Annotated in this window: 62 protein-coding genes and 1 tRNA gene (1 of these 63 only partly in view); 29 read left to right on the forward strand and 34 right to left on the reverse strand. The window is 63.3% G+C overall.

Features of this window, described 5'->3' with window-relative positions; genetic code table 11:
* Positions 1-276: 276 nt before the first annotated feature.
* Positions 277-2,589 (reverse strand): exopolysaccharide transport family protein, encoded by a 2,313-nt coding sequence (locus JQ558_RS31195; protein ID WP_212296200.1) that lies wholly within the window; start codon positions 2,587-2,589, stop codon positions 277-279.
* A 217-nt stretch (positions 2,590-2,806) separates the two neighbouring features.
* On the opposite strand from JQ558_RS31195, the gene JQ558_RS31200 reads away from it, so the two are divergent.
* The 4 genes from JQ558_RS31200 to JQ558_RS31215 all read left to right on the forward strand — a co-directional run bounded on the left by JQ558_RS31200 (position 2,807) and on the right by JQ558_RS31215 (position 7,664).
* Positions 2,807-3,406 (forward strand): polysaccharide biosynthesis/export family protein, encoded by a 600-nt coding sequence (locus tag JQ558_RS31200; RefSeq protein ID WP_212296201.1) that lies wholly within the window; start codon positions 2,807-2,809, stop codon positions 3,404-3,406.
* A 2-nt stretch (positions 3,407-3,408) separates the two neighbouring features.
* Positions 3,409-4,542, forward strand: coding sequence for a glycosyltransferase family 4 protein (locus JQ558_RS31205; RefSeq protein ID WP_212296202.1), 1,134 nt, complete (start codon positions 3,409-3,411; stop codon positions 4,540-4,542).
* Between the two features lie 168 nt (positions 4,543-4,710).
* Positions 4,711-6,240, forward strand: a complete 1,530-nt coding sequence (locus JQ558_RS31210; protein ID WP_212296203.1) for an undecaprenyl-phosphate glucose phosphotransferase — start codon at positions 4,711-4,713, stop codon at positions 6,238-6,240.
* Between the two features lie 149 nt (positions 6,241-6,389).
* Complete coding sequence (locus JQ558_RS31215) at positions 6,390-7,664, forward strand: O-antigen ligase (RefSeq protein WP_212272891.1); 1,275 nt, start codon at positions 6,390-6,392, stop codon at positions 7,662-7,664.
* Here JQ558_RS31215 and JQ558_RS31220 read toward each other — a convergent pair.
* The 4 genes from JQ558_RS31220 to JQ558_RS31235 form a co-directional block, all read right to left on the reverse strand.
* A complete protein-coding gene (locus JQ558_RS31220; RefSeq protein WP_212296204.1) occupies positions 7,636-7,881 on the reverse strand; it encodes a hypothetical protein in 246 nt (81 codons plus the stop codon). The two genes, JQ558_RS31215 and JQ558_RS31220, sit on opposite strands and share 29 nt — an antisense overlap.
* A 140-nt stretch (positions 7,882-8,021) precedes the next feature.
* A complete protein-coding gene (locus tag JQ558_RS31225) occupies positions 8,022-9,200 on the reverse strand; it encodes a trans-acting enoyl reductase family protein (RefSeq protein ID WP_212296205.1) in 1,179 nt (392 codons plus the stop codon).
* 58 nt (positions 9,201-9,258) lie between these two features.
* Positions 9,259-10,044 carry a DUF169 domain-containing protein gene (locus JQ558_RS31230; protein ID WP_212296206.1) on the reverse strand — a complete coding sequence of 262 codons (786 nt, stop codon included), beginning with the start codon at positions 10,042-10,044 and terminating at the stop codon, positions 9,259-9,261.
* A 97-nt stretch (positions 10,045-10,141) separates the two neighbouring features.
* Positions 10,142-10,948, reverse strand: coding sequence for a YdcF family protein (locus tag JQ558_RS31235; RefSeq protein WP_212296207.1), 807 nt, complete (start codon positions 10,946-10,948; stop codon positions 10,142-10,144).
* Positions 10,949-11,111: 163 nt separating this feature from the next.
* Between JQ558_RS31235 and JQ558_RS31240 the strand changes: the two genes are divergently transcribed.
* On the forward strand, positions 11,112-12,053 hold the full coding sequence (locus JQ558_RS31240) for an acetamidase/formamidase family protein (protein ID WP_212296208.1): 942 nt from the start codon (positions 11,112-11,114) through the stop codon (positions 12,051-12,053).
* A gap of 18 nt (positions 12,054-12,071) precedes the next feature.
* Here the strand turns inward: JQ558_RS31240 and JQ558_RS31245 are convergent, their stop codons facing one another.
* Positions 12,072-12,419: a GrlR family regulatory protein gene (locus tag JQ558_RS31245; RefSeq protein ID WP_249119698.1), complete on the reverse strand. Its 348-nt coding sequence runs from the start codon at positions 12,417-12,419 to the stop codon at positions 12,072-12,074.
* Positions 12,420-12,711: 292 nt separating this feature from the next.
* Here JQ558_RS31245 and JQ558_RS31250 point away from each other — a divergent pair, with 292 nt between their 5' ends.
* Together JQ558_RS31250 and JQ558_RS31255 are read left to right on the forward strand one after the other, a co-directional pair.
* A complete protein-coding gene (locus tag JQ558_RS31250) occupies positions 12,712-12,912 on the forward strand; it encodes a hypothetical protein (RefSeq protein WP_212208154.1) in 201 nt (66 codons plus the stop codon).
* 82 nt (positions 12,913-12,994) lie between these two features.
* Positions 12,995-13,465 carry a GcrA family cell cycle regulator gene (locus JQ558_RS31255; RefSeq protein WP_212296209.1) on the forward strand — a complete coding sequence of 157 codons (471 nt, stop codon included), beginning with the start codon at positions 12,995-12,997 and terminating at the stop codon, positions 13,463-13,465.
* 212 nt (positions 13,466-13,677) lie between these two features.
* Here JQ558_RS31255 and JQ558_RS31260 read toward each other — a convergent pair whose 3' ends face one another.
* From JQ558_RS31260 to JQ558_RS37980, 3 genes are all read right to left on the reverse strand, one after another.
* Entirely contained in the window at positions 13,678-14,646 is a 969-nt protein-coding gene (locus JQ558_RS31260; RefSeq protein ID WP_212296259.1) for an SDR family oxidoreductase, read from the reverse strand.
* Between the two features lie 156 nt (positions 14,647-14,802).
* Positions 14,803-15,708, reverse strand: coding sequence for a dihydrodipicolinate synthase family protein (locus tag JQ558_RS31265; RefSeq protein ID WP_212296210.1), 906 nt, complete (start codon positions 15,706-15,708; stop codon positions 14,803-14,805).
* Between the two features lie 229 nt (positions 15,709-15,937).
* On the reverse strand, positions 15,938-16,072 hold the full coding sequence (locus tag JQ558_RS37980; RefSeq protein WP_283813836.1) for a hypothetical protein: 135 nt from the start codon (positions 16,070-16,072) through the stop codon (positions 15,938-15,940).
* 344 nt (positions 16,073-16,416) lie between these two features.
* On the opposite strand from JQ558_RS37980, the gene JQ558_RS31270 reads away from it, so the two are divergent.
* Positions 16,417-16,623, forward strand: coding sequence for a hypothetical protein (locus JQ558_RS31270; protein WP_212272877.1), 207 nt, complete (start codon positions 16,417-16,419; stop codon positions 16,621-16,623).
* 47 nt (positions 16,624-16,670) lie between these two features.
* On the opposite strand, the gene JQ558_RS31275 is transcribed toward JQ558_RS31270, so the two are convergent.
* Entirely contained in the window at positions 16,671-17,261 is a 591-nt protein-coding gene (locus JQ558_RS31275; protein ID WP_212208158.1) for a cysteine hydrolase family protein, read from the reverse strand.
* A 265-nt stretch (positions 17,262-17,526) separates the two neighbouring features.
* Between JQ558_RS31275 and JQ558_RS31280 the strand changes: the two genes are divergently transcribed.
* From JQ558_RS31280 to JQ558_RS31310, 7 genes are all read left to right on the forward strand, one after another.
* Positions 17,527-17,778: a hypothetical protein gene (locus JQ558_RS31280; protein ID WP_212296211.1), complete on the forward strand. Its 252-nt coding sequence runs from the start codon at positions 17,527-17,529 to the stop codon at positions 17,776-17,778.
* A gap of 279 nt (positions 17,779-18,057) precedes the next feature.
* On the forward strand, positions 18,058-18,996 hold the full coding sequence (locus JQ558_RS31285; RefSeq protein WP_212208160.1) for an ABC transporter permease: 939 nt from the start codon (positions 18,058-18,060) through the stop codon (positions 18,994-18,996).
* Entirely contained in the window at positions 18,993-19,880 is an 888-nt protein-coding gene (locus JQ558_RS31290) for an ABC transporter permease (protein ID WP_212208161.1), read from the forward strand. The genes JQ558_RS31285 and JQ558_RS31290 overlap by 4 nt, the downstream gene beginning before the upstream one ends.
* Positions 19,877-21,439 carry an ABC transporter substrate-binding protein gene (locus tag JQ558_RS31295; RefSeq protein ID WP_212272872.1) on the forward strand — a complete coding sequence of 521 codons (1,563 nt, stop codon included), beginning with the start codon at positions 19,877-19,879 and terminating at the stop codon, positions 21,437-21,439. The genes JQ558_RS31290 and JQ558_RS31295 overlap by 4 nt, the downstream gene beginning before the upstream one ends.
* Positions 21,440-21,458: 19 nt before the next feature.
* Entirely contained in the window at positions 21,459-23,027 is a 1,569-nt protein-coding gene (locus JQ558_RS31300; protein WP_212296212.1) for an ABC transporter substrate-binding protein, read from the forward strand.
* Entirely contained in the window at positions 23,027-24,004 is a 978-nt protein-coding gene (locus tag JQ558_RS31305) for an ABC transporter ATP-binding protein (protein WP_212296213.1), read from the forward strand. The genes JQ558_RS31300 and JQ558_RS31305 overlap by 1 nt, the downstream gene beginning before the upstream one ends.
* A complete protein-coding gene (locus tag JQ558_RS31310) occupies positions 24,001-25,080 on the forward strand; it encodes an ABC transporter ATP-binding protein (RefSeq protein ID WP_212296214.1) in 1,080 nt (359 codons plus the stop codon). Before JQ558_RS31305 ends, JQ558_RS31310 begins: the two co-directional genes overlap by 4 nt.
* A 29-nt stretch (positions 25,081-25,109) precedes the next feature.
* On the opposite strand, the gene JQ558_RS31315 is transcribed toward JQ558_RS31310, so the two are convergent.
* Positions 25,110-25,274, reverse strand: a complete 165-nt coding sequence (locus JQ558_RS31315; protein WP_212296215.1) for a hypothetical protein — start codon at positions 25,272-25,274, stop codon at positions 25,110-25,112.
* A 151-nt stretch (positions 25,275-25,425) separates the two neighbouring features.
* Here JQ558_RS31315 and JQ558_RS31320 point away from each other — a divergent pair, with 151 nt between their 5' ends.
* From JQ558_RS31320 to JQ558_RS31340, 5 genes are all read left to right on the forward strand, one after another.
* Positions 25,426-25,599: a hypothetical protein gene (locus JQ558_RS31320; protein ID WP_212272865.1), complete on the forward strand. Its 174-nt coding sequence runs from the start codon at positions 25,426-25,428 to the stop codon at positions 25,597-25,599.
* A gap of 219 nt (positions 25,600-25,818) precedes the next feature.
* A complete protein-coding gene (locus JQ558_RS31325) occupies positions 25,819-26,082 on the forward strand; it encodes a GlsB/YeaQ/YmgE family stress response membrane protein (RefSeq protein ID WP_212272864.1) in 264 nt (87 codons plus the stop codon).
* A 313-nt stretch (positions 26,083-26,395) separates the two neighbouring features.
* The gene (locus JQ558_RS31330) at positions 26,396-26,665 is read left to right on the forward strand and encodes a hypothetical protein (protein ID WP_212296216.1); all 270 of its coding nucleotides are present in this window, start codon (positions 26,396-26,398) and stop codon (positions 26,663-26,665) included.
* A gap of 173 nt (positions 26,666-26,838) precedes the next feature.
* Complete coding sequence (locus JQ558_RS31335; protein WP_212272862.1) at positions 26,839-26,994, forward strand: hypothetical protein; 156 nt, start codon at positions 26,839-26,841, stop codon at positions 26,992-26,994.
* A 119-nt stretch (positions 26,995-27,113) separates the two neighbouring features.
* Positions 27,114-27,266, forward strand: a complete 153-nt coding sequence (locus JQ558_RS31340) for a hypothetical protein (protein WP_212296217.1) — start codon at positions 27,114-27,116, stop codon at positions 27,264-27,266.
* Between the two features lie 174 nt (positions 27,267-27,440).
* Here the strand turns inward: JQ558_RS31340 and JQ558_RS31345 are convergent, their stop codons facing one another.
* From JQ558_RS31345 to JQ558_RS31380, 8 genes are all read right to left on the reverse strand, one after another.
* Complete coding sequence (locus JQ558_RS31345; RefSeq protein WP_212296218.1) at positions 27,441-28,403, reverse strand: ABC transporter substrate-binding protein; 963 nt, start codon at positions 28,401-28,403, stop codon at positions 27,441-27,443.
* 152 nt (positions 28,404-28,555) lie between these two features.
* A tRNA-Pro gene (locus JQ558_RS31350) sits at positions 28,556-28,633 on the reverse strand.
* Between the two features lie 114 nt (positions 28,634-28,747).
* Positions 28,748-29,317, reverse strand: a complete 570-nt coding sequence (locus tag JQ558_RS31355) for a MerR family transcriptional regulator (protein WP_212296219.1) — start codon at positions 29,315-29,317, stop codon at positions 28,748-28,750.
* Positions 29,318-29,429: 112 nt separating this feature from the next.
* The gene (locus tag JQ558_RS31360) at positions 29,430-29,759 is read right to left on the reverse strand and encodes an integration host factor subunit alpha (protein WP_192734233.1); all 330 of its coding nucleotides are present in this window, start codon (positions 29,757-29,759) and stop codon (positions 29,430-29,432) included.
* Positions 29,760-29,890: 131 nt separating this feature from the next.
* Entirely contained in the window at positions 29,891-30,868 is a 978-nt protein-coding gene (locus JQ558_RS31365) for a beta-ketoacyl-ACP synthase III (protein ID WP_212296220.1), read from the reverse strand.
* Positions 30,865-31,926 carry a phosphate acyltransferase PlsX gene (gene plsX, locus JQ558_RS31370; protein WP_212296221.1) on the reverse strand — a complete coding sequence of 354 codons (1,062 nt, stop codon included), beginning with the start codon at positions 31,924-31,926 and terminating at the stop codon, positions 30,865-30,867. The genes JQ558_RS31365 and plsX overlap by 4 nt, the downstream gene beginning before the upstream one ends.
* 301 nt (positions 31,927-32,227) lie before the next feature.
* Positions 32,228-32,815: a DUF177 domain-containing protein gene (locus JQ558_RS31375; RefSeq protein ID WP_212296222.1), complete on the reverse strand. Its 588-nt coding sequence runs from the start codon at positions 32,813-32,815 to the stop codon at positions 32,228-32,230.
* A 10-nt stretch (positions 32,816-32,825) separates the two neighbouring features.
* Positions 32,826-33,377 (reverse strand): ubiquinol-cytochrome C chaperone family protein, encoded by a 552-nt coding sequence (locus tag JQ558_RS31380; protein WP_212296223.1) that lies wholly within the window; start codon positions 33,375-33,377, stop codon positions 32,826-32,828.
* Between the two features lie 152 nt (positions 33,378-33,529).
* Between JQ558_RS31380 and JQ558_RS31385 the strand changes: the two genes are divergently transcribed.
* A complete protein-coding gene (locus JQ558_RS31385; protein ID WP_212296224.1) occupies positions 33,530-34,015 on the forward strand; it encodes an outer membrane protein assembly factor BamE in 486 nt (161 codons plus the stop codon).
* A 179-nt stretch (positions 34,016-34,194) separates the two neighbouring features.
* Positions 34,195-35,199 carry a tripartite tricarboxylate transporter substrate binding protein gene (locus JQ558_RS31390; RefSeq protein ID WP_212296225.1) on the forward strand — a complete coding sequence of 335 codons (1,005 nt, stop codon included), beginning with the start codon at positions 34,195-34,197 and terminating at the stop codon, positions 35,197-35,199.
* Between the two features lie 234 nt (positions 35,200-35,433).
* Here JQ558_RS31390 and JQ558_RS31395 read toward each other — a convergent pair whose 3' ends face one another.
* The 10 genes from JQ558_RS31395 to JQ558_RS31440 form a co-directional block, all read right to left on the reverse strand.
* Positions 35,434-37,554, reverse strand: a complete 2,121-nt coding sequence (locus tag JQ558_RS31395; RefSeq protein WP_212272849.1) for a sodium-translocating pyrophosphatase — start codon at positions 37,552-37,554, stop codon at positions 35,434-35,436.
* 427 nt (positions 37,555-37,981) lie between these two features.
* The gene (locus JQ558_RS31400) at positions 37,982-38,191 is read right to left on the reverse strand and encodes a cold-shock protein (RefSeq protein WP_192733570.1); all 210 of its coding nucleotides are present in this window, start codon (positions 38,189-38,191) and stop codon (positions 37,982-37,984) included.
* Positions 38,192-38,394: 203 nt separating this feature from the next.
* Positions 38,395-39,372: a thiamine-phosphate kinase gene (gene thiL, locus JQ558_RS31405; RefSeq protein ID WP_212296260.1), complete on the reverse strand. Its 978-nt coding sequence runs from the start codon at positions 39,370-39,372 to the stop codon at positions 38,395-38,397.
* Between the two features lie 7 nt (positions 39,373-39,379).
* Positions 39,380-39,877 carry a transcription antitermination factor NusB gene (gene nusB / locus JQ558_RS31410; protein ID WP_212208180.1) on the reverse strand — a complete coding sequence of 166 codons (498 nt, stop codon included), beginning with the start codon at positions 39,875-39,877 and terminating at the stop codon, positions 39,380-39,382.
* A 2-nt stretch (positions 39,878-39,879) separates the two neighbouring features.
* Complete coding sequence (gene ribH / locus JQ558_RS31415; protein ID WP_212208181.1) at positions 39,880-40,371, reverse strand: 6,7-dimethyl-8-ribityllumazine synthase; 492 nt, start codon at positions 40,369-40,371, stop codon at positions 39,880-39,882.
* Between the two features lie 143 nt (positions 40,372-40,514).
* Positions 40,515-41,123, reverse strand: coding sequence for a riboflavin synthase (locus JQ558_RS31420; RefSeq protein WP_212296226.1), 609 nt, complete (start codon positions 41,121-41,123; stop codon positions 40,515-40,517).
* Complete coding sequence (gene ribD / locus JQ558_RS31425) at positions 41,124-42,275, reverse strand: bifunctional diaminohydroxyphosphoribosylaminopyrimidine deaminase/5-amino-6-(5-phosphoribosylamino)uracil reductase RibD (RefSeq protein WP_212296227.1); 1,152 nt, start codon at positions 42,273-42,275, stop codon at positions 41,124-41,126.
* Entirely contained in the window at positions 42,272-42,754 is a 483-nt protein-coding gene (gene nrdR / locus JQ558_RS31430) for a transcriptional regulator NrdR (RefSeq protein ID WP_192733576.1), read from the reverse strand. Before nrdR ends, ribD begins: the two co-directional genes overlap by 4 nt.
* Before the next feature lie 25 nt (positions 42,755-42,779).
* Positions 42,780-44,081 (reverse strand): serine hydroxymethyltransferase, encoded by a 1,302-nt coding sequence (glyA, locus tag JQ558_RS31435; protein ID WP_212208184.1) that lies wholly within the window; start codon positions 44,079-44,081, stop codon positions 42,780-42,782.
* Positions 44,082-44,421: 340 nt separating this feature from the next.
* On the reverse strand, positions 44,422-45,048 hold the full coding sequence (locus JQ558_RS31440; protein WP_212208185.1) for a glutathione S-transferase family protein: 627 nt from the start codon (positions 45,046-45,048) through the stop codon (positions 44,422-44,424).
* Positions 45,049-45,237: 189 nt separating this feature from the next.
* Here JQ558_RS31440 and JQ558_RS31445 point away from each other — a divergent pair, with 189 nt between their 5' ends.
* Together JQ558_RS31445 and JQ558_RS31450 are read left to right on the forward strand one after the other, a co-directional pair.
* Positions 45,238-46,161, forward strand: coding sequence for a ketopantoate reductase family protein (locus JQ558_RS31445; protein ID WP_212296228.1), 924 nt, complete (start codon positions 45,238-45,240; stop codon positions 46,159-46,161).
* A gap of 96 nt (positions 46,162-46,257) precedes the next feature.
* The gene (locus JQ558_RS31450; protein ID WP_212272843.1) at positions 46,258-47,058 is read left to right on the forward strand and encodes an HpcH/HpaI aldolase/citrate lyase family protein; all 801 of its coding nucleotides are present in this window, start codon (positions 46,258-46,260) and stop codon (positions 47,056-47,058) included.
* A 6-nt stretch (positions 47,059-47,064) separates the two neighbouring features.
* Here JQ558_RS31450 and JQ558_RS31455 read toward each other — a convergent pair whose 3' ends face one another.
* The 4 genes from JQ558_RS31455 to JQ558_RS31470 form a co-directional block, all read right to left on the reverse strand.
* Positions 47,065-47,286 carry a hypothetical protein gene (locus JQ558_RS31455; RefSeq protein WP_212037750.1) on the reverse strand — a complete coding sequence of 74 codons (222 nt, stop codon included), beginning with the start codon at positions 47,284-47,286 and terminating at the stop codon, positions 47,065-47,067.
* Positions 47,287-47,303: 17 nt separating this feature from the next.
* Positions 47,304-47,531, reverse strand: a complete 228-nt coding sequence (locus tag JQ558_RS31460; protein ID WP_212000022.1) for a hypothetical protein — start codon at positions 47,529-47,531, stop codon at positions 47,304-47,306.
* Positions 47,532-47,972: 441 nt separating this feature from the next.
* A complete protein-coding gene (gene ldtR / locus JQ558_RS31465) occupies positions 47,973-48,488 on the reverse strand; it encodes a transcriptional regulator LdtR (RefSeq protein WP_192733585.1) in 516 nt (171 codons plus the stop codon).
* A 562-nt stretch (positions 48,489-49,050) separates the two neighbouring features.
* Positions 49,051-49,533, reverse strand: a complete 483-nt coding sequence (locus JQ558_RS31470) for a DUF6163 family protein (protein ID WP_192733586.1) — start codon at positions 49,531-49,533, stop codon at positions 49,051-49,053.
* A gap of 197 nt (positions 49,534-49,730) precedes the next feature.
* Between JQ558_RS31470 and hemB the strand changes: the two genes are divergently transcribed.
* From hemB to JQ558_RS31485, 3 genes are all read left to right on the forward strand, one after another.
* Positions 49,731-50,792 carry a porphobilinogen synthase gene (hemB, locus tag JQ558_RS31475; RefSeq protein WP_212296229.1) on the forward strand — a complete coding sequence of 354 codons (1,062 nt, stop codon included), beginning with the start codon at positions 49,731-49,733 and terminating at the stop codon, positions 50,790-50,792.
* Between the two features lie 238 nt (positions 50,793-51,030).
* Positions 51,031-51,582: an RDD family protein gene (locus tag JQ558_RS31480; protein WP_212208190.1), complete on the forward strand. Its 552-nt coding sequence runs from the start codon at positions 51,031-51,033 to the stop codon at positions 51,580-51,582.
* A 159-nt stretch (positions 51,583-51,741) separates the two neighbouring features.
* Positions 51,742-52,518: an arginyltransferase gene (locus JQ558_RS31485; RefSeq protein WP_212296230.1), complete on the forward strand. Its 777-nt coding sequence runs from the start codon at positions 51,742-51,744 to the stop codon at positions 52,516-52,518.
* Positions 52,519-52,589: 71 nt separating this feature from the next.
* Here the strand turns inward: JQ558_RS31485 and JQ558_RS31490 are convergent, their stop codons facing one another.
* Positions 52,590-53,987 (reverse strand): Nramp family divalent metal transporter, encoded by a 1,398-nt coding sequence (locus JQ558_RS31490; RefSeq protein ID WP_212296231.1) that lies wholly within the window; start codon positions 53,985-53,987, stop codon positions 52,590-52,592.
* A gap of 168 nt (positions 53,988-54,155) precedes the next feature.
* Here JQ558_RS31490 and JQ558_RS31495 point away from each other — a divergent pair, with 168 nt between their 5' ends.
* Positions 54,156-54,422, forward strand: a complete 267-nt coding sequence (locus JQ558_RS31495) for a hypothetical protein (RefSeq protein ID WP_212208193.1) — start codon at positions 54,156-54,158, stop codon at positions 54,420-54,422.
* Between the two features lie 8 nt (positions 54,423-54,430).
* Positions 54,431-54,777: the 5' portion of an OB-fold-containig protein gene (locus tag JQ558_RS31500; protein WP_212296261.1), read on the forward strand. 304 nt of this gene lie beyond the right edge of the window; the window shows 347 of its 651 coding nt (coding positions 1-347); the start codon lies at positions 54,431-54,433; its stop codon lies off the right edge, out of view.

The following is a 54,777-nucleotide window of genomic DNA, read 5'->3' on the forward strand; positions in this document are numbered from 1 at the left end:
GGACGGGATAACGCAAACTCGTAGAGATGATTTGCCCGACGGCGAAAGCGAAATATTTTTTATTTCGGGGCTTGACATAATTTCTGACAATCGGAAGTGATTTGCCCGTCGTGTTACTTTGTCGCATGCTGGCCGCAAGATTACGCGTGCGCGCGAGGCGCCGCAGCCCGCCCGTAGGATGGGTAGAGCGAAGCGAAACCCATCAATTGCGATTGCGGAGAGATGATGGGTTTCGCTTCGCTCTACCCATCCTACATGCTTGAACCTTTATCGCCCCTACGCCGCCACCACGCGCGGGCTGCGTTCGGCCACATCCGACGGCTGGCACGGCTTGCGCAGCATCGTGACGTCGGCGAAGCCGACCGCCCTGAGCTGATCGCACATGATGCTGCGGGCGTCCGAATCCATCGAGGCGTCAGGGACTACGACCGCGCGGGCATGCGCGGTCAGTAGTTCCGCCGGCAGGTCGGAGGCCGAGCCGGCATCGAGCAACACATGGTCGTAGACCCGCAGCAGCGCGTCGATCGCGAGCGTCAGCCGCGGCGACTGCAGCTGCGAGCGATCAAAGCCCGGGCATCCGGCGCTGACGAGATGGACGCGCGACAGCCGGTCCTTGGTGATGATCTGCGCAAAGGTTGCTTCACCCTGCATCAGTTCGGCGAGCCCGGGGGCCGCCGGATCGACCGAGACCGCCGTCATCGCCGGCGAAGCCGCGGTCAGATCGACCACCACGATCTTGGCCTGCCGCGCCATCAGGCGCGCCAGCGTCAACGCGGTCAGCGTGATGCCTTCGCTCGACGCGGTGCCGAGAACCGTTACCTTGCGCGCCGCCTCACCCGCCTGGCCGAGCCGGTCGGCCAGTTGCTCGATTTCTTCGATTCCTGCCGCAAGCTCGGCACGAGGCTCGCTGAAGGCAGGCTTTGAGTCGTCCGTCACGGGATGTTCAGGTTCCGGTCCGAAATCATCATGGGGCTCGAAATGCGGTGCAGTCGGAGGCGCGGAGACGCGAGCCGGTTCTGCGGCTGAAGTCACAGCAGCGGGCACGGCTGCAGCGGCCGCGCGCGGCGCGGTCATGCGCAGCAGCTCGCCGGTCACGATCGCGCCTGAGGTCAGCAGCAAGGTTGCCAGCGTCGCGATCAGCACGATCGGGAGCTTCTTCGGATAGGCCGGCGTATTGGAAACGGTGGCGCGCGAGATGATCCGGCCATCCGCCGGCGCGGCGTCGATGTTTTCGCGGGCGGCGGCTTCGCGGTACTTTGCCAGATAGGATTCCAAGAGATCGCGCTGCGCCTTGGCTTCGCGCTCCAGCGCGCGCAGCTGCACGTCCTGGCCGTTGGACGCGGACGCCTGCTTCTTGACCAGCTCAAGTTCGTTTCTCAGGCTATCGACCCGGCCGCTGGCGAGGCGCGCGTCATTCTCCAGCGAGCGCGAGATCTTGCTCGCCTCCTCGCGCAGCTGCCGATCGAGATCGCCGAGCTGCGCCTTCAATTCCTTGATGCGGGGGTGACCGTCGAGCAGCGTTGACGACTGTTCGGCGAGCTGCGCGCGCAGCGTCACCCGCTGTTCGGACAGCCGGCGGATCAATTCGGAATTGAGGACCTCGGAAGCCTCGATCGGCTTGCCGCTCTGAAGCATGTCCTTGATCATGCGCGCCTTGGACTCGGCGTCCGATTTCAGCGCGCGGGCGTTGTTGAGCTGGGTGTTGATCTCGCCCATCTGCTGGTTGGACAGCGAGGTGTTGTTGGTGCCGATGAACAGGCTCGACTTCGAGCGGAAATCTTCCGCGCGCTGCTCGGCTTCCGCGACCTTCTTGCGCAGATCCTCTATACCGCCCGACAGCCAGCCGCTGGCGGATTTCGCCTGGTCCTGGCGCGCGCCCTGCTGCAACGCCAGATACCCTTCCGCGATCGAATTGGCGACGCGCGCGGCCAGCTCCGGATCGCGCGACTGGAATTCGATGACGATGACGCGCGACTTGTCCACCGCATACGCCGTGTAGCGCTCGAAATAGGCGTCCAGTACGCGCTCTTCCGGCGTCAGCGACAGCGGATCGCGTCCTATACCGAACAGCGCCAGCAGCGACTTCAGCGGAGAAAAGCCCTGCAGCACCGGATCGAATTCCGGGCGCTCGGCCAATTTGTTCTTCTTGATGATTTCGCGCGCCAGATCGCGCGACAACAGCAGCTGCACCTGGCTCGTCACCGCCTCGGCGTCGACCGTGTTGCGCTCTTCATTGCGCTCGCCGTTCGGCCGCAGGAACACGTTCTCGCGGCCATCGACCAGGATGCGGGCTTCGGATTTATAGCGCGGGGTGACCATGTTGACGGCGGCGATCGACAGCACCAGCGCCAGCACCGTCGGGACGATGATCCAGGCGCGCTTGCGGATCAGGGCCTGACCCAGCGCGTGGAGGTCGAGATCGCCGGATTCGGGCGCGGCAACCTGCTTCGCAACGGCAGGCTTGGTGACGACAGATTTGACGACGACGGGCTCTGTGGCGACGGCCTCAGTGACGGCCGGTGCGGGCTTTGGAAGCGCCCGCTCCAACACGGCCTTGATCCGGCCCGTACGCCAAAACGCAAAACGCATCGCACACTCCCGCGGACGCCACATAAAATCGTGACGCGTTTTCGCTCGAAAACGCCACGACCCTGTCTCAACCCCGGCGATTACACTCCATTAAGGTTGCCGCTGGGTTAATCCGCGCGATTTGCGGGCGGCAATGACCGCCCCGCAGGGCTGCGGTCATGTTTTGTTAACCATGAACGCCCTTAATCGGGCGGATACTTTTTCAGGATTCTCCCCCATGCGAGGCGCGCTCGCCCCGATCCCATGTCTGGTTGCTGCGCTGGCGCTTGCGGGCTGCATGGGTCGGACTACGCCGGTTGCCGTGGGCCCTGCCCCGATGGCGGTCGCCTATGCCGAACCGGCGCCGCCGCGCTTCGACGCGGCCTATCATCTGGATACTGGCGACAAGCTCCGCGTCGTGGTCTACGGCCAGGAAGGTCTCACCAACACCTATGCGATCGATGCCAGCGGCTCGATCACGATGCCGCTGATCGGTTCGGTCCCGGCGCGCGGCAGCACGCCCGCTGGCCTGGCCGCCGACATCGGCGCCAGGCTGCGCCGCGGTTTCATCCGCGAGCCCTCGGTCGCCGTCGAGGTCGAGGCCTATCGGCCGTTCTTCATCCTCGGCGAAGTGGCGGCGCCCGGACAATATCCTTATGTACCGAACATGACCGTGGAAAGCGCCGTTGCCATCGCCGGCGGCTTCTCGCCGCGCGCGCTGCGCGACCGGGTGACGGTCACGCACACCGACGGGTCCGGAACAGCGCGCTACGTGGTGCCGCCGGGAACGTCCATCAGCCCGGGCGATACGGTGCTCGTTGGCGAACGCTGGTTCTGATTATGCCTGTCGTCGACGGTCAGCCCCTTCGTATCCTGCACGCGACGCGCGCCCCGGTGGGCGGCATTTTTCGCCATATCCTGGATCTCGCCAACGGCCAGGCCGATAAAGGCCATCACGTCGGCATCATCGCCGACAGCCTCACCGGTGGCGAGCGCGCCGAGCAGGCGCTGGCGGAAATCGCCCCCCGCCTCAAGCTCGGCGTCCATCGCGTCGCTATCCACCGCGAACCGCGCCCCAGCGACACCCTGGCATGGGTGGGCTTCCTGCGCCTGGTCCGGCAGTTGAAGCCGGATGTATTGCACGGCCATGGCGCCAAGGCCGGTGTGTTCATACGCGCCGGAATCGCCGCCAGGGATACGATCCGGGTCTATACGCCGCATGGCGGGTCACTGCATTACCCGCTGTCGACGCTCAAGGGCAACTTCTATGCCCGCCTCGAGCGCGCGCTGATGGACTCGACGGACCTGTTCCTGTTCGAAAGCGCGTTTGCGCGTAACACCTATCAGCGCACCATCGGCACCCCGAAGGGGCTGGTGCGCTGCGTGTTCAACGGCGTCACCGCCAATGAATTCGACCCGGTCGTCAAGGCCGCGGACGCCACCGATGTGCTCTATGTCGGCGAGTTCCGGCACATCAAGGGCGCCGACCTCCTGATCGACGCGGTGGCCCGGCTGCGCGCCGACGGCCGGCCGGTGACGCTGACGCTCGCCGGCGACGGCGAGGAAAGCGCTGCCTTGAAGGCCCAGGTGCAGCGGCTCGGCCTCGGCGAGGCCATCCGCTTCATCGGCCACGTCAAGGCGCGCTACGGCTTCTCCAAGGGCTCGCTGCTGGTGGTTCCCTCGCGCGGCGATTCCATGCCCTATGTCGTGATCGAGGCCGCGGCGGCGGGAATTCCGATGGTGGCCGCCAATGTCGGCGGCATTCCGGAGATTTTCGGCGCCCACACCGAGGCGTTGTTCGCCCCCAGCAATGCAGCGGCGATGGCGGACGCGATCGAGACTGCGCTGGAGAATCCGGCGGCGACGCTGGAGCGGGCCAAATCCCTGCGCGAGCGGATTTTCCAGCACTTCTCGCAGAAGGCGATGGTCGAGGGCGTATCGACCGGCTATCGCGACGCGTTTGCCAATCGTTAACCGTTCTTTACCAACGTAACTGTTTCTTCCGATTTGTCCCTTAAGCCGGATGGCAGGGAATTCCGCATCGGCAGGCGCATCCCTATGTGCCGGCTTAAGAACGGAATCGGACTTGGAATCGGACTTGGAATCGGACTTGGACCAGTGGAACCGCTTAACGCTCGCTCGATGTTAGACGCCGCCGCAGCAACGGCCGCGGCGACCGCTACCGGTGAACGCCCGCCGATCGAACGGCGCCGCCGGCTCTCGCCGGCAGCCCTTGCCGTCACCAACCAGAAAGTCAGCCGCGCCTATTCGCCGATCGTGATCGCGGGTGCGGTGCGCCTGGTCGATTTCGTCATGCTCAGCCTGATCGGCCTTGCGCTCTATTTCGCCTATGTCGTGCGCCTCAAGGGTTTCCATTGGGAATATGTCGCGGCGATCATCGGCATGACGGCGACCGCCGTGATCTGCTTCCAGGCCGCCGACATCTACGAAGTCCAGGTGTTCCGCGGCCAGCTGCGGCAGATGACGAGGATGATTTCGTCCTGGGCCTTCGTGTTCCTGCTGTTCATCGGCGCCTCCTTCCTGGTCAAGCTCGGCAGCGAGATTTCGCGGATCTGGCTCGCATCGTTCTTCTTCGTCGGCCTTGTGGCCCTGCTGATCGAACGCGCCTTCCTCCGCACGCTGGTGCGCAGCTGGGCGCGGCAGGGCCGGCTCGACCGCCGCACCATCGTGGTGGGCTCGGACCAGAACGGCGAACAGCTGGTCGAGGCGCTCAAGACCCAGCACGATTCGGATATTGACGTGCTCGGCGTGTTCGACGACCGCAACGACAGCCGCGCGCTGGAAACCTGCGCCGGCAGCCCGAAGCTCGGCAAGGTCGACGACATCGTCGAATTCGCCCGCCGCACCCGCGTCGACCTCGTGCTGTTCGCGCTGCCGATCTCGGCCGAGACGCGCATCCTGGAAATGCTGAAGAAGCTGTGGGTGCTGCCGGTCGACATCCGTCTTTCGGCGCACACCAACAAGCTGCGCTTCCGTCCCCGCTCCTATTCCTACCTCGGCGAGGTGCCGACGCTCGACGTGTTCGAGGCGCCGATCACCGACTGGGATCTCGTGATGAAGTGGCTGTTCGACCACGTCGTCGGCTTCCTGATTCTGATGCTGGCGCTGCCGGTGATGGGGCTGGTCGCGCTCGCGATCAAGCTGGACAGCCCGGGGCCGGTGATCTTCCGCCAGAAGCGCTTCGGCTTCAACAATGAGCGCATCGACGTCTTCAAGTTCCGCTCGATGTTCCACCATCTTGCCGATCCCACCGCCTCCAAGGTCGTTACCAAGAACGATGCCCGCGTCACCCGCGTCGGGCGCTTCATCCGCAAGACCAGCCTCGATGAACTGCCGCAACTGTTCAACGTCGTGTTCAAGAGCAATTTGTCGCTGGTCGGCCCGCGCCCGCACGCCGTGCAGGGCAAATTGCAGAGCCGGTTGTTCGACGAGGCCGTCGACGGCTATTTCGCGCGCCACCGCGTCAAGCCCGGGATCACCGGCTGGGCGCAGATCAACGGCTGGCGCGGCGAAGTCGACACCGACGAGAAGATCCAGAAGCGCGTCGAGTTCGACCTCTATTACATCGAGAACTGGTCGGTGCTGTTCGACCTCTTCATTCTGCTCAGGACGCCGCTGGCGCTGATGACGAAGAACGAGAACGCGTATTGAGTTGGCGGGATTTATCAGCCGTCATTGCGAGCGCAGCGAAGCAATCCATAGCGCGGCATGGGGTTAGATGGATTGCTTCGCTTCGCTCGCAATGACGGAAGTCGCGGTTGTTGCCGTAATGTAGCGTTTAGTGTGTGCGTGAGTATCGAATGGCGTATGCGGCGACAGCCGAGGGCTCTCTTCCATCGTTGACGGCCGCGCCGGGCGTGCTCGCGGTGCAGCGCGCGATGGTGTGGCTGGTCGGCGCCTCCGGAGCCATCGTCTTCATCGAGCCCAGCCCCTATGAGATCGCAACGCTGCTGGCGTCGCTGATCTTCTTTGCCACCGGCGGTCTGCGGATGCGGCTGGTGTTCATTCCGCTGCTGCTGGCGCTGTTCCTGCTCAACACCGGCTACACGATCAGCGCCACCGCCGTGATCGACCGGCCCAATGTCAGCATGTGGATCGCGACGTCCTGGTACATGGCCATCACCGTGATGCTGTTCGCGATGGTGGTGGCGGAAGATACCGCGGCCCGGCTCGACATGCTCAGGCGCGGCCTCGTCGTCGGCGCGATGATCGCGGCGAGCCTCGGCATTGCCGGTTATTTCAACCTCGTCCCGGGCGGACGCGACCTCTTGACGCTGTACGATCGCGCCCGCGGCACCTTCAAGGACCCCAACGTGCTCGGCGCGTTCCTGATCCTGCCGGCGCTGTTCTGCCTGCAAAGCGTAGTTTCGGACAAACTCGGAAAGTCGCTGCGCAACACCGTCGCCTTCGGCATCATGTCGCTGGCGATCCTGCTGGCGTTTTCACGCGCGGCCTGGGGCGGGCTGATCCTGACCTCGATGTTCATGCTGGCGCTGATGGTGCTGACCAGCCGGTCGCAGGCGCAGCGCTCGCGCATCATCATGATCGCGCTTGTCGCTGCGATCCTCGCGGCGGCGCTGGTGGCGGTGCTGCTGTCGTTCGACTCGATCGCGCAAATGTTCAAGCAGCGCGCCAGTTTCGATCAAAGCTATGACTCGGGCCGCTTCGGCCGGTTCGGCCGCTACATCCTCGGCGCCAACATGGCGCTCGATCTGCCGTTCGGAATCGGTCCGCTGCAGTTCACCCGCTACTTTCCCGAGGACACCCACAATTCCTATTTGAACGCGTTCATGTCGGGCGGCTGGCTCTCCGGCGTCTGCTATCCCGCGCTGGTGTTCGTCACCGCGCTGAACGGATTCCGTTACATCTTCGTCCGCGCGCCCTGGCAGCGCGCCTATCTGGCCGTCTTCGCCGCCTATCTCGGCACCGTCGGCGAGAGTTTTATCATCGACACCGATCATTGGCGGCACTTCTGGATGATGCTGGGGCTGATGTGGGGCATGTTCGTCGCCGCCGAGCACTACAAGGCCCGCGCCGGTCAAGCCTTCAACGCCGCGCCCGCGCCGGCTTCTTGAGCGCCTTCTGTTTCGGCGCGTCGATCAGCCCCTTCAGCGCCTCCGTCGCTCCCAGCACCGATGTATAGGCCTGGCTCACGAAGCGCAGCAGCTGCTGCAGTAGGAATTTCGAGGCCGAGCGCCGTCCGCGCGCCGAAACGATCGTGGCGCTGGCGCGCCGCAACGGCAACAGCAAGCGCGAGTTCAGCCCGACCGGAGCCTGGATCAGTGACCGCATGCTGAAACTGCTGCTGCCGGTCACATCCAAGGGCATGGACTGGATGTACAGATACGATCCCCGCGCGGCGTAGCGGTCGCGGCACGCGCTACGCTTCGCCGGGCGACCTCTCCCCGCAAGCGGGGCGAGGTAAGAAGAACCTACTTCTCCACGGCGAACGTCAGGCCGGCGTGGTCCTCGAGCCGCTTGATCAGCTTGTGCTGCATCGCCGCCCCTGGCGTCCAGATGCCGGCGGGCACCTCAGGTGTATCTCGCAGCAGACAGATTGCACATTCCGAAATCATCTTCGACGTCGAGCCATAGCCGGGATCGCGGTCGCCCTTGACCGACGCGCGGGCCTGCCGGCCGTCGGGCGCGACGGCGACAAACAGCAGATCGTAAGAGCCGCTTTCGCGTTCCTCTTTCGACGGCCCCTCGCCCGGCTTCGGGACAGCGGATAGCGCTATCTTGTTGTTGGCCGCCTGGATGCTTTTGGCCAACGCCTCGCCCTCCGCGCCGGGGCCGGCGACCTGCATCTCGTCGTAAACAAAATCCCGGCCATAGGGGAAGCCCAGCAGCATGTTCGAACGATGCACGTTGCGGGTGTTGATGTTCGCCATGAAGAACGGCGTTACCCAGGCCTGCAAATCCTCATCCAGCATTGGCCTGTTGCCGGGCGGCTGCTTCGGTCCCTGAAAGCCCGGCGTCAGCGCGAACGGATCGCGCATCAATGCCAGAATGCCTTGATCTTTTGCCGCAGCCTCAAACAGCGATTTGCTGCTGGCCGCCGTCCCGCCCGAGAAGGTCCCCTTCATCGTGCGGATGCGACCCTTGACCCGGGAGACCGGCGCCCCGAACGCTTTCTTTGCGGCTTCCTGCGCGCAGAACACGCCGAGTTCAAATGGCAGGGAATCATAGCCGCAGGAAAACATGATCCGCGCCCCGCTGCGCTCTGCGTCGGCCTGATGCGCATCGATGATGCGCCGCATCCATGGCGTCTCGCCGCACAGATCGAAGTAGTCCGTACCCGAGGCCGCGCATGCCGCTACCAATTCGTTGCCGTACAGCAGATACGGTCCAACCGTCGTGATGACCGATTTCGTCTGATTCACCATCGCCTTCAGCGATGCGGCATCAGACGCGTCAGCCACGATCAACGGCGTATCCGAGGGCGCGCCGATCGCATCGCGCACCGTGGCGAGCTTGTCCTTGCTGCGCCCGGCCATCGCCCATTTCAGGTTGCTGTCGCCCTTATAATGCGCAGCGAGATATTCGGCGACGAGTTGGCCGGTGAAGCCGGTGGCGCCGTAGACAACGATGTCGAATTTCGACGAAGACATATTTGAATCCCTGAGGTGCATTGCTGCCCGAAGCAGCCTGTTCGGGCCGCTTCTAGCGCTATTTTTTCGCGTAGGAAACGCCCATGCCGGCGCGGACGTCGGCCTGGATGCCATAGGGTGCGATCGGATAGCGCAGGCCGTTTTTCGCCAGTTGCTTCATGCCGACAATGGCCTTGGCGAGATGCGCCGGCTGCAGCGCCATCAGCATCTCTTCGTCAGGCACGCCGCCATAGCGCCGTTCGGCAAAGCACGGCAGCGACAGGCTCGGCTCGCCGGTCTTGAGCGCCCGCCCCCAGGAATCCGCGCAGGCGGTCTCGCCAACCACGCCCCATTCGAACTTCTTGTAGCCGGTATATTGCAGCCCGTTGATCAGGATGATCATCTGGCCTGGGGTCGCATACACCAGACAGATGTCCGGCGGATTGAGCCGGCCACTGGTGAGCGGGCTCACCGCCATCGCCTGGTACTGGCCATACGGCACGACGTCGAGCGCTTCCTGGCGCTTGCGCGCGTCCTCCTCGGTGCCGTGCCAGACGCCGACATAGTTTTTGCCTTCAAGGAATTTTTCATCCCTTTGTGCGAGGCCAATCACGGCGCGGCATTGCGCGCCGACGAGGTCTTCGCCGGTGATGCCGACGGTCCAGCCGAGCCTTGAAGCCATGCTGACGATCTGGTCGGTGGTGTGGACCGCGGACGGGCGCCGAATTTTCGGGATCGCCGCCATCTCCTCGACGGTCGCGAACATCTTGATGCCGATCACGGTGGTCCTGAGCCGCAACAGGCCGATGAGATCGGCAGCCATGCCGTTCAAATCGAACGCTTCCGGCGGCGTTTGCTGTTGCATGGCGTAAACTCCCAAATTGTCGGTGCGCCCCTTGGCGTCACCCGTTGCGCATGTTGTTGGCGTCAATTCTAGCCCGGCCGGTCCGCTGTTGCGACCTCTACTTCGGCGCAGGTCCCGGCAGCAAATCGTCGATCTTGCCGGTGGCCCGGTACGCAACCAGTCCCATCCATTCGCGCACCGCGGTTTCGGTGCGTCCGAGGCCATCAAGAATGGCGATCGAGAACTTCATGAGATCGCCGCGGCCACCGACCCGCCAATCGACCGGATAGGCCTCGACCGCAAATCCGGCCTTTCGGAACAGACCGACCGATCGCGGCATGTGAAAGGCCGAGGTCACCAGCAACCAGCGCTCGCCGTCCTTTGGCGCCACCAGCGCTTTCGAGAACTGGGCGTTCTCCACCGTGTTGCGCGACGCCCGTTCCATGATCAGACGTGATTTGGCGATGCCAAGGCTTTCAAAAACGGCGCCGGCGAAATCGGCTTCGCGCGCGTCGTTCGAAATCAGATTGGCACTGCCGCCGGTGAAGACGATGCGCGCATTCGGATAGCGATGCGCCAACGCCGCCGCCGCGATGATACGGTCGGGCGCGCCGCGCACCACCGGCGTGCCACGCGCAGCCGATAGATCAGCGTCGATCGATGCGCCGAGGACGACGATGCCGTCCGGCGGCGCACCCGCTCCGGCCTCCCATCGCGGAAAGCGCTGCTCCAGCGGATAGAGCAACAGGTTTCCGAGCGGCGACAATCCGCAGATCACCAGCAGCAGCACCGCCGCCATCACGAGCTTGCGGCCGAGCGATGCAAAACGCGTCAGCAGCAGGATGGCGCCAACGAAACCGACGCCGATCAGGAAATTCGTCGGCATCAGCATGTAGCCGAGCGTTTTGGAGAGAACAAAAAACAAGGGGAAGCCTCTTGGAATTTCTAGTCCGTCATACGCGGGCTTGACCCGCGTATCCATCTTCTTCGCAAAAAGCGTTATGCGAAAATGATGGATTGCCGGGTCAAGCCCGGCAATGACAAATAGGAGCCAACAGGACAAGACAACACCGACAAGAAGGTCCCCCATGACCCATCATCACCTGCATTCCAGCCCCAAAACCTGCCACTGGGGCTTTTTCGAAGCGAAATTGAAGCCGGTCCTGACCATCGCCAGTGGCGATGAGGTCACGGTCGATACCATCACCGGCGGCCCCGACGTGGTCCCGGACCGCAGCAAATTTCATGTGCCGCCGGAGCTTGCCGACGTGCACGCCCAGAACGAGCGGATGGTGCCGGGCCATATCCTGACCGGCCCGATCGCGGTTGAAGGCGCCGCGCCCGGTGACGTGCTGGAGGTCGACATTCTCGACGTCCAGCTCCGGCAGGACTGGGGCTACAACCTGATCAAGCCGCTGTCAGGCACCCTGCCCGACGATTTCCACGAGACGCGCCTGCTCAACATTCCGCTCGACCGCGAGCGGATGGTTGGCCGGATGCCGTGGGGGCTCGACCTGCCATTAAAGCCGTTCTTCGGCGTGATGGGCGTGGCGCCGCCGCCGGCCTGGGGCCGCATCACCTCGCTGATCCCGCGCGCGATGGGCGGCAATCTCGACAATAAGGAGTTGGGCGCCGGCGCCAAACTCTATCTGCCGGTGTTCGTGCCCGGCGCGCTGTTTTCCTGCGGCGATGGCCACGGCGTGCAAGGCGACGGCGAAGTCTGCGTCACCGCGATCGAAACCGCGCTGCAGGGCCGCTTCCGCCTGACGCTGCGCAAGGATTTGCGGCTGGAATATCCGCGCGCGGAAACGCCTGATCATTACATGACGATGGCGATGGACCCCGACCTCGACCAATGCGTGGTGCGCGCGCTGCGCGACATGATCGTGCTGCTCGGCGAGAAGCGCAATCTGTCGCGCGAGGACGCCTACACGCTCTGCAGCCTCGCCGCCGACCTGCGCGTGACGCAGACGGTCAACGGCTCCAAGGGTATCCATTGCATGATCGCAAAGAGCGTCGTGCACGGCTGATTTCAGCGCGGTGCGCCGTCACAGTGGCGAAAGCAGCTCCAACGTGGAACGAATCCTGACGCTGGTCTTTCCAACCAGCGCCGCGCCCTGCACTTCCGCGCGATCGGCGGCATAGCTGCCGCTGAAGCCGGTGGTCACCTCGCGCCCGCCAAACAGCGGCAGCACGCCGGCCGATTTGGTGTGCTGGTTCGTGGTCAGTTCGCCGCGCCATTTGCCGCGATCGGCGGTGTAGGAGCCCGTATAATAGAAATGCGAGTCGCCGCCGGCGATCCTGCCGTCCAGCAGCACGATGACGCCGCTGGCATGGCCATGCCCGCCCTCCATCATCTCGGTCAGGATCGAGTAGAGACCGTTGGTCATCGTCATCGCAGGATTGTCCCTCTGCGAAGCAGCATCGACCGTGCAGACCACCTGAGCAATCGGGAAATGGGTTGAGGAACTGGATCGTTTCGCCGCGGCTGCGTTGGCGCCGTCAGCTCTGCCCGATGGTCGCGCAGCGCTGTCCAACGTCAGAGCCTGTGTGGCAGCAGTCGACTTTTTCGACGCCGTTACAATGAGATAGAGTGCGACGCAGGCGGCAATTGACTTATCCCCACGAAACTTAATAGAATCTAAATAGATACTTTTCAGTACAGCGTTTAAAAGTTAGCGTTCTTGCATGGCTACAGAAAAAGCCGAAACCGACCGCATTCCCGTGACGTTGGCGATCTCGACCATCAGCTATCTCGAAAAACTGGTGAGACAGGGCACCCACGGCACTAGCGTTCCCGGCGTTGCGAAGACCCTGATCGAGGAAGGCATCCGGCTCGCCATCAAGGACGGGCTGCTGTCGATCCGTGACAATGGCAGGCCCTCCTGACGGCAGGATTTGCCTGACTGGAAGACGCACGACGGAAAGCTCAGGGAGCGCGGCGGTTCCTCAAAGAATTTGGGACCGCAGCATGTTCGCCAACATACCGACCTGGACCACCGAGCGCGTCGAACTCCTCAAGCAACATTTCGAATCCGGCCTCTCCTGCCGCGAGATCGCCGCTCACATCGGCGTCAGCCGCAACGCCGTGATTGGCAAACTGACACGGCTCGGTTTGACCCGCGGCCCGACCAATATCGAACAGCATTTGCAGGGGGCCACCAGGGAACGCAGCCCGAAATCCGCTCCCCGCGCGCAGTACCGGATGCTGCAAGTGGTCTACCAGAACGGGCAACCGGCGCCCGACGCGCCGATCGCCAGCGAGCGGCCCTGCTCACTGCTCGAACTCAGCCATGAGCGCTGCCGCTGGCCGATCAGCACGCCCGGCGCGGAAGACTTCTGCTTTTGCGGCAACACGCCGCTCAAGGGTATGCCCTACTGCGCCGGCCACACCCGCCTCGCCTACAAGCCCGGCTCGCGCCAGCGAGTGGCGCGGGCGTGATTTGCCTCTGCCTGGCTAAAGCGAATTGCATCCGCGACGTAGCTGCGCTCCCTCTCCCGCACTTGCGGGGGAGGGCTGGGGTGAGGGTCTATCCGCGATACGACTCGTTGAGAGAGCCCCCACCCGCCGCGCTTCGCGCGTCGACCTCCCCCGCAAGCGGGAGAGGTGCAGCGAGTCTGCCGCCAGACCTGAGCATTTAACTTCATCAAGTGCTACGCCAGCTTCCAGCCAACCTCATCCCGATAGCTCTGGTAGAAATCGAGGGTATACGCCTCCTCCGGCGTCTTGCGCACGCGCTCGTCGAGCTTGTGGGCATCGTCGCCGACCAGGATGCGCCAAGAACCGGCCTTGACGCCGTCGAGAATGATTTTCGCGGCGGCCGCCGCCGTGGTCGGCGCATCATCATGAAACGATCGCGCGCGGTCGAGCGCGAGTTGCTGGATGTCCTCATCCGACATGGCAGAGGTGTCGGTGCCCATGCCCTTCAACCGCTCCCGGGTCACGCCGATTTCCACATCGGTCAGGCGCTCGGACTCGCTGCCGCTCTGGATCTTGCGCGAGTTGGCCACGATCGAGGTGCCGATGTGGCCGGGCATCACGACCGAGCACTTGATATGCGGCGCGTTGAGCCGCAGGTCCGTCATCAGCGCCTCGGAAAATCCCTTCACCGCGAACTTGGCGGCAGCGTAGGCGGTGTGCGACACACCAGGGCCGACCGACGCCCAGAAACCGTTGACGCTGGACGTATTGATGATGTGGCCCTCATCGGCCTTCAGCAGCAACGGCATGAAAGTGCGGACGCCAAGATAGACGCCGCCCCAGCAGATGTTGAAGGTGCGTTCCCATTGCTCGCGCGCGTTGGTGAACAGGCTGCCGCCACCGCCGATGCCGGCATTGTTGAACAAGAGATGGATCTTGTCGGTCGCCTGTTGCTCGATCAGCTCATCGCGAAACCGCTTGAGCTGGTCCTCGATCGCGACGTCGGCGATATGCGTCGTGATGCGCAGGCCCTGCGGCAGCTTCTCGGCTTCACACAGCTGCCTGGTCTCGGCCATCGCCTCGGCGGAGACGTCGCACATCGCGACATTGCAGCCCTCGGCGACGAGCTGCCGCGCCAGCTCGCGGCCCATGCCCGTGCCGCCTCCGGTGATGACGGCGATCTTTCCGGCGAATTCCTTCATGGAGATGTTGATCCTTTTTTCTTTTTCATTACCAATGAAAATATAGATGGTCATGGCCGGGCTTGTCCCGGCCATCCACGTCTTGCTTGCTGTTAGACCGTATAGACGTGGATGCCCGGGACAAGCGCGGGCATGACGATCCGTTGAGTATCTGCCCTACTCCGCCGCCTCGACGCGCTGGCCGGCCGCACCCAACCCCTCCAGCGCTTTCTTGATCGCGGCCTGTTGCGTCGCTGACGCTTCCGGCATCGGCGCGCGCGAAAACGTCTTCGGCAGTCCCTGCAGCGACTGCGCGTAGCGCGTGCAGGCCGGCAGATTGTCCGAGACAACCGCGTTCCACAGCGTCAGCAGTTTCTTGTGCAGATCGAGCGCGCGGACGTGATCGCCGGCCTTGACCGCATCCCAGAGCTCCACGGAGGCATGCGGCGCGGCCGAGAGGATCGCGGCGATCGAACCATGCGCGCCAAGCGCGTAGGACGGATACATCAGCGCGTCGACTGCGCTGTAGATCAATTTATCCGGCGCCATCATCATGAGATCGGCGAACAGTTTCAGATCGCCGGCGCTCTGCTTGACGCCGACCACCAGCGGCACCTCGTTCATGATCCGCGTCAGCAGTGCGGGCGACAGATACGACCACGGCACCACATTGTAGATGATGATCGGCATGCCGGTCTCGTCGGCCATCCGGCGGAAATGATCGACCATCGCCTGATTGTCCGGCTTGAACAGATAATGCACCGGCGTCACCTGCAGCGCCGCGACATCCATGTCGCGCACCAGTTTGCCGCGCCGGATCGCGTCGCGCGTGGAGTCGACGATGATGCCCGCGATCACGGGCGCGCGGCCCCTGGCGGCCTCCACCGTTGCCGCCACCAGGTCGCGATACTCTTCATGATCGAGCGTATGCCCCTCGCCGGTCGAACCGCCCGCCGCCATGCCATGGCTGCCGGCGCCGATCAGCCAGTCGACTTGCGGGGCGACCTGCTTGAAATCAATCTCGCCGTCTTTGCGAAACGGCGTTGTCATCGGCGGTATCACGCCTGTCGGGCGTATTTTCATGATCGACCCCTTGCGTTTCCGTTTCCCAAATCCGACCCCGCTCCTTGGCTGAGCTTATCGATCGGCGGGTGAAGCCTAACCGCTGCCGTAGGGGCAATCCAGTTGAGACATCAGTGGGCTGGGTCGTAGCGGCGTCATAACGGAAGGCGCGGCTCCAAGTTCGAGCGGAGCAAGCATCTGAATCTTTGCACGAAAACCCCGGCAAGTCATGCCGGGGCTATTTGCTCGCTTAGCGGGGCGGCTTCGGCGGACCGAAGGGGTTGCGGGGCGGAAGGTGCGTGGGGCCGGTGCCCAGCCTGCCGCCGGTCACGATATCCAGCTGCTGCGTCGTCAGTTCGACCGGCTTGTCAGTCCTGCGTTCCATGGTGCTTCTCCTGTTGCTGTCCCGGTGCAACATTGCATCGGCATGACCGGGACAATGACGGATCGGCGCCGGCCGCGCTGTTCCCCAGGTGACAGCCAGACCACAACAATCAGCGCGTGATTTGCAGCGGGCCACCAGGAACTTTCGCAACTTCCGAGAGTCGAATCGCTGCTTCCGGTCCCAGCCCCCAAGGCCCTCCGGAAGAAAACTCCGGTTGGCGGCCCCGCGTTCCTCCCGCGCCGGGGCCATTTACCGGCCGGGTACACCGGACGCAGCTTGCCAGCGGTCGCTCTCATCAGGAACCGGATTGGAAGCCCAACATTGTCTTTGCAAAGGAGGCTTCCATGGGATTAGCGAACTACGAAATCATCGGCACAGCCGGCGAATGGCGGGTGCGGCATGACGGACATGCCGAGAATGTCTACCAGACCAAGGAATCGGCTTTCGAGGCCGCCGTGGCCGCCGCATCGCTGGCACTTCGACAGGGCCACGAGGTCCGCGTGTCGGCGCCAGGCACCGAAACGGCGACCGGCGCGGAGAACGCAGGCTAGCTTGCGGCGTGAAGCTGGCTCGGACACGGCCAGGCGCAACGCGTGAACTAGTGATCGCTCCAAATAGCCGCAAGCTCGCTCGAGTTGATGAGCTCGATCTGCTCCTGCATGCGGGTGCGGTACATCGTCATCTGCGCCTCGTGGCCGGTGTCGGAAGAACTGCAGAGCGCATCCTCGACAATCACGACTCGAAAGCCGCGGTCGACGGCGGCAAGCACCGTGGAAAGAACGCACACGTCGGTCTCGGCTCCGGTGACGACCACGCACCGCACGCCCTTCTCTTGCAGAAAGACGTCCAGCCCTGAAAGGTAAAACGCCGAATAGGCCCGCTTGTCGATGACGTGCGCCGGCGGCACGAAGCGTGCGAGTTCGGGGACAAGTTCAAGCTGATCGGGCTGCAGATGCTCCCGGGTCGCGGCCTTCCAGCGCTGATAATATCGTTGCCATTGTCCCGGCCGCTGCTCCCAGCTTTGCGGCGTGATGAAGCGGGTAAAAATGGTGCGCTCGCTGTACCGCGCCGCGATTTCGGTCACAACCGGCAACACCCGCTCCATCCACGGCGTCTCCCAGACGCCGCCCTTGCTGAAAATACGTTGCATATCGACGCAAAGATGCACCGTGTCCTTCAACGGGATCATCGCAAAATGGCCTCCTCCTTGTCTCTCGCTGAGGCGGCAACCGAAACTCTGTTGAAAAGTTCCTGCGGATCGGCGATGGACCCCATCCGTGCCTCCGTAAAGCTGTTGGCGGAAGCACAAGACCTCAATTGACCTGCGCCGCCCCGTGAAGAGCAGCATGAATGCCGTCATCAGATCGATGACACGTTCGTGCCATGCGACAACGACGCCCTGGCGCGCTTAACCATACGAAAACTCGGGGCGACGGCGCCGGCGCGTCCGTAGTATGTTTGCGCCCATTGGATTTATTAATTTTTGGTGCCTTATGAACGACGCGTATTTCAAGGAGCAGTCCCGGCGCGTCCGCGCGATTGCGGACAAGGCCGATCCCTTCACGAAAAAACGACTGCTGGCGCTCGCAGAAAGCTACGATGCGCGGATTGGACGGCCTTCAAGGGCAACGCGACAGCTGCCCTTCGTCGCAATCAATCATGAAAAACCCGCCGATCAGCGCGACGTTGGCGAGACCACGCGCTGATTGCGGCGACATCCGCATAGCGATCGCCGCTCGCATATTCCGCGACAAGGCATTACGCCCGTACGCGACAAGGGAGCGCAGGCGGAAACGGTTCGGCAAAATGGGCGTGACGGCGCGCGCGGTGCATGCCAGTATCGTCGAATAATCAAAGCGCGCGCACGTCGGACGAAGCGCCGCTGCCAGGGAGGGGACTGCAAAGCGTTCGCGTAAGCGGACGCGCTGCAAGCGTCTGCGCAAGCGGGCGCGCCGTCCGTTGGCCTAACGGTCCGTTGGCGCCGCATGGGACAACAGATTGTCCATCGTCTGCTGATTTCGTTCCCCGCATTGCTCGGGGTTCTCTTCCTCTGTTTTTGTCTGTTGCAGGTGGTGCCGGCTGATCCGGCGATGATCATCGCCGGTCCCGACGCCAAGGCCGAGACCATCGCGGCGATCAGGCTCGAGCTTGGCCTCGACCGCTCGATCCCGGTGCAGTTCTTCGAATACATCATGCGGGTTCTGCGCGGCGATCTCGGCCGCTCGATCATCTCGAACCGGATGGTGAGCGAGGAACTCGCGATGACGATCGGTCCGACGGTCGAACTGATGCTCGGCGCGATGCTGATCGCGGTGCCGAGCGGGCTTGCGTTCGGAACCCTGGCCGCCGTCAATCGTGGCCGGCTCGCCGACCGCATCATCATGGCCTGCTCGGTGGCCGGCGTTTCGATGCCGGTGTTCTTCATCGGCCTGATCCTGATCCAGTATGTCGGCTTCAAATGGGCGTTGTTGCCGTTCACCGGCCGCACCGGGCCGATCTGGGACGGCGGATTGCCGAGCCTGATCCTGCCCGCCACCACGCTCGGCCTCGTGCTGATCGGACCGATCGCGCGGCTGACGCGCACCGCCGTACTTGAAGTGCTGGGCGCCGATTTCGTGCGCACGGCGCGCGCCAAGGGGCTGCGCGAGACCGTGGTGATCGTCCATCACGCGCTGCGCAACGCCATGATCCCGGTCGTCACCCTGATCGGGCTGCAGGCGGCCTTCCTGCTCGGCGGCGCTGTCGTCACCGAGACGATGTTTTCCTGGCCCGGCGTCGGCCGGCTTGCGGTCGGCGCCATCGTCTCCAGCGATTTTCCGACCGCGCAGGGCGCGATCATGATCCTCGCCATCGCCTTCCTGTCGATCAACCTCATCGTCGACGTGCTCTACGTCTATCTCGATCCCAGGGTGGCGCGCCGATGAGCGTTCAGGCCCTCGAACCCGTCTTTGTCGCCGAGCCCGAAACCGGCGCATTCGCCCGTGCCGGCCTGCTACGGCGCCTCGCGCGCGACCGGGTCGCGGCCGGTGCGGCGTTGACGCTGACCACCATCGTCACCGCGGCGGTTTTCGCGCCCTGGATCGCGCCCTACGACCCCTACTTCACCGACCTTACCAAGGTGATGCAGCCGCCGGGCGCCGAGCACTGGTTCGGCACCGACAACACCGGCCGCGACGTATTGAGCCGCGTCATCTTCGGCACCCGCGCCACGTTGATGCTCGGGCTGGTCGGCGTCATCATCGGCGGCCTGTTCGGCGGCGTGCTCGGCATTCTCGCCGCCTACTACAAGCGGCTCGACGGCTGGATCATGCGGCTGGTCGACGTCATGCTGGCGTTCCCCGCCATCCTGATCGGGCTCGCGGTCGCCGCGATCTTCGGCGCCGGCCTCACCGCCGTAGTGATCGCGCTGGTCGTCGCCACCGTGCCCGACGTGGCGCGGGTGGCGCGCGGGGCCGCGGTCGGCGTCATGGGCCAGGAATTCATGGAAGCCGGCCGCGCGGTCGGCGTCACCGACGGCGCACTGATCTGGCGCTATCTCACGCTCAACTGCATCTCGACGATCTTCGTGTTCCTCACCTTGCGCTTCGGCCAGATCATCCTGATCGGCTCGGCGCTCGGCTTCCTCGGCATGGGCGCGCAACCGCCGACCGCCGAACTCGGCATGATGGCGGCCCAGGGCCGCGACTTCCTGTTCATGGCGCCGCACATCGCGACGATCCCAAGCTGCGCGATCTTCGTGATCGTGCTGGCGGCCAACCTTCTGGGCGACGCGTTCCGCGACGTCCTCGATCCGAGGCTGCAGACATGATCAGAACCGTTCTGGGTGTAGCATTGGCAATTGCGCTCGCCGGCTCCGCATCGGGGCAGACGCTGACATTGATGAAGGGCATCGACGCGCCGCATTACGACGCGCAGCGCACCACCTGGGGTCCGACCTCAGACATCGTCAACATGTTCCAGGACACGCTGGTGGCGCTCGACTGGGACGGCCGCACGCCGATCCCCTATCTCGCCAAGTCCTGGACCATCAGCGAGGACGGCCTGACCTATACGTTCAAGCTGCGCGACGACGTCTCGTTCTGCAGCGGCAAGAAATTCACCGCCGAGGACGTGATCTACAGCTTCAAGCGGCTGAAGGATCCCGCGATCAAGGGCCCGTACGCCTGGCGCGCCGGCAGCATCAAGGAACTGCGCGCGCCTGATCCCTACACCGTCGAATACGAACTCGAGGAGCCCTACTCCGAGCTGCTGTTGCAGCTCACCATGTTCACCAACGTGATCCACAACAAGGAAAGCGTCGAGGCGCTGGGCAAGGACTACGGCATCAAGGGCGCCGACGGCACCGGGCCGTGGTGTTTCGATTCATGGCAACCGCGCACCGAGATCGTGCTGAAGCGCCACGCCGCCTACAAATGGGGCCCGTCGATGTACCAGAACAAGGGCCCGGTGAAATTCGAGAAGCTGGTGGTCAAGATCGTGCCCGAAGAATCCAGCCGGGTTGCGGCGATGATGGCCGGCCAGTTCGACATCACCCACCAGTTTCCGCACCAGTTCATCACCCAGGCCCGGGCCGCTCCGATGCTCAACGTGAGCGAGGCGAAGCCCAATTTCCAGCTGCTCTATTTCGGCTTCAAGACCACCCGCCCCATGGTTGCCGACAAGCGCGTGCGCGAGGCCATGAGCATCGCCATCAACCGCGCCGAGATCGCCAAGGGCATCCTGCTCGGTAACGCCACGGCGGCCTTCACCATCGTCGACAAGGATGCGCTCGACCACGATCCGAAGACGGCCGGAATCGTCAAGGAAGACCTCGAACGCGCCAAGAAATTGCTCGACGACGCGGGATGGAAAGTCGGCGCCGACGGCGTGCGCGAAAAGGACGGCACCAAGCTGGCGCCGAAAGTCTATTACACCGCGAACGCCAACTCGGCCAAGGTCGCCGACGCAATCCAGGGCTATTTGCGCAAGATCGGCGTCGACTGGCGGCTCAACCCGCAGGACTCGACCATCGCGGCGGCCAAGATGGCCGAGCAGGATTACGAAATCTGGTCGGTGACGGTGCCGTATCTGTCGGCCGGCGACCTCATGAACATCTACTTCGATTCACGAAACATCCCGACGCCCAACCGAATGAACTGGAAGGACGCTGAGACCGACGAGTGGCTGAAACTCGGCCGCTCGGCGCTGACCGAGCCCGATCGCGCCAAATATTACGCGATGGTGCAGCAGAAGGTCATGCAGGAGCATTTGTGGATTCCGGTCCTCAACATCAACATGGACCAGGTCGCCAACAAGAAGATCAAGGGCGCGCGGCCGCACATGATCTACCAGAACACGTTCTACAAGGGGTTGGACGCGTCGCTATAACAAACAGGAGCAAACGACGATGCGCGGATTGTTCATGACGGTTGCGGTGCTGCTCGGAGTGGCGGGAGCCTCCCCGCTGGAGGCGCAGACCCTGAAGATGATGAAGTCGCTCGATGCGCCGCATTATGACGGCCAGCGCACCACCTGGTCGCCCTCCTCCGACATCGTCAACATGATTCAGGATACGCTGGTCGCGATGGACTGGGACGGCAAGACGCCGATCCCCTATCTCGCCAAATCGTGGACGATCAGCGAGGACGGCAAGACCTACGTCTTCAAGCTGCGCGATGACGTGCAATTCTGCAGCGGCAAGAAGTTCACCGCCGCCGACGTGATCTATTCCTTCAAGCGCCTGACCAGTACCGAACTGAAAGCGCCGCTGGCCTGGCGCGCCGGCAACATCAAGGAGTTGCGCGCCCCCGATCCCTACACCGTCGAATACGAACTGAATGAGCCGTTCGCCGACTTGCTGCTCCAGCTCACGATGTTCACCACCGCGATCCACAACCAGGAGAGCGTCGAGGCGCTCGGCAAGGATTACGGCATCAAGGCGATCGACGGCACCGGTCCGTGGTGCTTCGAGAGCTGGCAGCCGCGCACCGAGATCGTGCTCAAGCGCCACGACGCCTACAAATGGGGCCCGTCGATGTACCAGAACAAGGGCCCGGTCAAATTCGAAAAACTCAGCATCAAGATCGTGCCGGAGGATTCCAGCCGCGTCGCCGCGATGCTGGGCGGACAGTTCGACGTCAGCCATCAGATCCCCCTACAGTTCATCCAGCAGGTCAAGGCCGCGCCCACCCTCAACGTGCAGGAGGCGCAGCCGAACTTCCAGCTGATGTATTACGGCTACAAGACCACGCGGCCGATGGTATCAGACAAGCGGGTGCGCGAGGCGATGAACATCGCGATCAACCGCGCCGATATTGTCAAAGGCATCATGCTCGGCAATGCCGAGCCGGCCTACACCTTCATCGACGACAAGGCGCTCGACTTCGCCGCGTCCACCAAGGGCATCATCAAGGAAGACGTCGAGCGTGCCAAAAAGCTGCTGGACGAAGCCGGCTGGAAGGTCGGCGCCGACGGCATCCGCGAGAAGGACGGCGTCAAGCTCGCGCCGAAGGTGCTGTTCACGCAGGTCGCCTATTTCGGCCGCGTCTCCGAGGCGATCCAGGGCTACATGCGCAAGATCGGCATCGACTGGAAGATCGTCGGCTTCGACTCCACGATCGCGCCGGCCGAGATGGCCAAGCAGGACTATGAATTGTGGACGGTGACGTTCCCCTACATATCGGCAGGCGACCTCCTGAACTTCTACTTCGATTCGAAGAACATGCCGGCGCCGAACCGGATGAACTGGAACGACCCCAAGACCGACGAGTATCTGAAGATGGGCCGCGCGTCGCTGACCGAGGCCGATCGCTCCAAATATTACGCGCTGGCCCAGCAGCGGGTCACCGAGGAGCATCTGTGGATGCCGGTGATGAACATCGCGATGTACACGACGAGCCAGAAGAAACTGAAGGGCGTGCGGCCGCACATGCTCTACCAGAACACGTTCTACAAAGGCCTGGATTACTCGTTCTGATGGAAAACCTGCTCGAGGTCCGCGGCCTGAAGACCCATTTTGCCACCGACCGCGGCCTGTTTCGCGCGGTCGACGGCATCAGCTTCAGCGTACCGCGCGGCCGCACCGTTGGCCTGGTCGGCGAATCCGGCTGCGGCAAGAGCGTGACGTCGCTCTCGGTGATGGGCCTGGTGGCGAGCCCGGGCAAGGTCGAGGCCGACGCCGTTATGTTCGGCGACCGCGACGTGCTGAGGTTGTCGGCCGACGAGCGCCGCCGGCTGCGCGGCGGCAAAATGTCGATGATCTTCCAGGAGCCGATGACCTCGCTGAACCCGGTCCACACCATCGGCCAGCAGATCGTCGAAGCGATACTCGCCCATACCCAGTTGTCGCCGCAGGACGCGAAAGCGCGTGCCATCGAGATGCTGGAACTGGTGCGGATTCCATCGGCGAAGCAGCGCATCGACGACTTTCCGCACAATCTGTCGGGCGGCATGCGCCAGCGCGTCATGATCGCGATGGCGCTGTCCTGCGAACCGGCGCTTCTGATCGCCGACGAGCCGACCACCGCGCTCGACGTCACCATCCAGGCCCAGATCCTCGATCTGCTCGGCGAATTGCAGCGCCGGCTCGGCATGGCGATCCTGATCATCACCCACGATCTCGGCGTGATCGCCGAGGTCGCCGACCAGGTGCTGGTGATGTACGCCGGACAGATCGTCGAAAGCGCTGACGTCGCCGATCTGTTTGCCGATCCGCAGCACCCCTACACGATCGGTCTCTTGGGCTCGATCCCGCGCCTTGACGTTGATCGCGCGCGGCTCGCCACCATCGAAGGCACGGTGCCGAGCCCCAACAACCAGCCAAAGGGCTGCCGCTTCGCCCCCCGCTGCCCGTTCGCCGACCGGCGCTGCCGCGAGGCGCCGCCGCCGCTGCGCGAACTCGCGCCGGGTCACATGGTCGCCTGCTGGAAAGCCCCGGTCGAGGTGGCGTCATGAGCGCGGTCCCGGTGCTGCAGGTCGATGGCCTGGTGAAGCATTTTCAGCTCAGCCGCGGCATCATCCTGCGCAGGCAAGTAGGACTGGTGCGCGCCGTCGAGGACGTCAGCTTCGAGATCGGCCGCGGCGAGACGCTGGCGCTGGTCGGCGAGTCCGGCTGCGGCAAGTCGACGACCGGACGCCTGGTGCTGCGTCTGATGGACCCGACGGCGGGCTCGGTCCGCTTCAAGGGCGAGGAAATCGCTGACCTCGGCAAGGATGAACTGCGGCGGCTGCGCCGGCACATGCAGATCATCTTCCAGGACCCCTACGCCTCGCTCAATCCGCGCATGACCGTGGGGGAGATTTTGGCCGAACCGCTGCGGGTGCATGACATCGGCGATCCCGCCTCGCGCGAGACGCGGGTGAGCGAGCTTCTCGATATCGTCGGCCTGCTGCCCGAACATGCACGGCGCTATCCGCATCAATTTTCCGGCGGGCAACGCCAGCGCATCGGGATTGCGCGGGCGCTGGCCGTCAATCCCGACCTGATCATCTGCGACGAGCCGGTGTCGGCGCTCGACGTCTCGATCCAGGCGCAGATCGTCAACCTGCTGCAGAATTTGCAGCAGCGTTTTGGTCTGTCCTATCTATTCATCGCGCATGATCTGGCGGTCGTAAAACACATCAGCGATCGCGTCGCGGTGATGTATCTCGGCAAGCTGGTCGAGATCGCTGACAAGAAGACGATCTACGCGAGGCCGTTGCACCCCTATACCCACGCGCTGCTGTCGGCGATCCCGAAGCCCGACCCGAGCCTGCGCACCAAGCGCGTCATGCTGCAGGGCGACGTGCCGAGCCCGTTCAACCCGCCGTCCGGCTGCCGCTTCCACACGCGCTGCCTGCACGCCCAGCCACGCTGCTCGGCCGAGGAGCCCAAGCTGCGCGAGGCCGCGCCCGGCCATCGCGTCGCCTGTCATTTCTTCGAGACGATCCAGGCCCCCGTCATCGTCGCGCGCGCCGGCGCTGCGAACGGCAAGTTCGCCGAACGGCTGGCCGCCTTTGAAGCGGCCAAGCACGCGCGAACGCCGGCCTGACGGCAATCCGTGGCAGGCAGGATCGGAATTCAGGCCAGGACGGGGCTTGCCTTGTCGTAATGCTTGATAAACACAAACGGGCTGGGCGTGGTTTTTCCCTTACCGCCGCTGACATTGGCGAGTTCGCGATCGGACAGCGCGTCGGCCTGACGGTCCCGCTCGCATGATTCAACGCGATTGATGACGGTGCTCATGGTGACGGCTCCCTTTCGATCAAAGTCGGATGATTGCTGATGAAGGGGGATTTAGCCGCCCGGCCGTCGCCGTCGCTGTGACATCAATCACAGTCACGAGCCTCTCACCGGGGTCAGGATGGTTGGCATCATCCAGTCACCGGAGCGCATCATGACCGCATTTCAGAAACAGCCGAGCGTCGACCAACGGGCCGCCATGAGCAGCGAACTTTGCGCGACCGAACTGGATGCGGTGATTGGCGGCACGTCCTGGTTTGAAGTCCTTAGCAATATTTTCAAAGCGCAGAACGAGACGCTCAAATCCATCGCCGGGAATATTCGGTAAGAACTTGTTGCGGTGCGATTGACCGAACCGGAGCCAGCTACTGGTTGACAAGCCAACGAGAGCGGATCGTAATACTACCTAAGATCGAACAACGGGCGAACGGCAGCTGGCGCAACGTCAAGCGGCCCGGCCCCTAAGCGTCTTGAATTCCTAAGCGTCTTGCTTCCTGAACGTGTTGGCTTCGAGGGCAGCGACCGCGGGAAACCGCGGCGCTCAGCAATGGGGAGGACGGTCGTGATTGAATCTCTCATCGTCTGGCTGATCATCGGCGCGATCGCAGGCTGGCTGGCCGGGCAAATCGTCAAGGGCTATGGCCTCGGCCTGGTCGGCAATATCGTGGTCGGCATCGTCGGCGCCGTGATCGCCGGCTGGCTGTTGCCGATGATCGGGTTTGTCCTGGTCGGAGGCTATCTGGCCGCGATCGTCAACGCCGTCATTGGCGCGGTGATCCTCCTGATCATTGTCGGCTTCTTCAAGAAGTAGCCCGATCAAGAACCAGGTTCGGCCGTTCGCGCGCGATCTTTGCGCCGCGGCAACGCTGCTGAAAGAGGCGGCCCCAGCGCGGGGGGAGAGCTGAGGCCGCCTTTGGCCGGACGCGACGGGGCTGGTTCGTGTCCGGACGTGCCCGACTAAGCTCCCCGGCAGTTATTTGTTCCCAACAGACGGCGGCGGCAATAATTTCGAGGCATCGGCCGGGAACCCACGGCGACGTCGCGGATTATGAGTTTCGTGGTGGGATGCCCATCATCATCTTGCGGCTGGGGGCCGTTTTCCTGTGACCGGAGCTCGACGACGAATGGATGGTGCCGAAGTACCAGTGAGTTTTGATGTTCCTGCCATCATCCGCAAATGGCCGTCGCTCCACAACGCCCGCCGCCTCGACAGCTCCGGCCCCTATATGGTGTTCGAGGGCACGCTCGATGAGTGCATGAGGGAATTCATGGCCAAGCCCGAATCGACCCGGCACCTGTACGAGATTGTGACAGCGCCGCAGCCGCCAATGATCCCCGAGGTTATGTCCGCCGAGCACGTCGCCGAGTTGGTGAGGCTGCGCGAATTTCTTTAGCAGCAGCGGGCTTACCAGCGTTGCTGACGCGCCTTAGGGCCAGAAAATTCATTAACCAGCGAGCGCTATGGTTCGGGCAATCGCGGACGGCTCAAGACCCCCGCAAGACGTAAATGCGTAGGGAAACCCACCGCCTCAACCCGGTGGGTTTTTCCGTCGGAAGGGCGACGCCAATGTCACTATCATCAGCCAAGAATTATGCGCTGCGCGCGGAGCGCTGTCAGGACGCCAAGGAAGCCGCCGACCTTCTGGCAAAGGCGATCTTGGAATTGGCGGCATCGATCGAAGCCACCGATGCAAAAGTGAAGAAGATCAACAAGTCGGGCTGAGATTCCGCTTCCCACCCCGGCGGCCCGCAATCGGGCGCGCCGGTTCCCCGTTTACGTTAAAATCACATCCTCGACCACGCCGAACGGCCCGGTGCTAATGATTCCTTAACGAGGGAATTATGATCAACGGACGCAAAAACGCAGTCGTCGGACTGACCACGATTTTCACTTTTGTGATCGTCGAACTGGCCGTGGTCGTTTGCGCGGTCGGATTGGTGCTCGAACTGGTGTTCGACGTGGACGTTCCGCTTCTTGCTTTCAACGACGGGTGAGGCGGGGGACGGCGGGCCTCATCCGCGGACCGGCTGCGAGAATAAGTCCACCACCGAAATTGAAGTCATGGGGGCTGTCTAGGCTAGCAGTCAAAGCATTGCCAAGTCCGCGTATGCACCGATGTTACTTCCGCATTACGCCTCGGCCCGAGCGGCCTCATATCAATTAGTCCGCTACTCGATCACCTTGTCGGCCATGAGCAGCACCGACTCCGGAATGGTCAATCCAAGCCCTTTGGCTGTGCGGAGGTTCACGACGAACAGAAATTTTGTGGGCTGCTCGACGGGTATCTCGGCTGGCTTCCCGCCCTTGAGAATACGATCGACGTATCGGGCGGCTAAACTGAAAAAACCTGGGACATCAGGGCCGTAACTCATCAAGCCGCCCTCCGTCACGTAGGTGTTCACCTGATAAATGGTCGGCAATCCGGATTTAAGGGCGATACCAGGAATGGCCGGACGCACTGGGTCTGCTAGAACATACACAGCGTCGCAGTTAGCGGACTTCATTTCCGCAAATGCCCTTTCCAGGTCGTCAGGATTTGGCGCGACAAAGCCCTCTGCGAAAATGGCCATTGAGGCGGCAGCCTGTTTGGCGACCTCCAACAGGCGCGGATGGGTTGGATTATTCGAGATCAAGACTCCGATCATTTTTACGTTCGGAAGAACCAGACGGATTATGTCCAGCGTCTTCGTCGTGGCATCGCCGAACATGTTTGCCACGCCAGTGATGTTTCCACCCGGCCGAGCAAAGCTCTCGACGAATCCGGAGCCAACAGGATCGCTCGCCGGGGACATCACAATCGGAATAGTCGACGTCGCCTTCTGTGCGGCCGCGACGGCTGGTGTGGCCTCTGCAACGATGACATCTGGCCTCAGGCCAACCACCTCTTTCAGGAGATCGGGTAGGATGGCGTAGTGCCCATTCGCGGCGCGGACATCGAGGATGAGGTTCTTACCCTCTTCATAGCCCAGCTGCCGAAGCGCTTCCCTTAAGATCGGTACGGCTATAGTGGTTCTGCCAGAGCCGACATAGGCCACGCGCCACTGCCGCGAACGATCCGCCTTCGCCGCTCCGGCCACCAAGAGACCAAGACAAGCCGTCAGCATTCGGCGGCGGGCGATCGGTCGACGCATGAGCCAGCGCTCCACGTTGATGGATGAGACTAGCCCAGATACGCCTAAGAGAAATAAATTCTTGATGTCTACAAGATCATACCACCCACGGAGGTGTTGGGAGCTCTCCGGTGGTTTCAGGTAGTAGAAAGCTCCCATGTTGGGGCTTTTAATGGTCGGAGCGAGAGGATTTGAACCTCCGACCCCTAGTCTCCCAGACTAGTGCGCTAACCGGGCTGCGCCACGCTCCGATGCCGTTCCATTAGCTGCGATCGGCGCCCTGCGCAAGGCGCGCGATCCGCACCGTAAACGAGCTGCATTCGGCCCCAAAAACCACCCGCCTAACGCCGGTTCCGGCCCTGCCCTCAGCCATCCTTCAGCGCGTTATCCAGCAATTGCCGGCAGGCCACCAGATCCTGCAGCACGCGTTCGAGGCGTTCGCGGTCGGGGCTGCCTACCGGGCCCGGCGCGGCAGCCGCCTTGCCCTTGCCGAAGGGGGCGAGGAAACCGTCCTCATCGGTATCGACGAAGCGGTAGTCGATTTCCGTGGCTTCGCCCTCGTAATCATCGTCATCGGATCCGGCGAGCGCACCTGCGCCCTCTTCCGGCTCCTGCAGGCTGAGGCCGATCGCCTCCTCGACCGCGCCGAACGAGACGGCAGAGTTCTGGTCGCTCAGACCCTGCACCGATTTGACGCCGTGTTCTTTCAGGATCCGCTGCACACCGCGGATAGTGTAGCCCTCGCCGTACAGCAGGCGGCGGATGCCCTTGAGCAGATCGACGTCGTCGGGGCGGTAATAGCGCCGCCCGCCGCTTCGCTTCATCGGCTTGATCTGGGTGAATCGCGTTTCCCAAAATCGCAGCACATGCTGGGGAATATCGAGATCGTCCGCGACCTCGCTGATGGTACGGAACGCATCCGGCGCCTTGTCCAAATGCCAGCTCCTCTCAGCTCTAGAGAATGAAGAGAAACTCTAAACGCTTAACATGACTATCTTCACGCGCATTCCTGACGCGAACTGAACTTCGCCTCGCGCTGAAAACGCCTCAATCGTCCTTGGCATCACCGTTGGTCACCGCGTGACCATTGATGCGCTGCTTCAAAATGGCCGACGGCTTGAACACCATCACGCGTCGCGGAGAGATTGGTACTTCGGTGCCGGTCTTCGGGTTACGTCCGATCCGTTGACCCTTCTTGCGCACCATGAACGAGCCGAACGACGAAAGCTTCACCGTCTCGCCCTTCTCAAGACAATCGGTGATCTCTTTCAAAACGAGTTCGACGAACGCAGACGACTCCGTTCGCGACAAGCCCACCTTCTGGTAGACCGCCTCGCACAAATCAACGCGTGTGACTGTTTTTCCTGTCCCGGTCATCGCCTGCCCCGCACTCTCGGCGAACAATTTATTCCCTGAAATTAGGAGGTTAGCACGCGATGGTCAACAGCGACCATCATGCACACGCATGAAACAGCGCAACCTAATTTGTCGGGTGTTTTACTTAAGTCTCACCACCGGACGAGCGCGGAACCCCAGGTGAAGCCGCCACCCATCGCTTCCAGCAGCACCAGATCGCCCTTCTTGACGCGTCCATCCTTGACCGCGACGTTGAGCGCCAGCGGGATCGATGCCGCTGACGTATTGCCGTGCAGATCGACCGTCAGAACCACCTTCTGCGGCGCAATATGCAGCTTGTGCGCTGAAGCATCGATGATTCGCTTGTTGGCCTGATGCGGGACGAACCAGTCGATCTGCTCGGCGGAAGCCCCGGTGGCGTTGAACGCATCGACGATCACATCGGTGATCATGCCGACCGCGTGCTTGAAGACTTCGCGGCCCTCCATGCGGAGGTGGCCGACGGTCTGGGTCGAAGACGGCCCGCCATCGACAAACAGCTTTGACTTATGCCGCCCGTCGGAACGCAGATGCGTGGTCAGGATACCACGGTCGGTGGGCTTGCCGGGCTGGTCCTGGGCCTCGAGCACGACGGCGCCGGCGCCGTCGCCGAACAGCACGCAGGTACCGCGGTCGCTCCAGTCGAGAATGCGCGAGAACGTTTCCGCACCGATCACCAGCGCCCGCTTGTGCGAGCCGGAGCGGAGGAAATTGTCGGCGGTCGCCAGCGCGAACACGAAGCCGGAGCAGACCGCCTGCAGGTCGAAGGCGACGCCGTGACTGATGCCCAGCGCGTGCTGGACCGCAACCGCGGTCGCCGGAAAGGTGTTGTCCGGCGTCGAGGTCGCCAGCACAATCAGATCGATTTGCTGCGCGTCGATGCCGGCATGGTCGAGCGCGGCGCGCGCGGCGTTGATCGCCAAATGCGAGGTGAACTCGCCGTCCGCGGCGATATGGCGCTGCCGGATACCGGTGCGCTGCACGATCCACTCGTCCGACGTATCGATCCGATCAGCCAGTTCGGCATTGGTCAGGACCTTCCGCGGCAGATAGGAGCCGCAGCCTAGCACGACCGAACGTTTAGCAGTCACGAGACAGCCTCCTGCGCGGTTTGCGCTTGAGCCAGCGCACTGCCGTCGCGATTAAGCATCTGATTGATCTTGGTGAGGAGATCGCAGCGGACCATCTCATAGCCAACATCGACCGCGTAAGCAAAGCCTTCGGCGTTGGTTCCACCATGGCTTTTGACCACCACGCCCTTGAGGCCGAGCAGCACGCCGCCGTTGGATTTATTGGGGTCGAGCTTGTGCCGCAAGGCCGTGAAGGCGTTGCGGGCGAACAAATAGCCGATACGGGACCGCCAGCTCGACGCCATGGCGCTGCGGAGGAACTCCGACATTTGGCGCGCGGTTCCCTCGGCGGCCTTCAACGCGATATTGCCGGAAAAGCCTTCGGTCACGATCACGTCGGCGGCGCCCTTGCCGATCCCGTCGCCCTCGACGAAGCCGATATAGTCGAGCTCCGGCAGGTTCATCGCGCGCAGCTGTTCGGAGGCGGCGCGGATTTCCTCGCCGCCCTTCACTTCCTCGGTCCCGATATTGAGCAGGCCCACGGTCGGGCGCGGCTTGCCGAACAGCACGCTCGCCATCGCGCCGCCCATCACCGCCAGCGCCACCAGATGATGATGGTCGCCGCCGATGCTGGCGCCGAGGTCAAGCACGACGGAATCGCCGCGCATCGTCGGCCACACGCCGGCAATGGCCGGCCGATCGATCCCCGGCATGGTGTGCAAATGAAAGCGCGCCATCGCCATCAGCGCGCCGGTATTGCCGGCAGATACCGCGACGTCGGCCTTGCCCTCTTTCACCGCGTCGATCGCAAACCACATCGACGACTTCTTGCGGCCGCGGCGCAGCGCCTGGCTCGGCTTGTCGTGCATGCTGACGGTGACGTCGGTATGGGTCACCCGTGACGCCTTCTTCATGGCCGGATGCTTCGCGAGCTCCGCCTCGATCAGCGCGCTGTCGCCGTACAGCAGAAACTCGATGTCGGGATGCCGGGCCAATGCCCTTGCAGCGCCGGGAATGACGACCGATGCGCCGACATCGCCACCCATGGCGTCAAGCGCGATTCGAACCTTTTGAGGCATGAACGTCCCGGAAACCTGATCTCTTGCAGCCCTGTTAGAGCCCGGCCGCGCGCTGGAAGCATCCGCCGATAGCGGTGTCGGCGGAGCGCATCGCTATCGCCCCCGCCGGGCCGCGACAATAGCGTGTCCCCGCTCTGACACAACCTCTTGACCACGGTCTTTGGGGAATGGGACCCAGCACCGCCCGCAATCGGGAATACAATGTAATATTAGCAAATTCAGTATCTTATGCAAGATTCCTGATGAAGCATCAGAGCCACATCAAGTGAAATCCTGCTTCACCGGCCACTTTAAGTGTCGGTTACTTGTCTTTGGGCTTCTTTGAGCCCGACTTTTTCGGCGTAACCTTTAGCGCCTTGAGCGCCGCAAATGGGTGATCCTCGGGGTCAGGGGCTTCGACCAACGGTTCAAAAACCGCGTCCGGTTTGCGCGGATAGGGATCGACCGCGAGATACAGCGCGTCGGTCGCCAGCCGGCCGAGATCGATGATGCCGTTGTCGATCGGCTCCGGCGGATCAGGTGTGTCCTCGTCGCTCTCTTCAGCCTCGTCGACCAGTGCGGCCATCTGCGGAATCTGGTCCGGCGGCGCGAAGATCAGATCGATCGGCTCGTCGATATCGCTCTCCATCTCATCCAGCGTCACCACGCAGGTCTGCCCGATCCGCGCCCGCACGCGTCCCTCGACCTGAAAGCGGCCGCCGCTTTTGGGCATCACGTCGAACGAGGCCTGCAGCATCAGCACCTCGCGCAGGCTTCCCATATCCGCCACCGCAACACGCGTGGCCTGATCGGCCTCGAGGTCGCGATGCAGACCCGTGTCCGGGATTTTCTCCACCGCGACGGGAACGCGCCACGGGTCCGGCTTCTCGATCATGGCACTCTTGGTCATCGCCGTTTGCTCATGCTTGTGCGCCGGCCTGCTCCGGCGAAGGAAACTTGAAAGTGCCGCCGGCCAGCGCCGCCTCGTCCTGCCGGTCGAGCGCTGCCATGACAGCCTCGGCATAGGCTGCGAGCTGGCGCGCCTTTTCGATGTTCTCACCGTTGAGGACGTTCTTGCACAGCGCCTGCGCCAGGGCCTCGCGGCCCTCGGTCAGCGCCAGATCATAGGCCGCGGTGCGGCCATAAAAGGCCTCGCCGAAGGCCTGCATCTTTTTCGGCACTTTGAGGTCGCTGACGCCCAGTTCGCGCAGATTATCGTCCATATCATTGCAAAAATGGTCGAACAGCGCCTGCGACAGGCCCTTGCCCGCCTGGACCGATTTGAGCCGCCGCAATACCAGCCACAAATGCATCAGAAGCAGGTCAAAACGGCCGTTAACCGTGTCCGGGACGCCCAAGTCCCGATAAAACAACGGTTCTCGCGCCTGCGTCACGATCATGCCATAGATGGCTTCAATGGTGCCGCGCGGGGCGGACCGGGGTTTCCTGAAGTGATTGAACGGCCAAAGCATTGTGGGTTCCGCATGCGAGCCCCAAAGGTTTCCGCCATGAAGGTTTCGGCCTTCAGGGTTTCAGCTTCGGGCGCCCGCGCATGTTGCAATCCTGCGTGCTGCCCGGTACGTCAACGCCTCGCGCGATGCAAGGGGACGGGATCGATTCCGGAATGACCGAGACGGGCCAACCAAGCTCATGCGCGCCCTCGCCGCGCCGCCAGACCGCGCGCTGGCGCGGTTTTCGCGGCTTTGCGGCCATGGCACTGCTCTGCGCCGCGCTCGGCGGCTGCACCGGCGAGCAATTTCAGAAGGGCTATATCCTGCCCCCCGGCGCGCTGGAACAGATCCCGATCGGCGCCAGCCAGGACCAGGTGCTGATCGTGATGGGCACGCCCTCCACGGTCGCGACCCTGAACGGCGAGGTGTTCTACTACATTTCACAGCGCTCCGAGCGCAAGGTCGCCTTCATGAACCAGCAGGTCGTCGACCAGCGGGTGATCGCGATCTATTTCGACAAGAATCGCCAGGTGCAGCGGCTCGCCAATTACGGGCTGCAGGACGGCAAGATCTTCGACTTCATCAGCCGCACCACGCCGACCTCAGGCCAGGAGCTCAGCTACCTGACGCCGCTGTTCAAGCTGCTCAGCCTTAACTAAGCCCTCCCGTGTCCCGGACGCGGTGCAGCACCCTTGTGCTGCTCCGCAGAGCCGGGACCCATCTGCCGCTTCGTGGACCCCGGATCAGCGCAGCGCCCTGCGCCAAGTCGCCCGCTTGCCCTGCGCGTGCGCGCTGCCTACGGTCGCCTGCAAAATAAAACCCCGCAGGGAGTGACCTAGTGACCAGCCGATTTTTTTCCCGCCGCCATATTCTGACCGGAGCCGCCGCGCTCTCCACTGCGGCCATTCTGCCGCGCAGCAGCCTGGGCGCCGACTGGCGGCCCACCGAAACCGTCCGCCTGATCGTGCCGGCCGCGCCGGGAGGCACCACGGACGTGATGGGGCGCTTGCTGGCGGCTCATTTGCAGAAGGCCTGGGGCCAGTCCGCGGTAGTGGAAAACCGCTCCGGCGGCGGCGGCACCATCGGCACCGCCGAAGCCGTACGCAGCAAGGGCGACGGGCACACGATCCTGGTCGGCAATCCCGGCCCTAACGCCATCGCCTACACCATCTTCCGGAATATGACCTACAAGGCCGACCAGCTGCAGCCGGTCTCCAACCTGATCCGGATTCCCAACATCATCTCGGCGCACCCCTCGGTGCCGGTCAAGTCGATCGGCGACCTGATTGCCTACATCAAGGCCAATCCGGACAAGCTGACCTACGGCTCCTCCGGCATCGGGCAGAGCCCTCACCTCACCGGCGCCTGGTTCCTGCAATTGACGAAATTGAAGATGGTGCATGTGCCGTTCCGCGGCGCTGGGCCGGCACTGCAGGCCGCGCTCGCCGGCGACATCCAGGTGCTGTTCGACAATCTCTATCCGACGCTGCCGCAGGTGCAGGATGGCAAGCTCACCGGGCTGGCGGTGACCACGACCGAGCGCAGCGCGCTGGCGCCCAGCATCCCGACCATGCGCGAGAGCGCACCGGAGCTCGCCAAGTTCGACGTTTCGTCCTGGTTCGGCATTTTCCTGCCGAAGGCCGCCCCCGCCCCCGTCCTCGATGCCCTTAACAAGGAAATCAAGGTGTTCCTGGAGCGCGAGGACATCAAGGAAAACATGGCCAAGATCGGCGCGCGCACCGACTACGGCACACCGCAGCAGTTTTCCGACTTCATCCAGGCGGAGACGGACAAGTTCGGCGCCATCATCAAGCAGGAAGGCCTGCAGATGGACGCCGGCTGAGAGGCGTAACTCCCGCGGCGCTCGATCCGCGCACGCAGCCGTCATCCCCGCGCAACGGCAAAGCCGTTGTCGCTGGAGGAGCCGCGCTTGCGGCGTCTCGAAGGATGGCCACACACACCTGCCTGTCATCCTTCGAGGCTTGCAAGAGCTCGCACCTCAGGATGACGGCGGGCAAAAAAGAAAAACCCCGCGGCTCGCACCGCGGGGTTTTTATTTTGATCGGCTCAGCGCCGCTCAGTGCGCCAGGATCGCCAGCAGCAACAGCGCCACGATGTTGGTGATCTTGATCATCGGGTTGACGGCGGGGCCGGCCGTATCCTTGTAGGGATCGCCGACGGTATCGCCGGTCACCGCCGCCTTGTGCGCGTCGGAGCCCTTGCCGCCGTAATGGCCGTCCTCGATGTACTTCTTGGCGTTGTCCCAGGCGCCGCCGCCAGAGGTCATCGAGATCGCGACGAACAGGCCGGTCACGATCACGCCGAGCAGCATGGCGCCGACGGCCGAGAACGCCGCCGACTTGCCGGCCGCGCCGCCGCCCGCGATTGCGAAGATCACGAAGTAGACGAAGATCGGCGACAGCACCGGCAGCAGCGACGGGATGATCATTTCCTTGATCGCCGCCTTGGTCAAAAGGTCGACCGCGCGGCCGTAATCCGGCTTGTCGGTGCCCTGCATGATGCCAGGCTTTTCGCGGAACTGACGCCGCACTTCCTCGACGATCGCGCCGGCCGCACGGCCGACGGCCGTCATGCCCATCGCGCCGAACAGATACGGCAGCAGGCCGCCGAACAAGAGGCCGACCACGACGTAGGGGTTGTTCAGCGAGAAGTCGGGCAGCACGCCCTGGAAGTACGGATACTTCGCGGCATTGGCGATGAAGAATTTGAGGTCTTCATTGTAAGCCGCGAACAGCACCAGCGCGCCGAGACCGGCCGAGCCGATCGCGTAACCCTTGGTGACCGCCTTGGTGGTGTTGCCGACCGCGTCGAGCGCGTCGGTCGACTTGCGGACTTCCTTCGGCAGGCCGGCCATTTCGGCGATGCCGCCGGCGTTGTCGGTGACGGGGCCGAAGGCGTCGAGCGCCACGATCATGCCGGCCAGCGCCAGCATGGTGGTGGTCGCGATCGCGATGCCGAACAGGCCGGCAAGGCTGTAGGTGACGAGGATGCCGGCGATGATGACGATCGCGGGCATCGCGGTCGATTCCATCGAGATCGCCAGACCCTGGATCACGTTGGTGCCGTGACCGGTGACCGAGGACTTCGCGATCGACTTCACCGGACGGTAGTCGGTGCCGGTGTAGTACTCGGTAATCCAGATGATCAGGCCGGTGACGACGAGGCCGACGACGCCGCACTGGAACAGCGCCATGCCGGTGTACTTCACGCCCGCCAGCGGACCGAAGCCGATCAGCCAATGGATGACAGCAGCAACGCCAAACAGCGACAGGATGCCGGTCGCGATCAGGCCCTTGTAGAGCGCACCCATGATCGACTGGCTGGCGCCGAGCTTGACGAAGAAGGTACCGATGATCGAGGTGATGATGCAGACGCCGCCAATGGCGAGCGGCAGCGTCATCATGTTGACCAGCAGCGGCGAGGTCGCGAAGAAGATCGCAGCCAGCACCATGGTGGCGACCGCGGTCACCGCATAGGTCTCGAACAGGTCGGCGGCCATGCCGGCGCAGTCACCGACGTTGTCGCCGACGTTGTCGGCGATGGTGGCGGGATTGCGCGGATCATCCTCGGGGATGCCGGCCTCAACCTTGCCGACGAGATCGCCGCCGACATCAGCACCCTTGGTGAAGATGCCGCCGCCGAGACGGGCGAAGATCGAGATCAGCGAGGCGCCGAAGCCGAGTGCGACCAGCGCGTCGACCACGACGCGGTCGTTGGCCTTCAGGCCCAGCATCTGGGTCAGATAGGCAAAGTAGATGGTGACGCCGAGCAGTGCGAGGCCCGCCACCAGCATGCCGGTGATCGCACCGGCCTTGAAGGCGAGTTCAAGTCCGCCGGCCAGCGAGGTGGTCGCGGCCTGCGCGGTACGCACGTTGGCGCGAACCGACACGTTCATGCCGATGAAGCCGGCGGCGCCCGACAGCACCGCGCCGATCAGGAAGCCCACGCCGACCTTCATGCCGAGGAACCAGACCAGCAGCGCGAAGATCACGACGCCGACCATGCCGATCGTCATGTACTGCCGCTTCAGATAGGCCTGTGCGCCCTCGGCGACCGCGGCTGCGATCTCCTGCATGCGCGGATTGCCGGCGTCCGCCTTCAACACCGAAGCCGTCGCCCAGATCGCGTAAACAATCGAAAGCGCTCCGCAGAGCACAATCACCCATAATGCTGTCATTGAATTTGCCTCAGACCTTGATGTTCCCCCGCCACACCGCGAGCGCGGCAAGCGCATAAAAAGGAGGCCTTCCCCGCCCAAAAGGGTGGCCCCTCAAATCGCCGGGACCTTGCCAAAATCGTTTCCCCGGCGCAACGCCGCGGAGGCCAGAAACCGTCTATTTTTGAAAGGAATCCCCGGGAACGACTGAAGGTGCCGAGGCCTGGCTGGCGGCTGGACCGTCCGGCGGAAAATCCGAGGCCTGCCAGGCGCCCACGGGGCGGACCATCGAATCGTCTGCTGAGAGCGACCTGCGGGTGCAGCGACCTCAAAATAGCGACCAAGAAACACATGGGCCTAAAAATACATGGGCCCGCCCAATCCTCGAAGGGATTGAGCGGGCCCGCGATCCATTTCAGTACGTCCGTGAAACGACCGTTTCGAGGCCTCAGGCCAGCGACAGGTTCTCTGCGCTTACCTTGCCACGCATCTTGTCGGTCTTGAGTTCGAACTCGACCTTCTGGCCTTCGGCCAGACCGGTCAGACCGGCCCGCTCAACGGCGCTGATGTGAACGAACACATCCTTGCTGCCGTCGGTCGGCTGAATGAATCCAAAGCCCTTTTGACCGTTGAACCACTTCACAGTTCCCGTAGCCATCTTCTATTCTCCAAAGCACGTAGGCTTTCATTCCGTACGGCGATCGCACGGATTCAAATCCAATCGACGATGTCTCTGGAAAATGCCCTAACAGGCGCGTTCAGCAAGGCACGGCGGCAATCGAATGCGCGCACAACTATAGATTTTCCGGAAAATTGCAATGGCCGGTTGCAAATAAAGGCCCGCGGGCGGCGCTGCGACGCTCAAAAATGGCTGTAAGAGCGCCGTTTCAGCACAATTTCGCCGCCCTGCCCGTCGAGGAATTTTGGTGCTCCACTTCCGGCGAGCACGGTCCCGATGGAACTTACCGCCACGCCAGCGCCCTGCGCGGCTTGCACGAACGCATCGACGCGGTCTTCCGCCACCGTGCACAGGATTTCGTAATCGTCGCCACCGGCGATCAACGTTTCGATTCCGACGATGCCACGCGACAGCAGATCGCGCGCGGTATCCGACAGCGGAACCTTCTCCAGATCGATCGCAGCGGAAACACCCGACACGCCGCACAGTTTGGTGAGATCGCCGGCGAGCCCATCGGACACGTCCATCGCCGCTCCGGCATGGTCGCGAACGATTTCCGCGAGCACCATGCGCGGCTGCGGCACCCGATAGCGCCCGACCAGCAGATCGCGCGCTGCTGCATCGCTCACCGCGGCATGGACCTTGCCGCCGCCGAGCACGGCAAGCCCGAGCGCGGCATCGCCGATCGTGCCGGTCACCAGCACCCGGTCGCCAGGCTTGGCGCCGCTGCGATGGACCATTTTGCCTGACGGCACGCGCCCGAACGCGGTGACCGAGACCATCAGCGGACCTGATGTCGACACCGTATCGCCGCCCAGCAGCGGACAGCCGAATTGCGCCGCGTCCTCGCCGAGCGCGGCCGCGAACGGCTTGAGCCAGGCTTCGTCGGTATCGCGAAGCGCCAGCGTCAGCACGAAACCGGCCGGCACCGCGCCCTTGGCGGCGAGATCCGAGAGGTTCACCCGCAACGCCTTGCGCGCAACGGTATCAGGCGGATCGTCGGGAAGGAAATGCACGCCTTCGACGATCGCGTCCGTCGTCACCACGATGTCGTCGCCATCAGGCTTCAGGGCCGCCGCGTCGTCGTCGAGATTGAAGGCGCCAGGGTCGGTCGCGATCGGCCTGAAATACCGGGCGATCAGCGAGTCCTCGCCGGACATGGGCGCGCTAGCCACGCGCGAACTCGTCGGCGCGGAACTGGCGCGCGATCTGATCCAGCACCGCGTTCACCATGCCGGTCTCGTCCTTTTCGACAAAGGCGTGCGCGACATCGACATATTCGGACACGACGACGCGGCCGGGCACGTCCTTGCGATGCTCCAGTTCATAGGACCCAGCCCGCAGCACCGCGCGCAAAATCGCGTCGATCCGCTTCAAGGGCCAGCCCTTCGACAGCGCGTCGTCGATCAGCGGATCGAGTTTGGCCTGATCCCGCACCACGCCCGAGACGACGTCGCGGAAAAACGCGGCTTCGGCCGGCAGGTATTTGTCGCCCTCGACCTCGTTGCCGAGCCAGTGGCTCTCGAACTCGGCGAAGATATCGTTGATCCCGGCGCCGCCAATGTCCATCTGGTACAGCGCCTGCACGGCGGCGAGTCGCGCGGCACCGCGCCGGTTGGCTTTCTTGTCCGGATTTTTGAGTGCGGGCTTCTTGGTGTCTGCCATCGTCAGGCCTTTGCCAGCCGGCGTTTGATCCGCAGCATCGCGAGCGCCGCGCGGGCGGCGTCGCCGCCCTTGTTGAGTTCACTGGCGCGCGCCCTCGCCCAGGCCTGCGCCTCGGTGTTGACCGTAATGATGCCGTTGCCGAGCGGGAACTTTCTGGCCACCGCAAGGTCCATCAGCGCGCGTGAGGATTCCATCGAGACGATCTCGAAATGAATGGTGTCGCCCCGCACCACGCAGCCGAGCGCGATCGCGGCGTCATAGGGCCTTCCGTTGTTCTCGGCGGCGTCGATCGCGATCGCGATCGCGGCGGGGATTTCCAAAGCGCCGGGCACGGTGATGACGTCATGCGTGACACCGGCCGCCTTCAATTCGGTAACGGCGCCTTCCAGCAGCGCATCCTGGATGTCGTCGTAGAAGCGTGCCTCGACGATCAGCGCGCGCGCGCCTTTGATGTCGGTCTGGTCCTTCAGGGGTGCGCGTCGTGCGTCTGCCATTATCTACCTTCTTGTCATTGCCGGGCTAGAGCGCGGAGCGCGTCTGCCGATGGGGCCCCGGCAATCCATCCTATCAGGAATCCATCCTGTTAAGAGGATGGATACGCGGGTCAAGCCCGCGTATGACACAATTGTTGCTGTTGCTATTTCGTTTCCGACAGCCGCGCCGCATAGCGGGCCATCAGATCGACCTCGATATTGACCTCGCTGCCCGCGTTCCAGTCCGCCAGCGTCGTGACGCTGAGCGTATGGGGAATGATCAGCACCGAAAACACCACGTCTTCGACCGTATTCACCGTCAGCGACACGCCATCCAGGGTGATCGAGCCCTTGACGGCGATGAAGCGCGCCAGTTCCCGCGTCGTGCGCAGTTCGAACCTGGCCATATCGGGCAGATCGTCGCGCTTGACGATGCTGGCGATGCCGTCGGCATGGCCGGCCACGATGTGGCCGCCGAGTTCGTCGCCGATCTTCAGCGCGCGCTCGAGATTGAGGTTTGTGCCTTTGCCCCAGTGCTTCGCCGTGGTCATGCCGAGCGTCTCGGCCGCGGCATCGACGTCGAACCAGGTCTTGCCATCATCGACGCCGGAGGCGACCACGGTGAGACAGACGCCGTTGCAGGCGATCGAGGCGCCATCGGCGATGGTGGCGCGATCGTAGTGGCAGGCGATGCGCAAGCGGTGCAACTGCCCCTGCGCCGTCGGCGTCAGGCTGACGATTTCGCCGATATCGGTGACTATTCCGGTGAACATTTAGGGGCGCTCGTAGATCGTGAGAGTATCTAGACCAAGGCTTTCGCTAGCACGGACTCTTAGCGCGGGCGACCCGGTGAGAGCCGACAGCGGCAATGCGTCCAGCGCGGGAACACCATCCGCGCCGACCGCATCAGGTCCGCGCAGCAGCCAGACCTCATCGACCAGCCCCGCCGATACAAAGGACGACGCGACGCGCGCCCCGCCCTCGACCATCAGCCGCGAAACGCCCTTGTCGGACAGTGCACGCAGCACCGCCGTCACATCCAGCCCCGGCGGCGCGCTTGACGCGGCGACGCGGATCACCTGCGCTCCGGCGGCGCCGAGCTTCATGGCGGCCGGCGCTTCCGCGAGATCCGACGTCATGACCCAGAGCGGCGTCTCGCGCGCGGTCTGCACCAGACGGCTGGTGCCGGGAATCCGCAAGCTCCGATCCAGCACTACACGTACCGGCGATAAATGCTCCATCCCCGGCAGCCGGCAGGTCAGCACCGGATCATCGGCCAGCACGGTGCCGATCCCGACCAGGATCGCATCGCACTGCGCGCGCAGCAGATGCACGCGTGTCCTTGCTGCCTCACCCGTAATCGCGACGGGCTTGTTGCCGGCGGCGCCGATCTTGTCGTCAGCGGAGATCGCCAGCTTGAGGATCACATGCGGGCGCCTGTCGCGGATGCGGCGGAAATGCCCGGCATGATCGTAGGCTGCTTCCGCGGAATTCAGGCCGACATCGACGATAATCCCGGCCGCGCGCAATTTGGCGTGGCCCTGTCCGGCCACTTCCGGATTGGGATCCTCGATCGCCGACACCACGCGGGCAATGCCCGACGCGATCACGGCATCGACGCAAGGCGGCGATTTGCCGAAATGCGAGCACGGCTCCAGCGTCACATAGAGCGTGGCGCCGCGCGCGGCGTCACCGGCGCGCTTGAGCGCATCCGGCTCGGCATGCGGCCGACCGCCGGGCTGGGTCCAGCCGCGCCCAACGATGACGCCGTCCTTGACGACGACGGCACCGACGGCGGGGTTCGGCCAGGTGCGCCCCTGCCCGCGCCGGCCGAGCGCCAGCGCGAGCTGCATGAAGCGCGCGTCCGCGGCTTTGGATTCCCTGGATTTCTGCGCGTACTGGTCTTCCAGGATACGGAAGATCATTTGCGCAACGCGGTGACCCGTGCGTCTTCCTCGCCGGACAGCTCACCGAGCACGGCTTCAAAGTCCTTGGCCTCGCGAAAGTTGCGATAGACCGAGGCAAAACGCACATACGCGACGTCATCGAGCTGGCGCAGATGCTCCATCACGATCTCGCCGATCGCTTCCGAGGAAACCTCCGCCTCGCCGCCGCTTTCGAGCTCGCGCACGATGGCGGAGACCATCTTTTCGACGCGCTCCGGATCGACCGGGCGCTTGCGCAGGGAGATCTGCAACGAGCGCACCAGCTTGTCGCGGTCGAACGGCACGCGGCGGCCGTTGCGCTTGATCACGGTCAGTTCGCGGAGCTGCACCCGCTCGAAGGTGGTGAAGCGGAAATTGCAGGCGATGCAGACCCGCCGCCGCCGGATCACGGCGGAATCCTCGGTGGGGCGCGAATCCTTCACCTGCGTATCGAGACTGTTGCAGCTGGGGCAGCGCATCCCAAGTATCCCTTACTAGTGACCCTTACTGATAAATCGGGAAGCGGTCGGTGAGTGCCTTGACGCGTTCCTTGATCGCGGCTTCCACCAGCGGCGCCTTGCCGTCGGGCGATTGCGCCAGCGCGTTCAGCACTTCGGCGATCATGGAGGCGACCTGCTGGAATTCGGCGACGCCAAAACCGCGCGTGGTCGCCGCCGGCGTGCCCAGACGCAGGCCCGAGGTGACGAACGGCGTTTCGGGATCGAACGGAATGCCGTTCTTGTTGCAGGTGATCGCAGCGCGAACCAGCGCCTTCTCCGAGACGTTGCCTTTCAGGCCTTTGGGGCGAAGATCGACCAGCATCAGATGGTTGTCGGTACCGCCTGAGACGATGTCGAGGCCCTGCGCGCGCAGCGCTTCCGCCAGCGCCTTGGCGTTCTCGACGACGTTCTTGGCGTAGATCTTGAAGTCCGGACGCAGCGCCTCGGAAAATGCCACCGCCTTGGCGGCGATGATGTGCATCAACGGACCGCCCTGCAGGCCCGGGAAGATCGCCGAGTTGAGTTTCTTGGTCAGCGTCTCGTCATTCCACAGCATCAACCCGCCGCGCGGGCCGCGCAGCGATTTGTGCGTGGTCGTGGTCGTGACATGGGCATGCGGCACCGGCGAGGCATGGACGCCACCGGCGACGAGGCCGGCGAAATGCGCCATGTCCACCATCAGATAGGCTCCGACGCTGTCGGCGATCTCGCGGAAGCGCTTGAAGTCCCAGGCGCGCGAATAGGCGGAGCCGCCGGCGATGATCAGCTTCGGCTTCACTTCCTCGGCGCGGCGCGCCACCTCGTCCATGTCGATGATCTGGTCGTCGCGGCGCACGGTGTAGTGCTGCGCCTTGAACCATTTGCCGGACATGTTGACGGGCGCGCCGTGGGTGAGATGGCCGCCGGCGGCAAGATCAAGGCCCATGAAGGTATCGCCGGGCTGCAGCAGCGCCAGGAACACCGCCTGGTTCATCTGGCTGCCCGAATTCGGCTGAACGTTGGCAAACTGGGCGCCGAACAGTTTCTTGGCGCGATCGATCGCCAATGTCTCGGCGACGTCGACCCATTCGCAACCGCCATAATAGCGCGCGCCCGGATAGCCCTCGGCGTATTTGTTGGTCATCACCGAGCCCTGCGCTTCCAGCACCGCGCGGCTGACGATGTTTTCCGAGGCGATCAGCTCGATCTCGTGGCGCTGCCGGCCGAGTTCACCCTTGATGGCGGCGGCGATTTCCGGATCGGCCTCGGCGAGAGTGGCCGTGAAGAACGAGTCGGGCGCGGAGGCGGTTTTGCTGCTGGAGGTCATGGGCCGAAATATCTCCACCGCCGCAAGGCCTTAAGCGGCACAGCGGTCGGTTACGTGTGGCGGTCGAAAGAAGCGCTTGCGAGATACCACATCGGCCCGGGCCGGCCAAGCACTTGCGGTATCCGTCTGATATTTATGCAAGATATGGTGGGGATGGCGGGGATGCCAGTCCGGCGCCACTCCCCCCGCTGTCGCCCCGGCCTTGAGCCGGGGCCCATACGCCGCAGCCGCCATTGTTAAAAGAAGGTCTCAGACACCTTTGTCCTACCGAGGGGCCGCGGCGCCGCGATGAGCGCAAATGCGCTCACGCTGGGGTTCCGGCGTTCGCCGGAACGACGGCCTATTTCGCAAACCGGTACGCCCCGCCCTTTTCGATCGAGCGCTGGAACGCCGGGCGCGCGTGCATACGCGTCAGCCAGGCCGCCAGGTTCGGATACGGCCCAAGCTTTTCGAACACCTTTGCCATCTCGCCGACAAAGCTCATCTGGATATCGGCACCCGACAATGACGGGCCGATGAAGAACTCGCGCCCCTTCAGCGCGCGGTCGACATAGCCGAGATGATTGGCCAACTCGCTGTCGATGCGCGGATGCAGCGGCGCGCCCGCCTCCTTCAGCCTGCCGACATAGAGGTTCAGCATCAGCGGCAGCATCGCGGACCCTTCCGAATAATGCAGCCACTCATTGTACGCCTCATAGTCGGCGCTGCCGGGCGCCGGCATCATCGCGCCTTTTCCGTATTTGCGGATGATGTAGTCGACGATCGCACCGGACTCCGCGATCGTGGTGCCGCCATCGGTGATGACGGGCGACTTGCCGAGCGGATGGATCGCCGTCAGTTCCGGCGGCGCCAGCCGCGTCGTGGCATCACGCTGATAGCGCTTCATCTCATAGGGCGTGCCAAGCTCTTCGAGCAGCCACAGGATCCGCTGCGAGCGGGAGTCGTTGAGATGATGAACCGTGAGCATGGCAGTTTCCTCAATAGGTTTCTTGTTGGTGTTGTTGTTTACCAGAGATTTCTAACGCCGTCATTGCGACCAACGGGTCGCGCGAATGCGCGCCCGATGACAGGCTCCGCGAAGCAATGACGAGGCGCAAACACACCTTTGCCTGGTATCGGCCTGCGGTGCTAGGTTTTTGCCAACGAGGAGAGAACGATGCGTATCGCAATTGTCGGCACCGGCGGCGTAGGCGCCGGTTATGGGGCGGCGCTGGCGAAAGCCGGCGCGGATGTCACCTTCATCGCGCGCGGCGCGCACCTGGCGGCCATGAAGCGCGACGGATTGAAGGTTCAAAGCCCGCGCGGCGACATCCATCTGGTGCCGACACAGGCGACCGACAATCCCGCCGAGATCGGCAAGGTCGATTTCGTGCTGTTCTGCGTCAAGCTGTGGGACGTCGAAAGCGCCGGGATCAGCATCAAGCCGCTGATCGGCCCCGATACGGCTGTCATCCCGCTGCAGAACGGCGTCGATGCCGCAGAAAGGCTGATCCCGATACTCGGCGAAAACGCCGTGATGGGCGGCGTCGCGCAAATCAGCGCCAACATCATAGCATCAGGCGTGATCCAGCAGGTCGGCACCTTCATGCGCATCGTGTTCGGCGAACTCGACGGCAGGGCTAGCCCGCGCGGCGAAGCATTTCTTGCGCTCTGCCAGAAGGCCGGCTTCGAGGCGAAGCTGAGCGACGCGATCCTCACCGAACTTTGGATGAAGTTCATCCTGCTCGCCGCCAACGCCAGCGCGGTGGCGCTGGCGCGCCAGCCGATCGGTGCGCTGCGCGACGATCCCGATATTCGCCCCTTGCTGATGTCGGCCTACCGCGAAGTGATGGATGTCGGCCGCGCTTACGGCGTGGCGCTGCCGGACAACGCAGTGGAGACGACATCAGGATATTCCGACAGCCTGCCCGCGCACCAAAAGCCGTCGATGGCGCTCGACCTCGAACGCGGCAACCGGCTGGAGCTGCCCTGGCTCGGCGGCAAGGTGGTCGAACTGGGCAAGAAGCTCGGCGTCCCGACGCCGACGCACAGCCTGATGTATGCGATGCTGAAGCCGTACATCATGGGCAATCCGGGCTGAGGCGCGAGGCGCCATGTCCTTTACATCGCCGGACATCTCGGCACTGTAGCCACCACTTTGCGACGCGCCTCGATGCGTGACATCACGGAGAAGCAAATGCCGCTTGTCGAGAACGCCACGATCAGGAAATTGCGGGCGGGCGGGCTCGCCCTCGGATTCGGCCTGCACCATTTGCGCACCGCGGCAGCGGGCATGATCGCCGCGGCGACCGGGCATGACTGGATCTTCATCGACGTCGAGCACGGTGCATTTTCGCAGGATGACGTCGCGCAGATCTGCATCGCCGCGTTGCCGACCGGCATCACGCCGATCGTCCGGATTTGCGCAGGCGCGATTGATGAAGGCACGCGGGCGCTCGACAACGGCGCCGCCGGCGTCATCGTACCGCATGTCGATACGGTCGATCAGGCCCGGCGCATTGCTAGCGCCTTTCGTTATCCGCCGTTGGGGTCGCGGAGCTGGGGCGGACCATCCGCGCTGTTCGGTTACAAGCCGCCCGGCGCCGCCGAGGCCCAGGCCGCCATCAACCAGGAAATCCTGGTCGTCGCGATGGTCGAGAGCCCTGAAGGCGTGGCCAATGCCGCCGGGATTGCCGCCGTTGACGGGATCGACGGCTTGCTGATCGGAACCTCCGACCTGACCGCGGAGATGGGTATTTCCGGTCAAATCCTGCATCCGCGCGTCGAGGAAGCCTATCGCAGCGTCGGCGCGGCGTGCCGCAAGGCAGGCAAATTCCTCGGCATGGGCGGCGTCTACGAACCGGACGCCATGAAGCATTATGCCGATCTCGGCGCGCAGTTCATCCTGACGGGATCGGATCACGCTTACATGCTGGCCGGCGCCAGTCTCAAGTCGGCCTCGTTGCGGAAGCTCGAAGCGGATCGCAAGGCGGGCTGAGCCAACTCACATCCCGGTATAGCCTGCCTTCACCGGATCGGTGGAGCCGTCGAGCTGGCGCAGATAGGTCAGGCCGCACACGGTCAGGCGGTGGGTGTCCTTTTCGCCGGCCTCGAATAGCGTCTTCACATAGTCGGTCACCTTCTCGCGCGCTTCATCGTTCGCGGCAGAGCTACGGTTCACCAGCAGGTCATAGGTGTGCATGATGCGGTCGATGGCGGCTTCCATGAAGTTCTCCGGTGGGATCAGGCGATGTAGGTTTCGGCTTCGAATTTGGCGATCGCCTTGTTGGCGAGGCGGATCTTGTTGAGTTCGCCGCGCTGAAACATCTGCACGATGATTTCGAGCAGCCGCTCGTCGGTGGCGAAAGTATCCGGGAGGGCGCCGGTCCTGCGGAGATAATTTGAAGCGATGGCGTAAGCGTCGCCCACCACCTCGACATTCATCACCCGCAATCCGCGCTCGACGAGCATGTTCTTCGGTCCCCGTGTCAGCGATATAATGCGCGAGCCCGGCACAAGTTCCATTGCGGGAAACCGGCTGTTTGCTGGGCGCGCGCCTATGGCCCGCGTGACCTTAGAATCGAGGTGCAGCTTGTTGTTTTGATGCGCTTTATCAGGTGAAACTGTGTCCGCCATCACTCGAAGCGGCTATGCCCGAAGCGGTTCTTTGCGCGCGTCGCGAAGGATGAAGCCGCGGCACTCGGCACTCAGGTCCAAAAAGCAAAACGCACCGGATCCGGTAACCCGGAGCCGATGCGCCTTGGGCAGGGCTTACTGCCTTGCCAGTTCATGATCCGCTCTTGGCCGCCGGTCTTCTGCGTGGCCGGCTTGGCCGCGGATTTCGAATTCTTATTTGCCGCGTTTCTTCACGCGAACCGGAAGTCCACTTCGCTCGAAAACGCTATGTAAATCTCAGAGCCGATACAGGATCTGGTCAGTCCAGAACCGCTCGAGCCGATGCAGCGACTTGTTCAGCGTCGCGAACTCCTCGTTCGAGATGCCGCCGACCTGCTCCACGGTCTTGACGTGCTTCTGATACAGCGCGTCGACGATCTTGCGGATTTCCTGGCCCTGCGAGGTCAGACGGATGCGGACCGAGCGGCGATCAACGCGCGAACGCTGATGATCGAGGAAGCCGAGCTCGACGAGCTTCTTCAGATTGTAGGAGACGTTGGAGCCGAGGTAATAGCCGCGCGTGCGCAGCTCGCCTGCGGTCAACTCCTTGTCGCCGATGTTATAGAGCAGCAGCGCCTGCACCGAGTTGATATCGGCGCGGCCGCGACGATCGAATTCATCCTTGATCACGTCAAGCAGCCGGCGATGCAGCCGCTCCACCAAAGTCAATGCTTCAAGATAGAGCGGCTGCACCGGAGCTTGACCGGCAGAGCGTTCAGCGGTTTCCACCGCCGTTGCAACGGCTTTCATCATGACATTCCCCTGTTGTCGTTTTTATCGACTTATTCGACGAAACTTTTGTCCCGCCTGATAGCTTCAACTTAAGGGGGCCGTTTGAAGATCCGCTTAAATAAGACAATAAAGAGATCATGAATTTAAGACAGTGAATCGCGGATTAAGCCCATGGATAAAGGGCTTTTCGCAAGATTTCATTGACGGTGGTGGGCCTCTGTTCACGCTTCGTCTGGAAGGGTTGTCGCATTCCAAAACAGGTTCGTTTGAATTCGAAACGCCTGGGTAACCGACGCGAGGGAACCCTTTACGGTGACTGAAAAGTTACCGCGAAAATCGTCGAAAATCTTACGGGATGGCGCGGCCCATTCTGGGACGCAGGTGCGCTGGCGCAATTAACAGTTCGGGCTTCATCCTTCGAGACGCCACTGCGTGACTCCTCAAGGTGAGGTCGAGCAGTTCAGTTCAGGATGCGCTCTTAGGACCCTCATGGTGAGGAGCGCGGCAACGCCGCCCGTCTCGAACCATGTGGCCGGCTATTCGCAGCAAGATTCCAGCAAAACGGAGGACGTGCGCACGACTGCTATGGCGGCCGTTCGCGCGCGGCCATCCAGGCGAGTGCGAGATAGGCTGCCAGCATTACGGCTTCGACGCCGACCACCGTCAGGCTGCCGCCGTAGATGCCCGGAAACATCAATTCGATCACCGCCATCGACACGACTGTGGTGAGCCACACCACCGCGCCCCAGGGCGTCGCAAGCCACAGGCCTACGGCGGCGACGAGTTCAATCACGGCGAAATAGATCGTCGCGGTCTGCCAGGCCATCGACTGATTTTCGAACGCCTCTTCCTCGCCGCCGATGAAACCGGTCACCTGCGCCCAATGGTAAAGGCCCTTGGCGATCGAGATGACCGCCATGATGCGCAGGAACAGCACCAGCCGCCGGGTCCAAGCGTTGTCATCAGGCTCGATCCGCTCGGACGAGATCGCCGCCACCGACATCGCATTGTCCCGGGCATTGTCCCTGTTATCCCGCGACGGGTCGCGCGCGGAGGTGTCAGACATGAGAATCGGTGCTCACAGGCGAAAACGGGTCCTTATAGGCGGAGTCTTGGTATAGGCAGAGTCTTGGCCCGCCGCGTCGGCAAAATCAATTGCCGCTGGCGCAAATCAAGCTGCGGTGACGCGGCCGTTCCGGAATGCTAGAATTAGACCAAGTCCAAATCAGGCCAAATCAGCCTTCCGCCGGGGAGTACCATCATATGGCGATCAAATTCGGGCGTCCGATCGAAATGCGCGACGCTCCGCGGCACCAGACCGCCCTCACCTCGGCCCCGCTCGACCTCGCGATCCGCCCCCGGCGCAACCGCAAGGCCGAATGGGCGCGGCGGATGGTGCGGGAAAACGTGCTGACGACCGACGATCTGATCTGGCCGTTGTTCATCGTCGGCGGCCACAATACCCGCACCGCGGTCGCCTCGATGCCCGGCATCGACCGCATCACCGTCGATCAGGCGGTCCGTGATGCCGAGCGCGCGGCGAAGCTCAACATCCCCTGCATCGCGCTGTTCCCCTATACCGACCCTTCACTGCGCGACGAACAGGGTTCCGAGGCGCTGAACCCCGACAACCTCGTCTGCCAGTCGGTGCGCGCGATCAAGAAGGAATTCCCGGGCCTAGGCGTGCTCTGCGACGTGGCGCTGGATCCTTTCACCAGTCACGGCCATGACGGCCTGATCGAGGACGGCCGGATCCTGAACGACGAAACCGTCGCCGTGCTGGTCCGCCAGGCGCTGGTGCAGGCCGAAGCCGGCTGCGATGTGATCGCGCCTTCCGACATGATGGACGGCCGCGTCGGCGCGATCCGCGAGGCGCTGGACGATGAAGGCTTTACCGACGTGCAGATCATGTCGTACGCGGCGAAATACGCCTCCGCCTTCTACGGCCCGTTCCGCGACGCCATCGGTTCGGCAAAGACGCTGACCGGCGACAAGCGCACCTATCAGATGGACAGCGCCAATTCCGACGAAGCGCTGCGCGAGGTCGAACTCGACATCGCCGAGGGCGCGGACATGGTGATGGTCAAGCCCGGCATGCCCTATCTCGACATCGTGCGGCGGGTAAAGGACACCTTTGCGATGCCGACCTTCGTGTACCAGGTGTCGGGCGAGTACGCGATGATCGCGGCAGCCGCCGGCAATGGCTGGATCGACGGCGAACGCGCGATGATGGAAAGCCTGCTCGCCTTCAAGCGCGCCGGCGCCGACGGTATTTTGACGTACTTCGCGCCGAACGCGGCGGAGAAGATCAAGGCGGAGAGCTGAAGCCTTCGTAGGGTGGGCAAAGCGCAGCGTGCCCACCAACTTTAGCGGCGGAGACAATGGTGGGCACGGCGCAAGAGCGCCTTTGCCCACCCTACGCGTTCCTCAAGTCCCCAGCCCCCGAATCGCCTGAATATTGCCGTTTGGTAACCGTCGCGGCCCTTGCGCGCGCAGGCGCGGTTCCCATGTCTCCGCTTGATGTCTCGGCATGCGGGAATATGCACGTTCTGGAGGACTGATCATGTCGTATAGCGGTTCGGGTAATACCGGTGGCGGCGGCTGGCGTAACGATGGCGGCGTGCAGCCGCATGCGTTCGACCCCGATTTGCAGCCGGAACTGTTTCGCGGCCTGCTGACGCGGCGGGTGTTCGCCTTTTTGATCGACCTCGTCGTGCTCTCGGTCCCGGTGATCCTGGGCTACATCTTCATCGCGGTGTTCGGCCTGATCACACTCGGGCTCGGCTGGGCGCTGTTCTGGCTGGCCTGGCCGGCCACGATCGTCTGGGCCATCGTCTATTACGGCTCTTCCCTCGGCGGGCCGCATTCGGCGACCGTGGGCATGCGCGTGATGGATCTGGAACTGCGCACCTGGTACGGCGCGCCGGGCTATTTCGTGCTCGGCGCCACCCACGCCGTGCTGTTCTGGGTGTCGATCTCGTTCCTGACGCCGCTGGTGCTCCTGATCGGCTTGTTCAACGGCCGCCGCCGGCTGCTGCATGACATCGTGCTGGGAACCGTCGTCATCAACAGCTCGGTTCGCACACAGGTTGTACCTCCGGCGCGCGCCTATTGAAGGGATGTCACACTCCAAATTGATTGACCGTCAGCCCGCGCGGCGCGATGCTCAGGTTTGTTCGGCCCGGATCAGGATCGGGGCCGAACTGCCCTCACCGGTACCAATTGTTCACTGGAAAGCGTTATTGTTCGTGTTTCGGAGGCCTGACGACCCGACGTGACCCAGCATTCGCGTGATACCCCGCAGTTCTACCTGACGGCGCCCTCGCCCTGCCCCTATCTGCCGGGACGGCACGAGCGCAAGGTGTTCACGCATCTGGTCGGCGACAAGGCCGGCGACCTCAACGACCTCCTCACCCATGGCGGCTTCCGGCGCAGCCAGTCGATCGCCTACCGGCCGGCCTGCGACCAGTGCCGCGCCTGCGTTTCCGTGCGCGTCGTCGCCAACGAGTTCCGGCCCTCGCGCAATTTCCGCAAAATTCTCGCGCGCAATGCCGACATCATCGGCGAGCAGCGCAGCGCGGTGCCGACCTCGGAACAATATTCGGTGTTCCGCGCCTATCTCGACCGGCGTCACCGCCATGGCGGCATGGCCGACATGACCGTGCTCGACTACGCCATGATGGTGGAAGACAGCCACGTCGAAACCCGCATCATCGAATACCGCAAGCGCAACGTCGATTCCGGCATCACCGGCCGCGGCGACGAGCTGATCGCCGTCGCCCTGACCGATGTGCTCAGCGACGGGCTGTCGATGGTGTATTCGTTCTTCGAGCCGTCGGAGCAAAGCCGCTCGCTCGGCACCTTCATGATCCTCGACCATATCACGCGCGCAAGGCGGCTGGGGCTGCCTTACGTCTATCTCGGCTACTGGATCGAAGGCTCCAAGAAGATGGACTACAAGGGCCGCTTCCTGCCGCAGCAGCGGCTGGCCCCCTCAGGCTGGCTGCGCATCGACGCGTCAGGCGAAGTACTGACCGAGCCGCAGGATTGAAGATGGCGAATGGCGAATAGGGAGTGGCGAATAGGGTAACTTCCATTCGCTACTCGCCCTTCGCGACTTCTTCAGCCAAACAGCGTGTCGTACAGCAGCTTGACGTTCAGCGTCACGATGATCCCGGCGACGATCCACGCCAGCGTGGCGACCGAACGCGAAATCGCGAAATCACCCATCTTGCGGCGGTCGGAAACGAATCGCACCAGCGGGATCACCGCGAACGGCAATTGCATCGACAGGATGACCTGGCTGAAGACCAGCAGGTTGGACGTGCCCTTCTCGCCATAGAGTGCGGTGACGATCACGACGGGGACGATCGCGACGCCGCGGGTGACCAGCCGCCGCGCCCAGTTCGGCAGGCGCAGGTGCAAAAAGCCTTCCATCACGATCTGGCCGGCCAGCGTGGCCGTTACCGTCGAGTTGAGGCCGGACGCCAGCAGCGCGACGGCGAACAGCGTCGAGGCGATCCCGAGGCCCAATAGCGGCGACAACAGTTCATACGCCTGTCCGATCTCGGCCACATCGGTACGGCCGCTGGAATGGAACGTCGAGGCGGCAACGATCAGGATCGCGGCGTTGATGAACAGCGCCAGCATCAGCGCGATGGTCGAGTCCGTCGTCGCCCATTTGATCGCATCACGCCGGCCTTCGTCGGTGCGCGGATAGGCGCGGGTCTGCACGATCGAGGAGTGCAGATAGAGATTATGCGGCATCACGGTGGCGCCGATGATGCCGATCGCGATGTACAGCATCTCCGGATTGGTGACGATCTCGGTCGACGGCAGGAAGCCGCGCAGCATCGCGGCAACAGGGGGCGCGGCGGCGAAGATCTGGATCGCAAAGCAGACCGCGATGACGATCAAGAGCGAGATGACGAAGGCTTCGAGGAAGCGAAAACCCTTGTTCATCAGAAGCAGCAGCAGGAAGGCGTCAAGCGCGGTGATCAGCGCGCCGCCGATCAGGGGAATGCCGAACAATAGCTTCAGCGCAATCGCGGTGCCGATCACTTCCGCCAGATCGCAGGCGATGATCGCGGCCTCGCAGGCCAGCCACAGCATGAAATTGACCGGACGCGAAAAGCTGGCGCGGCAGGCCTGCGCGAGATCGCGGTCGGTGACGATGCCGAGCCGTGCGGCGAGCGCCTGCAGCAGGATCGCCATCAGGTTCGACAGCAGGATCACCGACAGCAGCGTGTAGCCGAACTTCGATCCACCGGCGAGGTCGGTCGCCCAATTGCCGGGATCCATATAGCCGACGGAAACCAGATAGCCGGGCCCAAGAAACGCCAGCAGCCGGCGCGCCCAATGCCCACCCAGCGGCACCGCGATGGTTGCGTTGACCTCCGCGAGACTGCGTTGCCTGTTTGCTGCGGCGTCGGCGCGCCAGCCGGCGTCGGCGTCTTGCAAGGCCACAGCCAAGCTCTCCGAATTAGTCTTTCGGCCCAATTCGGGCGTTCGTGCATCCATCTCATCAAGATGGTCGAAATTCGCCCTTATTGCAACTCATTTGCAACTGCATCTAGTGATCACCCTAAGATGATACCGGCAGACGAGAAATTCGCGTCGAGACCGGCCTGCGCGCACGTCTGGTGACCCTCGGCCTGCGCGACCGCGCCAGTTTACGTGGCTGGAACCATGAACCGGCGAATCCCGCTCGACGACAAACAGATCGCGATCAAGGGACCAACAACCATGACCATCAGCACAGTTCGAGGACGCGTCTTGGTTTCATTCGAAGTTCCGGGCTACCTTGCCGGTTGGGAGTGCCCCTTCCCGGCTCACCTGGTCTCAGACGGCCCGGCTTACGAGATCGACATCGCCGTCAAATCCCAACCGGAGAAGGCCATGACCCACGAAACGGCGATCACCGAACGCCTCGCGCGGATCAAATCCTCACAATGAGCGCCGTCATCGACCTCCTGCTGGCGGCGGACGTCCGCCCCTTCACGATCGCCGCGGCGATCGTGGCAGTGCTTGCCGTGATCGAATTGCTGTCGACCATGGTTGGGTTTTCGCTCAGCCACATCGTCGGCAAGGATGTCGAGATCGAGGCCGACGGCCACAGCGCCATCTCCGGCCTGTTTCTCTGGATCAATGCGGGGCGCGTTCCGCTTTTGATTCTTTTGATGTTGACGCTTGGCATGTTTTCGATCGCGGGATTTTGCCTGCAGGCCATCGCGCACAGTGTTGGAATTTCTCTCCCGGTTTCGCTCGCCGCCGTCGGCGCCATCATCGGCGCCATTCCGGCGGTCCGGGT

Source organism: Bradyrhizobium sp. AUGA SZCCT0160, from assembly GCF_018130105.1.
Classification (GTDB): Bacteria; Pseudomonadota; Alphaproteobacteria; order Rhizobiales; family Xanthobacteraceae; genus Bradyrhizobium.

Coding starts and splice junctions, on each gene's coding strand:
- JQ558_RS31495 (WP_212208193.1), top strand. CDS start 54,156: ATGAACCGGCGAATCCCGCTCGACGACAAACAGATCGCGATCAAGGGA.
- ldtR (WP_192733585.1), bottom strand. CDS start 48,488: ATGATGAAAGCCGTTGCAACGGCGGTGGAAACCGCTGAACGCTCTGCC.
- JQ558_RS31195 (WP_212296200.1), bottom strand. CDS start 2,589: ATGCGTTTTGCGTTTTGGCGTACGGGCCGGATCAAGGCCGTGTTGGAG.
- JQ558_RS31445 (WP_212296228.1), top strand. CDS start 45,238: ATGCGTATCGCAATTGTCGGCACCGGCGGCGTAGGCGCCGGTTATGGG.
- JQ558_RS31225 (WP_212296205.1), bottom strand. CDS start 9,200: ATGTCTTCGTCGAAATTCGACATCGTTGTCTACGGCGCCACCGGCTTC.
- JQ558_RS31265 (WP_212296210.1), bottom strand. CDS start 15,708: ATGAAAATACGCCCGACAGGCGTGATACCGCCGATGACAACGCCGTTT.
- JQ558_RS31205 (WP_212296202.1), top strand. CDS start 3,409: ATGCCTGTCGTCGACGGTCAGCCCCTTCGTATCCTGCACGCGACGCGC.
- JQ558_RS31260 (WP_212296259.1), bottom strand. CDS start 14,646: ATGAAGGAATTCGCCGGAAAGATCGCCGTCATCACCGGAGGCGGCACG.
- plsX (WP_212296221.1), bottom strand. CDS start 31,926: ATGCCTCAAAAGGTTCGAATCGCGCTTGACGCCATGGGTGGCGATGTC.
- JQ558_RS31295 (WP_212272872.1), top strand. CDS start 19,877: ATGATCAGAACCGTTCTGGGTGTAGCATTGGCAATTGCGCTCGCCGGC.
- JQ558_RS31385 (WP_212296224.1), top strand. CDS start 33,530: ATGACCGAGACGGGCCAACCAAGCTCATGCGCGCCCTCGCCGCGCCGC.
- JQ558_RS31470 (WP_192733586.1), bottom strand. CDS start 49,533: ATGTCTGACACCTCCGCGCGCGACCCGTCGCGGGATAACAGGGACAAT.
- JQ558_RS31240 (WP_212296208.1), top strand. CDS start 11,112: ATGACCCATCATCACCTGCATTCCAGCCCCAAAACCTGCCACTGGGGC.
- JQ558_RS31285 (WP_212208160.1), top strand. CDS start 18,058: ATGGGACAACAGATTGTCCATCGTCTGCTGATTTCGTTCCCCGCATTG.
- JQ558_RS31280 (WP_212296211.1), top strand. CDS start 17,527: ATGTTTGCGCCCATTGGATTTATTAATTTTTGGTGCCTTATGAACGAC.
- nusB (WP_212208180.1), bottom strand. CDS start 39,877: ATGGCAGACACCAAGAAGCCCGCACTCAAAAATCCGGACAAGAAAGCC.
- JQ558_RS31290 (WP_212208161.1), top strand. CDS start 18,993: ATGAGCGTTCAGGCCCTCGAACCCGTCTTTGTCGCCGAGCCCGAAACC.
- thiL (WP_212296260.1), bottom strand. CDS start 39,372: ATGTCCGGCGAGGACTCGCTGATCGCCCGGTATTTCAGGCCGATCGCG.
- JQ558_RS31245 (WP_249119698.1), bottom strand. CDS start 12,419: ATGACGATGACCAACGGTCTCTACTCGATCCTGACCGAGATGATGGAG.
- JQ558_RS31450 (WP_212272843.1), top strand. CDS start 46,258: ATGCCGCTTGTCGAGAACGCCACGATCAGGAAATTGCGGGCGGGCGGG.
- JQ558_RS31440 (WP_212208185.1), bottom strand. CDS start 45,048: ATGCTCACGGTTCATCATCTCAACGACTCCCGCTCGCAGCGGATCCTG.
- JQ558_RS31215 (WP_212272891.1), top strand. CDS start 6,390: ATGGCGTATGCGGCGACAGCCGAGGGCTCTCTTCCATCGTTGACGGCC.
- JQ558_RS31375 (WP_212296222.1), bottom strand. CDS start 32,815: ATGACCAAGAGTGCCATGATCGAGAAGCCGGACCCGTGGCGCGTTCCC.
- JQ558_RS31220 (WP_212296204.1), bottom strand. CDS start 7,881: ATGCGGTCACTGATCCAGGCTCCGGTCGGGCTGAACTCGCGCTTGCTG.
- glyA (WP_212208184.1), bottom strand. CDS start 44,081: ATGACCTCCAGCAGCAAAACCGCCTCCGCGCCCGACTCGTTCTTCACG.
- ribD (WP_212296227.1), bottom strand. CDS start 42,275: ATGATCTTCCGTATCCTGGAAGACCAGTACGCGCAGAAATCCAGGGAA.
- JQ558_RS31305 (WP_212296213.1), top strand. CDS start 23,027: ATGGAAAACCTGCTCGAGGTCCGCGGCCTGAAGACCCATTTTGCCACC.
- JQ558_RS37980 (WP_283813836.1), bottom strand. CDS start 16,072: ATGGAACGCAGGACTGACAAGCCGGTCGAACTGACGACGCAGCAGCTG.
- JQ558_RS31490 (WP_212296231.1), bottom strand. CDS start 53,987: ATGGATGCACGAACGCCCGAATTGGGCCGAAAGACTAATTCGGAGAGC.
- JQ558_RS31210 (WP_212296203.1), top strand. CDS start 4,711: ATGTTAGACGCCGCCGCAGCAACGGCCGCGGCGACCGCTACCGGTGAA.
- JQ558_RS31395 (WP_212272849.1), bottom strand. CDS start 37,554: ATGACAGCATTATGGGTGATTGTGCTCTGCGGAGCGCTTTCGATTGTT.
- JQ558_RS31400 (WP_192733570.1), bottom strand. CDS start 38,191: ATGGCTACGGGAACTGTGAAGTGGTTCAACGGTCAAAAGGGCTTTGGA.
- JQ558_RS31325 (WP_212272864.1), top strand. CDS start 25,819: ATGGGGAGGACGGTCGTGATTGAATCTCTCATCGTCTGGCTGATCATC.
- ribH (WP_212208181.1), bottom strand. CDS start 40,371: ATGGCAGACGCACGACGCGCACCCCTGAAGGACCAGACCGACATCAAA.
- JQ558_RS31255 (WP_212296209.1), top strand. CDS start 12,995: ATGTTCGCCAACATACCGACCTGGACCACCGAGCGCGTCGAACTCCTC.
- JQ558_RS31345 (WP_212296218.1), bottom strand. CDS start 28,403: ATGCGTCGACCGATCGCCCGCCGCCGAATGCTGACGGCTTGTCTTGGT.
- JQ558_RS31460 (WP_212000022.1), bottom strand. CDS start 47,531: ATGCTCGTCGAGCGCGGATTGCGGGTGATGAATGTCGAGGTGGTGGGC.
- JQ558_RS31480 (WP_212208190.1), top strand. CDS start 51,031: ATGTCGTATAGCGGTTCGGGTAATACCGGTGGCGGCGGCTGGCGTAAC.
- JQ558_RS31250 (WP_212208154.1), top strand. CDS start 12,712: ATGGCTACAGAAAAAGCCGAAACCGACCGCATTCCCGTGACGTTGGCG.
- JQ558_RS31315 (WP_212296215.1), bottom strand. CDS start 25,274: ATGAGCACCGTCATCAATCGCGTTGAATCATGCGAGCGGGACCGTCAG.
- JQ558_RS31200 (WP_212296201.1), top strand. CDS start 2,807: ATGCGAGGCGCGCTCGCCCCGATCCCATGTCTGGTTGCTGCGCTGGCG.
- JQ558_RS31340 (WP_212296217.1), top strand. CDS start 27,114: ATGATCAACGGACGCAAAAACGCAGTCGTCGGACTGACCACGATTTTC.
- JQ558_RS31360 (WP_192734233.1), bottom strand. CDS start 29,759: ATGACCGGGACAGGAAAAACAGTCACACGCGTTGATTTGTGCGAGGCG.
- JQ558_RS31420 (WP_212296226.1), bottom strand. CDS start 41,123: ATGTTCACCGGAATAGTCACCGATATCGGCGAAATCGTCAGCCTGACG.
- JQ558_RS31275 (WP_212208158.1), bottom strand. CDS start 17,261: ATGATCCCGTTGAAGGACACGGTGCATCTTTGCGTCGATATGCAACGT.
- JQ558_RS31335 (WP_212272862.1), top strand. CDS start 26,839: ATGTCACTATCATCAGCCAAGAATTATGCGCTGCGCGCGGAGCGCTGT.
- JQ558_RS31300 (WP_212296212.1), top strand. CDS start 21,459: ATGCGCGGATTGTTCATGACGGTTGCGGTGCTGCTCGGAGTGGCGGGA.
- JQ558_RS31380 (WP_212296223.1), bottom strand. CDS start 33,377: ATGCTTTGGCCGTTCAATCACTTCAGGAAACCCCGGTCCGCCCCGCGC.
- hemB (WP_212296229.1), top strand. CDS start 49,731: ATGGCGATCAAATTCGGGCGTCCGATCGAAATGCGCGACGCTCCGCGG.
- JQ558_RS31320 (WP_212272865.1), top strand. CDS start 25,426: ATGACCGCATTTCAGAAACAGCCGAGCGTCGACCAACGGGCCGCCATG.
- JQ558_RS31270 (WP_212272877.1), top strand. CDS start 16,417: ATGGGATTAGCGAACTACGAAATCATCGGCACAGCCGGCGAATGGCGG.
- nrdR (WP_192733576.1), bottom strand. CDS start 42,754: ATGCGCTGCCCCAGCTGCAACAGTCTCGATACGCAGGTGAAGGATTCG.
- JQ558_RS31230 (WP_212296206.1), bottom strand. CDS start 10,044: ATGCAACAGCAAACGCCGCCGGAAGCGTTCGATTTGAACGGCATGGCT.
- JQ558_RS31310 (WP_212296214.1), top strand. CDS start 24,001: ATGAGCGCGGTCCCGGTGCTGCAGGTCGATGGCCTGGTGAAGCATTTT.
- JQ558_RS31330 (WP_212296216.1), top strand. CDS start 26,396: ATGGATGGTGCCGAAGTACCAGTGAGTTTTGATGTTCCTGCCATCATC.
- JQ558_RS31455 (WP_212037750.1), bottom strand. CDS start 47,286: ATGGAAGCCGCCATCGACCGCATCATGCACACCTATGACCTGCTGGTG.